This window comes from Janibacter limosus NBRC 16128 (assembly GCF_001570985.1).
GTDB lineage: Bacteria > Actinomycetota > Actinomycetes > Actinomycetales > Dermatophilaceae > Janibacter > Janibacter limosus.
Genome location: NZ_BCSS01000020.1, coordinates 1 through 54,759 on the forward strand (window position 1 = coordinate 1; position 54,759 = coordinate 54,759).

Sequence of the window (54,759 nt, forward strand, 5' to 3'; positions counted from 1 at the left end):
GGCGACAGGGGGAGTCCTCCCCCTGTCGCCCGCCCCACTCCGTTGCCTAGGCTCGCGGTGAACCTCAGGGGAGTGATCACATGACAGGGGTGACGCACGGCGCAGACGCCGAGCGGCTCATGGGAGTTGCCGCGGACCTGACCGGGTCCGCACGCCGCACGCGGGACATCGCATCGACGGGCAGCATGCTGCTCACCGTCCTGACCGACGTGTGGCAGGGAGCCGATGTCGAGGACTTCGTCCGCGGCTGGGGAGTGGCCTGCAGCTCCGTCGAGCGAGCGGCTGACCATCTGCACCACGCCGCCGACGAGCTGCGACGTCAGGCCGATGATCAGCGCAGCGCCAGCGAGATCGGGCGCGGGCACCAGACCGGTGAACCCACGTCTCCTGAGCCCACGGCTCCTGAGCCACGGGACGACGGGGACCCGGACGGGGAGGACGCCGGCCGCAAGATCGGCCTTGGCCCTGCGGAGTTCCTCCGGCGCGGCCTGCACAAGCTCGGCACCGAGATCCTCCCCGACGGCCTGGACCTCACGGACCCCGTCGTGCTCGAGCTGATGCAGACCCCCGAGGGGCGCGCCTGGCTGCATTGGCTGCGCGACAACGACATCACCATCGTGCAAGGGGGCTCGTCGTCGCAGTACAGCCCCGGCACGGACACCATCTATCTCGGCAGCGACGCCGATGTGACCTCGCTGATCCACGAGGCCACCCACGCGCAGTGGGATGTCGAGGGCAAGGGCGTCGACATCACCGCCGTCAGCCGGCAGGAGTACATCGACGCCCAGCTCGACAACGAGGTCAACGCGATGGTCGCGGAGGTCGAGTACCTCCAGGCCACCAGCGATGACCCCGGCGCGATCGACGACCAGGCCTTCACCAGCTACACGCAGGCGCAGGACGCGGCCCTCGCCGACGGCGCCACCGCGCAGGAGGCCGCAGCAGCCGGCCGCGCAGCCATCCGCGAGCTCTTCACGGACGGCTACTACGAGACCGGAAACACCGGCCAGAGCTACCCGGAGTACTACGGGCAGGCCTGGGACGGAAGGAACCCATGAGCACCGACCAGGCGGCTGTCGACGCCCTGACCATCGCCGCTGCGGCTGACGACCCGCTCCTGGCGTCAGTGGCCACCGACCAAGCGACCACGATCACCCCCATCCCCCTGTCGGCCCTACCCGCCTGGCGGTTGCTGGACGTGCTGTGGCACGGGCCGGCACACCCGGTCCGGTGGATCGTCGCCGTCGACGACGACCGGGCGATCGTGATCACCGGACACCCGGAGCGGTGGGAGGCACTCACCGTCGACGCGGAGGTCACCACGGCGGAGCAGGCGATCGAGCTGGCCTGCGTCCGCACCGACGCCGTCCGCGACATGGCGAAGGGATATCGCCGCCTCTCCCGTGCCGCGGACATCTCCTTCCGTCTGCCACCGACGCACGAGGCCCGGTCCGTGCTGGAGATGGCCCGCACCGCCCTGGCCGAGGTGGTGACGCCGCCGAGTGCGACGGGCCACGGCCCGTGGACGGTGACGCTGTGGACCCTCACCGACGGAGCGCTCGTGCGCCACGAGGTGGTGGTCGCTCGTGACGGCTCGACCACCGAGACCACGCTCGTCGCGGCTGAGGACCTGCCGGTCCCGCTCACCCACTGAGCAGTGACCGGTCAGAGCGGGACGGTGCCGCTGTCCCCGAGATCGGGCTTGCTGTCGCTCACGAGGCCCTTGGCCATCTGCACGACCGTGGCGACACTGCCCGGTGTGGCCCAGTAGCGAGCCGAGTCCGCGGACACCGTGAGCACGATGTTGTTGGGGTTGTCCGCCCCGCCCTCCATGAAGGCACCGGCAGAGGGGTCCCACAATCGCTCGAGGAGCTGCCGGTCATCGTTGCGTGCGGCCGTCCCGCTCACGCTCACCCAGCCTCCGTCGCCGGAGTAGGTGACGTTGACCTGCGGGTTGGCCGCGATCGCCCGCATCTTGTCCGAGTCGGCCTCGGTGAGGAAGTGGATGGTCCCCGGGTCGTCGAGGTCCTGGGTGCCCATCGGCACCGACATCAGCCGCCCGTCCTCGACATAGGTGAGCACGGCGATCTTGGTGTCCTGCATGATCTCGGTGACGGTCTCGGTCTCGGTCTTGTCAGCCATGTGGGCCTCCTGCGTCGTCGGGTGGGTCCACGAGGCCCTACCCGCTCGGGCGAGGGACACACTCCTGCCGCTCGCGTGGTCAGAACCAGCGGCGCACCGTGGCCACGTACTCGCCGTAGGTCGAGCCGAACCTCTCGAGCAACGCCGCCTCCTCCTCGGGGACCTGGAAGAGGTCGATCACGCCGACGAACCCCGCCACCGGGATGAGCGCGAGCGGGTCCCCGCGGTGGATCGCGTAGCCGGCGAGCAGCAGCGCGTCCCCGAGATAGATCGGGTTGCGCGAGTAGCGGAAGACGCCGCGACGGACGACCTGGGTCGTGTCCTGGGGGCGCATCGGGTCAAGTGTCGTCCCGGCCGAGCGGACCTCACGGATGCCTGCGGCTGCGACGGCGATCCCGGCGAGGGCCACCGCTGCACCGAGCGTCGACGTGGCGGCCGACGTCGTCGACCCGCGCGACAGCAGACGCTGCGCGGCCAGCGAGGCCAGTCCGAGGACAGGCGGTGAGCGGACGATCGAGAGTGGCTTCATGGACCAACGGTAGTCGCCTCGCCTGCGCAGGGACAGGGCCGCGCGGCGAACGGTGGTGGCGAAGGGGGCTGCGTCGCCGAGCCCTTGTCGGGGCGCCCGCCCGCTGCGAAGGTGGACCCATGAGTGACGTCACGAGCAAGGCCAGCGAGCTCCTCCAGATGCACCAGACCGGCGAGATGCTGGTGATGCCGACGGTCTGGGACGCGTGGTCCGCCCGCGCAGTGGTCGACGCCGGGTTCCGTGCGCTGTCCATCGGCAGCCACCCGCTCGCCGAGTCCCGCGGCCAGCAGGACGGCGAGGCGATGACCCTCGACGACGCCCTCGACGGCATCCGGCGGATCTGCGGGGCGGTCACCGTGCCCGTCTCGGCAGACATGGAGTCCGGCTACGACACCCCGGCGGCCGAGCTCGTCGAGCGGGTCCTCGACGCCGGCGCGGTGGGGATCAATGTCGAGGACACCGTCCACTCGCAGGGCAGGCGGGTGCGCGAGGTCGCCGAGCACGCCGACTACATCGCCGCGATCCGCCAGGCGGCCGACTCCGCCGGGGTCGAGCTGGTCATCAACGCCCGCACCGACGCGCTGCTGCACGGCACCGACACGTTCCCCGACCCCCTCGCCGAGGCGATCACCCGGATCAAGGCCTGCGAGGAGGCCGGCGCCCGCAGCGTCTACCCGGTCAAGATCCCCGATGCGCAGACGCTCGCCGCGCTGCAGGCGGCGACCTCGCTGCCGGTCAATGTCACCGCGCACCCGGTGGACGGCTCCCCGGCCGGGACACTGCAGGAGCTGCGCGACGCCGGGGTCCGGCGGGTGACCTTCGGCCCCCTCCTGCAGAAGGCGCTCACCCAGTCGATCGCGGACCTCACCGGTCCGTGGCTCGGCACGGCCGGTCTGGGCGGCTGAGGCGCAGGCAGCACGCGACAGCCCGACCCGATGGGGGAGCCATCGGGTCGGGCTGTCGTCGGTCAGCTGGGGCGCTTGGTGGGGGCGTTGGCCGCGGTCAGGCCCGCGTCGCGCTGGACGTGGTCGCCGAGGATGCCGTCGATCGTGGCCAGGACCTCGGGCTCGAGCGTGACGCCGGCAGCCGCGACATTTTCGACGACCTGCTCGGGGCGCGAGGCGCCGATGATCGCCGCGGCGACATTGGAGTTCTGCAGGACCCAGGCGACGGCGAGCTGGGCCATCGTCAGGCCGACCTCGTCGGCGACCGGCTTCAGACCCTGGACCGCGGTGAGCAGGGCATCGTCATTGACCCGACCGGAGATCGAGCCGCCGACCTCCTCGCTGGCGGCACGGCTCCCTTCGGGCAGGGGCTGGCCGGGCAGGTACTTGCCGGTGAGGATCCCTTGTGCGACCGGGCTCCACACGATCTGGGACAGGCCGAGCTCCTCGCAGGTGGGGACGACCTCGCCCTCGATGACCCGCCAGAGCATCGAGTACTGCGGCTGGCTGGAGATCAGGCGGATGCCGAGGTCCGAGGCGAGGCGGTGCCCCTCACGGATCTGGTCCGCGGTCCACTCGCTGACGCCGATGTAGAGCGCCTTGCCCTGCCGGACGACATCGGCGAAGGCCTGCATCGTCTCCTCGAGCGGCGTCTCGGTGTCATAGCGGTGCGCCTGGTAGAGGTCGACGTAGTCGGTCTGCAGACGGCGTAGCGACCCGTCGATCGACTCACGGATGTGCTTGGCGGACAGACCGGAGTCGTTGTGCCCGGCGGGGCCGGTCGGCCAGTAGACCTTGGTGAGGATCTCGAGCGACTCACGCCGCTCCCCCTTGAGCGCCTCGCCGAGGACGGTCTCCGCCTTGGTGTTGGCGTAGACGTCGGCGGTGTCGAAGGTCGAGATCCCGTTGTCGAGCGCCGCGCGCACGCACGCCGTCGCCGCGTCGGCCTCGACCTGCGATCCGTGGGTGAGCCAGTTGCCGTAGGCGATCTCGCTGATCTTGAGACCGCTGTTGCCGAGGTGTCGATAGTCCATGTGACTCACGCTACGCCCGACGAGGGAGAGGGCGGCAACCGCGGCCTCAGGGGGTGACGTTGAAGCGTCCGAGGACGATCGCTGCGGTCCCCTCGTCGCCGGAGATCCCGACCTGAGCCTCGTCGGGCGTGATCCGACCGCCGGTGAGCCGCAGCCAGGTGACATCGTCCATCTCGAGGGTGACATCGCTCCCTTCGCTCGGGTCGAAGGGAGCGGCCCTCCCGTCCTCGCCCACCCGGCCTGCGAGCACTCGGCCCTGCGGGCCGGTGATGTGGGCGACGACGGCGGTGCCGGACGGCAGCCGCCGCAGGGAGATCGGGAAGACCCGGGTCATCAGTGCCGCGACGTGGGCTGCTCCGGCGCTGGCGGTCACCACCGGACTTCCGGTTGCCACACGGATGTCCTGCTCGTGCACCCACAGGTCGATCGGGCGGTTGCGCAGCCAGGTGTCGAGGTCCCAGCCGAGCTCGCCGACGAGGCCCGGCGCCGGTGCCTTGAGGTCGGAGATGTCGAGGTCCGCGAGGACCTCACGGCGACGGACGCACGCAGTCTCCAACTCCTCGAGCAGCTCTGCGGCAGAGCGGCCCCGACGCGCCACAACACCGACCTCGGTGATGTCGCGGGGCATGGGCCGGTTGCCCTCGCCCGCGATGTCGATGCGCCCGCCCTCGGGCTGTGGCATCTCCGCAGCCTCGGACTCCAGGTGCGCGAGGTGGGCCAGCACGTCCTGGACGCTCCAGCCGGGCAGCGCCGGCCTGGCCCAGTCGTCGTCGGTCAGCTCGCGGAGGACGGCAAGGAGGTCCTGGGAGGTCTCGTCCCAGAGGGCCAGTGGATCGGGTCGGGTCATGTGGGCAGCGTAGGGGAGGCCTCCCCATCGACCGTGGTGCCACAGACCTCGTACGGTGTCGACGAGCACACAGACCACAGATCCGAGGGGACGTCGATGACTGCGACGGTGAGCCATGGCGCCGACGCCGACCGGCTCGACGAGATCGCCGGCAACCTGCAGCAGGAGGCCCACCGCCTCACCAGCGCAGGCGAGCACGGCACCGGCATGCTGCGCACCCTGGAGGACGCGTGGCAGGGCGCCGATGTCGAGCACTTCTCCGCCGGGTGGACGGCGTCGCGCGAGCAGGTCGAGCGGGCTGCGCAGCAGCTGCAGGACGCCGTCGCCCAGCTGCGACGTGAGGCGCAGGATCAGCGAGTCGGGAGCGAAGGGGGCGGCACGCCCACCGACGCGGACGGGCCGGTGAGACCGGACACCAACGATGCCCGCGACGGGTTCTGGAACCGACTGCGTCGCCTCTTCGGCGACGACCCGTGGACTCCCAGGGAGGACCCGGGCGCCGACAACGTCCAGCTCCCCGAGGGCGCCGACCGGGACGACCCGATCGTGCAGGAGATGCTCGCGACGCCCTCGGGCCGCGCGGCTCTGGACTGGATGGCCCGCAACGACATCGAGATCATCCACGACCCCAACCAGACGGGCGCGGTCTACGACGCGGGGCGGAACGCCATGATCCTCGGTGACGGCTACGTCAACTCGTCGACGATCATCCACGAGTCGAGCCATGCCCAGTGGGATGCCGAGGATCGCAACGTGGACGTCACGGAGACCTCCCGAGAGGACTACGTCGCGAACTGCCTGCGCGACGAGACCGAGGCCGTGGCGAGTGAGGTCCACTACGCCAAGGAGCAGCGCGAGGCCGGCATGGACGTCCGCGTCTCGCGTGCGGAGAAGGACTACGACGCCGCGTACGACGCAGCGATCGAAGGGGGCAGCACACCCGACGAGGCCGCCCGAGCGGGCGAGGACGCGATCTACGAGCTCTTCACCAGCGGGTACTACGAGACGAGCAACACCGGTGACTCCTATCCCGACTACTACGGGTCCCACTGGGACTCCGTGAACTGACGGAACCGCGACAGGATCGGTAGCGTCCAACCACCATGCAGACCATCACGCGACGACTCGGTCTCCGCCCGGCCATGCTCGTCCTGGCCATCGGGCTCATGCCGCTCGCGGCGTGCGCCGCCCCCGACGGCCCGACCAGCACCACCTCGAGCACCCCTCACACCACGACCGCAGGAGACCCGGACATGAAGGACCAGATGGCCACGACTCTGGAGGACACCAGCCCGACCATCGCGGACGCCCTGCGCGCGGACACCACACAGGTCATGCCCGTCGGCGCGGCCGCACTCGCGGACTGGCAGGTCGTCGACGTGCTCCCCCGAGGTGGCGGGCACCCCCAGCGGTGGTTCATGGCAGTCAAGGACGAGGGCCACGAGGTCGTCGTGCTGAGTGGGTTCCCGCAGCGCTGGGCGCAGATCACCGAGGGGGCCAGCGTGACGAGCGCCGCCCAGGCAGAGGAGCTCGCCGGCGTCTACGCCGATGCGACCCGCGACATGCGCACGGGCTACTCCCGGATCGACTCCGTCGACGACATCCGCTTCCTGCCCTCCCCCTCCGAGGAGGAGGCCACCCGGATCGAGACCCTGCGTCGCGAGCACGACGAGGTGGCCGCCGCGAGCGCCAGCGGCGACGGACCGTGGACCGTGCGGTTGTGGACCGTCACCGACGGGGACCTCGTGCGCCACGACGTCGAGGTCGCCACCGACGGCGCGATCACGGACACCATCGAGGTCGTCGAGGAGGACCTGCCGGTCCCCCAGACGCTCTGACCCGCTGGGCTGCGGACTCCCTCAGGGTCGGGCGACCGCCCGGGTGAGACGATCAAGCGGTGACCACGGACCAACCGGACGCATCCCCCCTTCGCGCGACGCTGCTCGGGTGCGGCGACCTGGGGATCAGGGTGGGGACTGCGCTCCTGACCGCTGGTCACGAGGTGACCGGGGTGCGGCGTACCGTCGCGGCGCTGCCGGAGGGCTTCGCCGGGGTGTCGGCCGACCTCGCGTCGGGTGTGGTGCCGGACCTGCCGGCGGACCTGCTGGTCATCACGATGACCCCCGACCGGCGTGACCCGGCCGGCTACCGGACGACCTATGTCGACGGCGTGCGCCGCGGCCTCGAGGCGGTCCTGCGCGGCGGCGTCCCTCGCAGAGCGGTGCTCGTGTCGTCCACGAGTGTCTACGGCGACCTCGAGGGCGACCTCGACGAGACGACCAGCGTTGCGCCGCAGGCGGATCGACCCAAGATCCTGCTGGAGTCCGAGGCACTCTTCCACGCAGCAATCCCCCACGGGAGCATCCTGCGGCTGAGCGGTCTCTACGGGGCCAGCGGGCGGATGGCGCGCACGGTGCGCGCCGGCGACAACGTCGACCCCGGACGCTGGACCAACCGGATCCACCGTGAGGACGCCGCCGCCGCGATCGGGCACCTGCTGACGATGACCGAGGAGCCGGCGGGCCTCTATGTCGGCACGGACGACGAGCCGGCGCTCGCGGGTGACGTGCGGGACTTCGTCGCCGACTCGCTGGGAGTGCCGCGGCCGCCGCCGACCGGGCAGATCGAGCCGCACGGGCGGCGGATGCGCAACACCCGGCTGCGTGCCACCGGGCTGCAGCTGAGGTACCCGACCTATCGCGAGGGGTACCGGGCCCAGCTCGAGCTCGAGCGGTGATTGCTGTGCAGGGCACCTGAACTAGGGTTCAGCCATGGATCTGCAGGAGATGCTCGACCAGGCCGCGAGCGGCACCGCCCATGTCGAAGGGGGTTGGGGCCAGGGCCGCGCCACCTACGGCGGACTCGTCGGCGCACTGGCCTACTCCGCGCTACGGGCGCAGCTGAGCGCTGATCCGCAGCCGCCGCTGCGCAGCCTGACGGTCAACTTCGTCGCGCCGGTCACGCCGGGCGAGGCCGAGGCGGAGGCCACCGTGCTGCGCGCCGGGTCGAGCGCCACCCAGGGACTCGTGGTGCTGCGCCAGAAGGGCAAGCCGGCGGCGGCAGTGCTCGCGGCCTTCGGCGCACCGCGCGAGTCGACGATCCGGGTCGAGCCCACGGCCGCCATGCCGACCCTGCCCGAGCCGATGACGATCGAGCCCTTCCCGTACCTGCCGGGCATGACGCCCGACTTCTTCCAGCACGTCGAGATGCGTCTGGCCGACGGCGGCCCCCCGATGTCGGGGGCGACGACCTCGCACATGACGGGCTGGATGCGCTTCAGGCAGGCGCCGCCGGTCTTCGACGAGCGTCACTTCATTGCACTCGCCGACGCGTGGCCGCCGGCCGTCCTGCAGATGGTCTCGAAGCCGACCAACGGCAGCAGCCTGACGTGGACCCTCGAGCTCGTGGACGATGTCACGGCCGAGCCGGACACGCACTGGGCCTACTCCGTGACGACGGATGCCGCCGCCGACGGGTACGCGCACACGGACGCCCGCATCTGGCACCCGGACGGTCGGCTCGTGGCGATCAGCCGGCAGACGGTGTCGGTCTTCGGCTGAGGCCGCTCAGACACGGACAACCTGCTCAGACACAGACAACCAGCGCGTGTGAACGCGCGGGTTGTCTGTGGACGAACTGAGGTCAGCGGTTGCGGCCCGAGCTGCTGGAGCTGAAGGCCACGACGCTGCCGCCGCGCGAGCCACCCTGACGGCCGGAGCCGCCACCCTGGCCACCGGAGCGACGCTGGCCGCCCGAGGCACCGCGCGACTGACCGCCGCCGGAGCCGCCACGGGACTGGCCGCCACCGGAAGTGGAGCCGCCACCATTGCGGTTGCGACCGGCGCCGCCACGCTCACCGCGTGAGGAGCTGGTCTGGCCGCCACCGTTGCGACCACCCTGGCCACCACGGGACTGGCCGCCACGACCACCGCCGCGGGAACCACCCTTCGAGCCACCGCCGTTGCCCTGCTGGGCAGCGCCCTCGTGGACGAAGGCACCGGGGAAAACGCGCTCGCCGGGAGCCAGCTCCGCGAGGAGCTCGTGCCCGACGTTGACGCGGGTGGTGGTCGGCTTGATACCGGCCTTGCGGGTGAGGTCCTTGACGTCGCGGACCTGGTCGTCGGTCATGAGCGTGACGACCGTGCCCTCGGCGCCGGCGCGCGCGGTGCGACCGGAGCGGTGCAGGTAGGCCTTGTGCTCGACCGGCGGATCGGCGTGGATGACGAGCGAGACGTCGTCGACGTGGATGCCGCGGGCGGCGATGTCGGTCGCGACGAGCGTCGACGCGGTGCCGGAGTGGAAGGCCTCCATCGTCCGGGTGCGCGCGTTCTGGCTGAGGTTGCCGTGCAGCTCGACCGCGGGGACACCAGCGGCGTTGAGCTGGCGGGCCATCTTCTTGGCGCGGTGCTTGGTGCGGGTGAAGACGACCTTGCGACCCGGAGCCGCGACCAGGTCGGTGAGGACCGGCAGGTGGTCGTTGGCGTGGATGTGCAGGACGTGGTGGGTCATCTTGGCGACCGGCGACTGCGCGGAGTCGGCCTCGTGGGTGACCGGCGACTCGAGGTAACGCTTGACGATCTGGTTGATCGCGCCGTCGAGCGTCGCGGAGAAGAGCATCCGCTGGCTGCCGCGGGGCGTCTTGTCGAGGATGCGCTTGACGACCGGCAGGAAGCCGAGGTCAGCCATGTGGTCGGCCTCGTCGAGGATGGTGATCTCGACGGAGCTGAGGTCGATGTGGCCCTGGTTCATCAGGTCCTCGAGGCGACCGGGGCAGGCGACGACGACGTCGACACCCTTGGCGATGGCCTGGACCTGGGGTCCCTGACCGACACCGCCGAAGACGGTGCGGCTGCGCATGCCGTAGGCCGCGGCGAGCGGGGCGAGGGCCTCGTCGAGCTGGATCGCGAGCTCGCGGGTCGGAGCGAGGATCAGCGCGCGGGGACGCTTGGCCTGACGGCTGCGACCGCTCGCGGCGAGGCGGGCGACCAGCGGCAGGCAGAAGGCGTAGGTCTTGCCCGAGCCGGTGCGCCCGCGGCCGAGCACGTCACGGCCGGCGAGGGAGTCCGGAAGCGTCGCTTCCTGGATCGGGGTGGGGGTCGTGATGCCGTCCTTCTCCAGGATGGAGACGAGCGGGGAGGGCACGCCGAGTTCGGCGAAAGAGGTGGTCACGAAGGGGTGCTCCAGACGGAGTCATGATGCTTCGGTTCTGCCCGGCGCGGGTCCGTCCTGCGGGAAGCAGGGGTATCGCGGCGCGATGGCATCTTTGCAAAAAGAGAAGCAGCGCACTGCAGAACTGGGCGGCTGCTTCGTCAAGTGTAGCGGGCGAAGGGGGTGGTCCCTGACCACTGGGGACCAATCGGGTGCGAAGCTGCGGGCATGCCGCCAGGTCGCCTACCTTTCGGCTCCTGCTGGTGAAGCACAAGACTCGCCAGCAGGATCCAACCCCAGGGACGGGCCAAGGAACGCGTCAGCTACCCGTCGGCAACCCCTTGCGACGCGACCAAGCACTTATGCCTTCATACACAAGGGGTCACTCACCATGGCGCTTCCATATTTCCAGCGCTAGATCCGAAAGAGCCTCCGATCGAGCCTCAATCCTGTCGCCTGTCCAGTCGTCGTGCCCCGCGATTTCCTTGCTCAGCTTGAGATACGAGTTATTCGAAATCCATGCCTTCTTTTCCGTGAAAGACTTGTTCGAAAGCTCGCTGTTATAAGCCGTGAGAGTCAAGTTCCCTATCGTGTGGCGTCGAGTGTTCCACGTGTTGTGAGGATCGTCGTCACCCCACCCTTCCATGTCAGACAGCCAGCTCGTGCCATCAACCGTCTGGGGGAGAACGTGCTCGATGCTATAACTGGTAGCAGATTTTCCGTGCTCGATCTGGGGCGATTCCTTTCCTTCCGCCTCCTCTGCGAGCCGCTTAAGGATCAAGAACGTTTGCCGCAACGACTTCGCTCGATAGAACGGCCGAGTTACGAACCCGTCTCGCACATCGTCTGCAGATGACCAACGACGAGTGGGCTCGCTGAGCGCACTTAGGAAAGCGCTATAGAACGACCCTGAAGAGACAGGAGCCACCTGCACAACCAGCCGCGCCAAGGTACTACGCAGGTCATTGGGAGGCACTTGCGCAATAAAGCGCCTCACCAAGAGACTCTCAACCATCAGGACGAGGTCTGTGGCCTTAGCCACAGACAATTCGTTCTTCCTCCAGCGCACCAACACTTCCATGAGCGCCGCCTGCGCTGGAACGTTGCCCCAAGACTGAAGAAAGCGTAGGGCACGACGCATCTCCTGGGGCATCTTCCACGACTCTGCAAGTTTCTTCGTCTCATACGAATTCGCATTGGCGATCTGATTGAATACGTCCGCTTCTTCGCTCAACTGCTTCAGCAGGTTGAAGATCCCCTTCTCCGATGGGACCTTCTTGAGTTCCTCCAGAACGCTCGCATAGGTGTCCTTCTGGGGCACGTTGTGTCCCCTGCGGACCACCCAAGCATGAAGGAACCGGCCCAACCCGCGCTCGCCTAGCTTCGCCTCGAGGGGCTGCCATATCTTGACGTACGCCTCCCCATGGAGTTTGGGCAGCTTCATGAAGACAGCGTTGCGGATGAGGTCGACTTGACTCAAGGACAAGCCCCCGTGGTTGAGTGTTGCGAAGATCTGGTAAGCACGTTCTGCAGGAACTCCCGAGATGGATACGAGCTCCAGGTCCGTGGCAATCACTGCTAGTAGCGTCTCCCAGTCCCACGGCTCCGAGGCAAGTCCCTCTACCGCGTCCGACGCAACAGAATCGTCGGCTTCAGTTGCATCTACCTCGGAATCGTCGGAGTCAGCCAGCTCCTCGTCCGGGTCAGCCTCCGGAAAGAGCCCCTTTTCCAGTTCGTCCCGGAAGTACTTATAGCCCTTGAAGACCAAGCTCGTCTTATCCTCAACATCCTCTCCGTGAACCAGTGCCTCGTACACGGCATGGTCGTTGTGCGAGAGGACCAACCTGAGGTCCTTTCCACCGGAGAATGTTAGGAAGTTATCCGAGATCTGCGCCTTCTGAAAAGAATCTTCAACAAGACCGTCGCGAAGCGCGACGAGAAGCAGGCTCAAAGTCGTCAGGCGCTGCTGACCATCAATGATGTCGCACGCGCCAGGCCCCAAGGACTTGCTGGCAGTTTCACCGACAACGAGCGAGCCAATGAAGTGACTAGAGTGCGGTCGACCATACTCGGCCCTCTCCCTGTACAAGCGAACGATGTCACCCCAGAGGGCTTGGATCTGCTTCTTCGCCGACCACGAGTACCGGCGCTGATACTGGGGTACTTGATGAACCTTCGCTGCCGACATGAGGTCTTTGAAGGTTCCATAGTCTGTGTCCAGCTTCGCCACGCGTGCTCCCGAATCGTCCCTCATGAGCACCAATCAGTTTGGGCTCGGTGTCAGCTTCTCACGCAGAGAACGTTCCAGCTAGCCCCGCAACCCCTGTATCGGTCTGACCTGCGGCACTTATCAGGATCTCCGAAACTCGACCACGTACCAGCGCGAGAAACGGAAGTTCCCGCTTCACCCGTGACCGAATTTCGAGGGGCCCTCAACATCCAAGCTGCGGTTGAGCTACAACCTGACGAAGCCAGCTGACACCCCCTTCGTCACAGCGCAGGGTGACCGCATGGACTGCACCCAGAGAACCCATGACGCACCCGACCACACCGCCGAGCTGACCAAGCTGCGGGCGCGGCTCTACGCGCCGGAGCTCAGCGCCCTCGAAGCCGCAGCAATGCTCGCTGCGACCGAGCTGCTCCGAGCCCACGAGCGCGGAGACTTCGAGATCTGCGACAACGGCCATTGCGTCTCGCTCATCTCGCTGTGCTTGGGCTCCCCCTTCGAGCTCGTGCACCACGAAGAGGACGACTGCCCCTGCTGCTGCCACGACTGATCGGCAGGTGGGCACGACGGAGCCCCGCGACCCTTCGAGACGGTCGCTTCGCGACCTCCTCTGGGAGCGGGGCTCATCGTGGAGCTGCCTCTGGGCAGAGGGGTGAGGATCAGATGACGCCCTGCGCCACCATCGCGTCGGCGACCTTGATGTAGCCCGCGAGGTTGGCACCGGCGACGTAGTCACCGGGGGTGTCGAACTCCTCCGCCGTGGCGACGCAGTTCTTGTGGATGTCGCGCATGATCTCTTCGAGACGCAGCTCGGTCTCGTCGAAGCCCCAGGAGTCGCGGCTGGCGTTTTGTTGCATCTCCAGGGCGGAGGTGGCAACACCACCAGCATTGGAGGCCTTTCCTGGCGCGTAGAGGACATCGGCCTCGCGGAAGATCTCGACCGCGCCGGGCACGCACGGCATGTTCGCGCCCTCGGCCACGAGCTTCAGACCGTTCTTGACCAGGGTGCGGGCGTGCTCCTCGTTGAGCTCGTTCTGCGTGGCGCACGGCAGGGCGACATCGCAGGGCACGTCCCAGATGGAGCCGCCGGCGATGTGGCGGACAGCGCCCCCCTTCGCCTCGGCGTAGTCGGTCAGGCGGCCACGCTGGACCTCCTTGATCTCCTGGAGGAGCTTGAGGTCGATGCCGGCCTCGTCGACGACGTAGCCGCCGGAGTCGGACACGGCCACGACGGTGCCACCGAGCTGGTGGATCTTTTCCACCGCATAGGTCGCGACATTGCCGGAGCCGGAGACGACGACCCGCTTGCCGTCGAGGGAGTCGCCCTTGACCTTGAGCATCTCCTGCGTGAAGAAGACGGTGCCGTAACCGGTCGCCTCCGTGCGCACCTGCGACCCGCCCCAGGACAGGCCCTTGCCCGTCAGGACACCGGACTCATAGGTGTTGGTGATCCGCTTGTACTGACCAAACAGGTAGCCCAGCTCGCGGCCACCGACACCGATGTCACCGGCCGGGACGTCGGTGTACTCACCGATGTGGCGGTACAGCTCGGTCATGAAGGACTGGCAAAAACGCATGATCTCGGTGTCGGACTTGCCCTTGGGGTCGAAGTCAGAGCCGCCCTTGCCGCCACCGATCGGCATGCCGGTCAGCGAGTTCTTGAAGACCTGCTCGAAGCCCAGGAACTTGATGATCGACAGGTTGACGCTGGGGTGGAACCGCAGGCCACCTTTGTACGGGCCGAGCGCGGAGTTGAACTCGACGCGGAAGCCACGGTTGATCTCGACGTCACCGGAGTCCGTGGTCCACGGCACCCGGAAGATGATCTGGCGCTCCGGCTCGCACACCCGCTTCAGGATCGACCACTGGGCGTACTCATCCACGCGACCGGCGATCGGCGAGAGGGACTGCATGACCTCGTACACGGCCTGGTGGAACTCCCTCTCGCCCGGGTTGCGGGCGATGACCTCGTCAAAATGGGCCTGGAAGTTCGGGTGCAGTGCGGTTGTGGACATGCGTTCTCCGTCGTAGATGGGGCAACGTATGGCGCTCACGGTAACCGCGCGAACGCCGTGAGGACGTGTGCGTCCTGCAGATGAGAAGGGAGTCACACCCGCTGTCGGGGGCCCGTGGGAGGGTTGTGACATGAGTACCTCCGTGAGCCGTGAGAGCAATCCCGACCGTTTCGAGATCACCAGTGACGGTGTCGTGGCCGGTTTCGCCCAGTTCGCCGACCACGACGGACGCCGCGTCTTCTTCCACACCGAGATCGGCGAGGAGTTCGGCGGGCAGGGCCTGGCGGGCATCGTCGTCGAGGAGGCCGTCACGGCCACCCGCGAGCAAGGACTGGCCATCGTCGCGGTCTGCTCCTATGTCAAGAAGTGGCTGACCAAGCACCCCGAGCACGCCGACACCGCCTCCCCGGCGACGCCCGCGGACCTCGCGGCCATCGACGCCTGAGCGGGGCACAGCGACACCCATGCGCATCGCCACCTTCAACGTCAACGGCATCCGAGCAGCACAGCGCAGGGGCTTCGAGAGCTGGCTCGCCGAGCGCGCACCCGATGTCGTCGCGCTCCAAGAGGTCCGCTGCCCGGCCACTGCCCTGCCCAGCGGGGTCTTCGGCGACTACCACCTGGCCTACGAGCCCGGCCACATCGCCGGACGCAACGGCGTCGCCGTCCTCACCCGCACCCGCCCGGCGGCCGTGCGCACCTGGGACGGCGAGGTCCTCATGCGGGCCCCCGGCGAGGAGCACCTGCACACCGAGCCGTCCCCGGCCGGCACGATGGCGCGCGGCTTGTCCCCCTTCGCCTCGGAGGGTCGCTACATCGAGGTCGACATCGATGACACAGGGGACGCACCGCCGCTGACAGTTGCCTCGCTCTACCTGCCGAAGGGGGGCCTGCCCGCCCACCTGCAGAAGCCCGGTGGTCGTGAGGTCCCGGACGGCGGGGCGAAGTACGAACGCAAGATGGGCTTCCTCGCCTCCTTCGCCCGTCAGCTGGAGCGCTCCCGCAAGAGCGCCAAGGCGGCTGGGCGCGAGTTCCTCCTCCTCGGCGACCTCAACATCGCGCACACCCGGCAGGACCTGACCAACTGGCGCACGAGCAACAAGGCCGAGGGCTTCCTGCCCGAGGAGCGGGAGTGGTTCGGCTCGATCCTCTCGCCGCGCACCCTCGTCGACGTCGTCCGGTCCGTGCACCCCCACGCGGACGGTCCGTACTCGTGGTGGTCGTGGATGGGCGGCGCCTTCGACCGGGACACCGGCTGGCGCATCGACTACCACCTGGCGACCCCGGGACTGGCCAAGCGGGCCGTCACGGCCGGCACCGACCGCCCGGCCAGCGGACCTGAGCGCGTGAGCGACCACGCGGCCGTCGTCGTGGACTATGCGGACTAACGTGGCCCCATGAGCGATGTCACCGTGCTGCACAACCCGAAGTGCTCGACCTCCCGCGCCGCGATCGAGACCCTCGACGCGACCGGCACGCAGGCCGAGGTCATCCAGTACCTCAAGGAGCCGCTCGACGAAGCCGCCCTGCGCGAGCTCATCGGCAAGCTCGAGGACGAGCCGACCGAGCTGGTGCGTCGTGACTCCTTCTTCAAGGAGCAGGGCCTCACCGACGCCGTCGTCGCGACCGTCGACCAGATCGTCGCCGTCCTCGTGGAGCACCCCCGGCTCATGCAGCGTCCCGTCATCGTCAAGGGCGACGCCGCGATCATCGGCCGCCCCAAGGACCGGGTCGCCGCCTTCCTCGCCGGCTGAGGGCCCCGTGGCCCATCGGGCGGTCGGACGGCTAGCGTGAGGTCATGATCCTCATCGTCGTGAAGTACCGCACCAAGCCCGAGTACACCGAGCAGTGGCCCGAGATCGTGGACGAGTTCACCCAGGCCACGCTGGCCGAGCCGGGCAACATCTTCTTCGAGTGGTCGATGAGCCTGGACACTGACGACGAGTGGGTGCTCGTCGAGGCCTTCCAGGACGACGCCGGCGAGGCCCACGTCACCAGTGACCACTTCGCCAAGGGCCTGGAGGCCATGCGCCCCGCGCTCGCCGAGACCCCGCGGATCATCAGCCGCACCGTCGAAGGCTCCGGCTGGGACGAGATGGGCGAGCTCAAGGTCGGCTGACCGCCGCTCACGCGCGCAGCAGCACCCCGTGCGCGAGGAGCTGCTCGACCGCAGCCCGCGTGAGGTCGAGCGCCTGCGGATGCTCGCCAAGCTCCGCCACGACGCACTCGGAGAGCTCGTCGAGGGTGGTCGGTGCGCCCGCGGCGCGCCAGATCACCGCTCCCGGACCCGCCAGGCGAAGGGGGCGTGGCCCAGCGAGCACGAGCACCTCACCGTCGCAGGCGATCGCGTCCGACCACGGTGCCCGGGCGAGCAGCTCGCCATCGTCGACCCGGACCCCGTCGGGGTCCTCGCTGAAGGACAGGGTGTCGACGGGCAGGCGGTCCGCCCCCTTCGCCGGCAGGTGCTCCCACGTCGGGTCGACCGGGGCCGCCCGCTCCAGGTGCTCGCGCACCAGCTCGTGGCAGGTCTCGATCTCCGCATAGCGCAGTCGCGCAGGCGGACCACCGGCCGTGACCGCCCGGGCCAACCGGTCCAGACCGTCATCGAGCCACCACGTGGACGAGGTCTCGGGGATCACCTCGAGCACCTGCTCGATGAGACCGACCTCCTCGACGGCGGGCTCGGTGACCTCCGGGTCGCGGCTCAGCGTGAGCAGGGCCGTCAGCCGCGGCAGGGACGGCGTCGGCCCCAGTCCGAGCGCGTCCGGCGCCGGCTCCTCCTTATGGAAGCGGTCCTCCTCGTCGATGACGAGGGACGGCGGCTTGGGATGCGGCGCGATCCGCCCGTCGGACAGGAGGATGACCGACTCGTCCGAGACATAGCCGAGCCGGGTGCCCAGGACGCGCGTCGCCGTCGACTTGCCCCCTCCAGAGGGGGCGACGAGAGCGAGCGCGCGGCCCGCGGGGTCGGCGAGCGCAGCGGCGTGCAGCAGGGTCGCTCGGCCGCGCAGCCGCATCAGCCCGGCACGGGTGATCTCCCGCGAGAGCGCATAGGGCACCCGTTCGGCGCTGGCCGCACCCGCGAGCACAGTCCCCGGCTCGACATCGGTCGGGGCGTCACCCTCGTACACCCGGACCGAGATCGGCTCGTCCTCCAGGCGCAGGGCCTCGGGCGCGCTCACCAGTCCGACGCACCGCTGCCAGCGCTGCGCCATGGCGTCCGCGTCGTCGGGAGCGAGGTCACTGACGTCGAGGACCCAGCGGCATCCCATCGTCACGATGTCGATCGTGCGCGTCTGCTCGTCCGTCACTGGTGTGGCCCTCCCTTCGCCCGGCCACACTCTGCCAGAGCAGGACGCAGGACAAGACGCAGATCCACTCCCCTCGGCTCCTCGCGGACAGCGCACTAGGCTCGGCTGCATGTCGCGACCACATGCAGCCGCGATCCTCGAGGACTCGTGGCACCGACAGATCGCCGGCGCCATGCGACGTCGAGGATGGGGCACGCGGGTACTCACCTACACCGGGTACGGCAGCGTCGAGCGGGTCCGCGTCCTCGGTCGGGTCCTCATGACGCGCCGGCCCTATGCCCCCGCTGCCGCCGACGCCCGCGCCTCGTGGCTCGAGCTGCGCACCGCCGACCACGAGCGGCGAGGGTGGCGGGGTTTCTTCACCACCCCGGCTGCCGGCGAGCCGGTCACCGTGACCATCGGCGAGCGCGAGTTCCGCACGCGCGCCGACCGATCGGGCATGCTCGACCTGACGATCACCGACCACGGGCTCGAGCCCGGATGGCACGACGTGCAGATCACCTCCCCCCGCGCGGCCGACACCACGGCCGCCGTCTTCGTCGTCGCGGCCGACCAGAGCTTCGGCATCGTCTCCGACATCGACGACACGATCATCACCACGACGATGCCCCGGCCGATGATCGCGGCGTACAACACCTTTTTCCGCCACGAGGGCACCCGACGGGCGGTCCCGGGCATGGCGACGATGTACCGCGAGATGCTCGCCGCGCATCCCGGAGCGCCGATCATCTACGTCTCGACGGGCGCGTGGAACGCCGTGCCGCCGCTCACCCGCTTCATGCGACGCGCCGGCTACCCGCTCGGACCGCTCCTGATGACCGAATGGGGACCGACCCACACCGGCTGGTTCCGCTCCGGGCAGGACCACAAGCGCGCCTGCCTGCACCGGCTCGCGCGCGAGCTGCCCGAGATCCGCTGGGTGCTCATCGGCGACGACGGCCAGCACGACCCGAGCCTCTACGGCGAGTTCGCCGAGCAGCGCCCCGACCGCGTGCGCGCGATCGGGATCCGGGTGCTCACCGCGACCGAGCAGCTGCTGAGCCACTTCACGCCGATCGCCACCGACGACTACGAGCAGCACGTCGGCGTCGAGCTGCCGATCTGCCGGGCCGCGGACGGCTGGACGATGATCGAGCAGATGCGCCAGGCCCTCGGGACGGGCACGAGCGGAGCACCGCGTGCCTGAGATGCCGGAGGTGCAGGGACTCGTCGACTTCCTCGGCGAGCGCCTCTCCGGCCTGGCGGTCGAGCGTCTCGAGCTCGCCTCCTTCTCCGTGCTCAAGACCTTCGACCCACCGCCACAGGTCCTCGAGGGCGCCCCGGTCGACGGGGTCCACCGTCACGGCAAGTTCATCGACATCGACTGCGACGGCACGCACCTGGTGATCCACCTGGCGCGCGCCGGATGGATCCGCTGGTCCGATGAGCTGCCGGGCACCGTGCTGCGTCCGGGCAAGTCTCCGATCGCCCTGCGGGTGCGCCTCGTCGACGGCTCCGGCTTCGACGTCACCGAGGCCGGGACCAAGAAGAGCCTGGCCGCCTACCTCGTCCGCGACATCCAGGAGGTCCCCGGCATCACCCGGCTGGGACCCGACCCGCTCTCCGGCGACCTCGACCGGGCGGCCTTCGGCGAGCTCCTCGCCGGCCGCAAGACGCAGATCAAGGGCGTGCTGCGCGACCAGTCGCTCATCGCGGGGGTGGGCAATGCCTACTCAGACGAGGTGCTGCACGCGGCGCGGCTGTCCCCCTTCGCCATGGCGTCCTCGCTCACCGACGAGGAGGTCGACACCCTCCACGCGGCCCTGCGCTCGACCCTGACCGAGGCGATCGCCGCAGCGGCCGGCAAGCCGGCCGCCCAGCTCAAGGACGCCAAGCGGTCCGGGATGCGCGTCCACGGCCGCACCGGCGAGGAGTGCCCGGTGTGCGGCGATGTCGTGCGTGAGGTGAGCTTCGCCGACCGGTCGCTGCAGTACTGCGCGACCTGCCAGACCGGCGGCAAGCCGCTGGCCGATCGGCGGACCAGCAAGTTCTTGAAGTAGTGCAGCCCTGACGTTGCTGGCGAAGGGGGTCAGCTCGGGTCGATCCGGATCGACCCGATGCCACTCTCGACCGAGATTCGGCGCGAGGACGTGCTCTCGTTGCCCAGGTTGTTGATCACGTCGGAGGCGCCACCCGAGGTGTCGACGCGGTAGCCCTCGCTGTCGGGCACCCGTACCGTGGCCTCACCGACGCCAACGCGGACGTCCACGCTGCGCGGCGGCTCGACGGCCTCGTAGTCGATCGCCCCCACACCGATGTCGATCCTGGCGGTATCGGCCTCGGACTCGGTGATCGTCACGTCACCCACGCCCATCTGGAGGTCGAGGTCGCCGCTCGTCCCCTCGAGGGAGACTGCTCCGACGCCGTGCTGGATCGTCAGGTCGGTGTCCGTCGGCACGATGACGAGCCAGTCGACCCGGCACACGGTGCCAAGGCTTGGCTGCGGGCAGGAGGAGGTCAGGCTGGTCGCTCCGTCGGAGGTGCGCACAGCGCTGGTGGGCTTGCGCAGACCCCAGGTGCTCGTGATGACGGCACGAGGTCGCTCACCTGCCTCCGCCGCGCGGAAGCGCACGTCACCGATCTCCCCGGAGAAGCGCACCGCCCCGGTGGCCGTGATGGGTTGCTCACGCGTCTGGGACTGCTTGAGCATCGGGCCGGCGATGCTGAACCCGGCGACGAGGAGCAGCCCGAGCGTCACGAGGAGCGCGATGACCCGGATCGGGCCGACGGGGGTGCGGGACGGGGGCGTCTCCGCTGCCTCCTGCACCATCTCGGCGCGCCGGCCCTCCCGCTCGCGGGAAGCATCCGTGCGATAACGATCGCGCAGCTCGGGGTCGGCGGGCTCGCCCGGGCGCGGCGGCCACTGGGTCGCGGGGGTCGTGGACATCGGTCAGTCCTCCTGGTCGAGCCAGCGGAGCACGGCGAGCACGCGTCGGTGGTCGCCGTCGGCCGGGGGCAGGTCGAGCTTGGTGAAGATCGAGGTCACGTGCTTCTCCACGGCCCCGTCGGAGACGTAGAGCTCCTTGCCGATCGCAGAGTTGGTGCGCCCCTGGGCCATCAGGCCGAGGACATCGCGCTCGCGCGGGGTGAGCGCCGCGAGCGGATCGACATTGCGCGCCCGAGTGAGCAGCTGGGTGACGACCTCGGGATCGAGCACCGTCCCGCCGGAGGCGACGTCCCGCAGCGCCGCGATGAAGTCGCTCGTGTCGGCGACGCGGTCCTTGAGGAGGTAACCCACCCCCTTCGACCTGGCTGCGACGAGCTCGGTCGCGTACTGCTCCTCGACGTACTGGGAGAGGACCATCACGGAGATCTCGGCGTGGCGCTCGCGGACGGCGAGCGCGGCGACGATGCCTTCGGAGGTGAAGGTCGGGGGCATCCGCACGTCGACGACGACGAGGTCGGGCCGGTGCTCGTCGACGGCGGCGATGAAGCTCTCCCCGTCCGGGCAGGCGGCCGCGACGTCGAAGCCGGCCGAGGTCAGCAGGCGCACGATGCCGTCACGCAGCAGCACGGAGTCCTCGGCCAGGACGACCTTGGTCGGCCTCTCGGTCTGGGTCGGGTCGGTCATCACAGGCTCCGTCCGGTGCGAAGGGGGAGGGTCGCGGTCAAGGTGGTCGGCCCGCCGACCGGGGAGGTCACGTCGAGCGTGCCGTCGACGGCCGTCACCCGCTGGCGCAGGCCGGTCAGGCCGGTGCCGAGTGTGGGATCGGCGCCCCCGCGGCCGTCGTCGGTGACGACGGCGGTGAGCCGCTCGGCGTCGGTCGTGACGACGGCCTCGGCGTGGTCGGCGCCGGAGTGCTTGGCGACATTGGTCAGCGCCTCGCTGACGACGAAGTAGGCGATCGCCTCGGTCGTCGGGTCGAGCCGGCCGACGTCCCGCACCTCGACGGAGACGGGCACGGCCGAGCGGGCCGCCAAGGCGGGCAGCGCAGCCTCGAGGCCGCGGTCGGCGAGGATCGGCGGGACGATCCCACGCGCGACATGGCGCATCTCGACGATGGCCTCCTTGGCCGAGCGGTGGGCCTCGTCGACGAGCTGGGCCGCACCTTCGGGGTCGTGGCGGATGGCCTCCTTGGCCATGCCGAGCGTCATCGCGATGGACACCATGCGCTGCTGCGGCCCGTCGTGCAGGTCGCGCTCGATGCGCCGGCGCTCCGCCTCGACCGAGTCGACGGCCTCGCGGCGCGAGTCGGTGAGGGTGTCGACGCGGGCGGTGAGGTGGGCGACGACCTTGCGCTCGTCACGGCCGAGGAGCCAGCGGGCGAGCATGACGTCGACCGAGGTGAGCAGGCTCGCCACGACGGGCATCAGCAGCAGCGTCACGAGGGCGATCGTCCACGTGGACGCCAGCTCGAGGGTGCCGTCGACCCGCAGGATGCCGAAGATCGAGATGCCGTCCTCGGGGATGCGGCTGCCGAGCAGCGGGACGAAGAGGATGAGCAGCGCCTGGGCCAGGACGGCCAGGGTCAGCCAGCCGATGACACTCCCCCACATGGCGTGCAGCGCGAGATAGGCGGTGCTGCGCCACGAGTGCTGGTCGAGCAGGAGCCGGCGCCACAGTGGCTGCACCCGGCGCGGCGGCGGGTCGACCCGGCGACCGGTCAGCGCCACGATGCGGTGCCGCTCGGCGTGCCCAAGGACCCCGCACAGCCACACGAGGGGCACGAGCAGGAGGAGGCCGACGCCTCCGGCGCTCACGAGGGCCAGCGCGGTGATGACGAAGGTGATGAGGAGCAGCGCGGCGAGCGCGGTCAGCGTGCTCGTCGCGAGGAGCAGCACGCTGCCCCAGCCGGCGAGCCACCGTCGCGGCAGGCTGGTCCGCTCCAACGGCGGGGAGAGGGTCTGGGTGGTCACGTGACCAAACCTACGGAGAGGTGGGCGCCCCGGTCTGCCCTGCACTCCCCCATCTCGACGGGGGGATGTCCCCCCTTCGTCCTTGGTGGTCAGGCGTAGGAGCGGGCCATCTCGACGGACTGCTGCACGTAGCCGCCACCGAAGACGATGGCGTGGACCATCACCGGGAAGAGCTGGTGCAGGCCGACGCGCTCCTGCCAGCCGTCGGCCAGCGGGGCCGCCTCGTCGTAGGCCGCGATGATCCGCGCGATGTGCGGGGCGGTGAAGAGCATGAGCATCGCCAGGTCTGTCTCGGCGTGGCCGCCGTGGGCGGCGGGGTCGATGAGGACGGCGCCCTGGCGGGTCCACAGGATGTTGCCCGCCCACAGGTCGCCGTGGATGCGCGCCGGGGGGCGCCCGTCGTCGAACTCACCGGACTCGAGTCGGACCGCCACCCGCTCGAAGTGCTCCTGCTCGTCCTGCCACAGGTTGTTGGACAGCCCCACCCGCAGCATGTGCCGGATACGTTGCTCGGCGAAGAAGGCGCCCCACGACTCGCTCGACTCCAAGGGCATGGGAAGGGGGGAGTCCGCCGGGCCGATGAAGCCGTGGCTGCTCCACCGGGCCGGGGGCGCACCAAAGGCCGGAGCACCCGCCGCGTGGGTCGCGGCGAGCGCGACCCCGAGCTCGTCGGCCTGGACATTGGTCGACGGCGCCGGGTCGTACTGCAGCAGGTCGATGTGGTCGAGGTCGACGTCCTGCAGCTCCGCGATGCTGGCCCCACCCTCGGACTGGGCCTCGGCGAGCCAGAGCAGCCCCGCCGCCTCCCAGGAGGAGTAGCCACGCGGGGCGGCGGAGGTGTCCTTGCGGTACGTGCGGGGCGGCTTCACGGGGTCAAGACTGCCACCCCTCTCCCCCGTTCCCTGAGGAGGTTGCCCGCGGCCGAGCCCCCGCTCCCTGAGGAGGTTGCGCAGCAACCGTCTCGAAGGGGCCGTCGAAGGGTCAGCGCACCCGGGGCAGGTTGCCCGTCTCGTCGACCGGCGCAGCCGTCGCGCGCGAGCCGGTCTTGATGGGACCGGTCGCGCCGGAGCTCGTCTTGCCCTCACCGGCGATGGCCACGGCGACGGCCTCGGCGACGTCCGGGTGGAAGACGCTGGGGATGATGTAGGAGGGGTTGATCTCCTCGTCCTTGACGACCCCGGCGATCGCGTCCGCGGCCCGGATGAGCATGTCGGTGGTGACCTCCTCGGCCTGGGCGTCGAGCAGCCCGCGGAAGACACCGGGGAAGGCGAGGACGTTGTTGATCTGGTTGGGGTAGTCGCTGCGGCCTGAGGCGACGACCTTGGCGTACTTCGCGGCCTCGGCCGGGTCGATCTCGGGGTCCGGGTTGGCCAGGGCGAAGACGATCGCGTCATCGGCCATGTTGTCGCGGATCCACTCGGCCTTGAGCAGGTTGGGCGCGGAGACACCGATGAAGACGTCGGCCCCCTGCAGCCCGTCGGCGAGGTCGCCGCGGACCTTGCGCGGGTTGGTTCGCTGAGCGAGCTCGAGCTTGGCGCGCGAGAGCGTCGTGTCGTCGGCGGAGAGCAACCCCTCACGGTCGTAGACGATGACGTCCTTGGCGCCGGCGGAGAGCAGCAGCGTGACGATCGCGGAGCCGGCAGCGCCTCCACCGGAGACGACGATCCGCGACTCCTCGAGCCACTTGTCAACCACGCGCAGGGCATTGCGCAGGGCGGCGAGGACGACGATGGCGGTGCCGTGCTGGTCGTCGTGGAAGACGGGGATGTCGAGGCTCTCGCGCAGGCGGCGCTCGATCTCGAAGCAGCGGGGGGCAGCGATGTCCTCGAGGTTGATGCCGCCGAAGCCCGGGGCGATCATCTCGACGGCGCGGATGATCTCCTCGGTGTCCTGGGAGGCGAGGCAGATCGGCCAGGCGTCGATGTCGGCGAACTGCTTGAAGAGCGCCGCCTTGCCCTCCATGACGGGCATGGCCGCCTCGGGGCCGATGTTGCCCAGGCCGAGGACGGCCGACCCGTCGGTGACGACCGCGACGGTGTTGCCCTTGATCGTCAGGCGGCGCGCGTCCTCGGGGTTCTTGGCGATCGCCATCGAGACCCGGCCGACGCCGGGGGTGTAGGCCATCGAGAGGTCGTCACGGGTCTTGAGCGCGACCTTGGACTTGACCTCGATCTTGCCGCCGAGGTGGAGCAGGAAGGTGCGGTCCGAGACCTTGTGCACCTTGACGCCGTCGATCGCCTCGACGGCCTCGACGAGCCCATCGGTGTGGTTGAGGTCGAAGCCGGAGCAGGTGGCGTCCACGACGAGCCGGTCATGCCGCGAGTCGGCGATGTCGATGGCGGTGACGATGCCGCCCTGCTCCGCGATGGCGGTGGCGACACGACCGACGACTGCGTAGTCGGTGGAGGTGTGCAAACGCATGGTGATCGAGTACGACGAGGGGGTTGCGGCAGCCATGTGATCAGTCTCTCACCGCCGTACGATCACCGAAAATCGGTCCGTCTCCACGGATCGACATACACCGGTAGACGACCAGATCGCGACGCGCCGATGCGTGAATCTGCCGCAATATCCCCCTTCGCCAATACAAGCGGATACGGTCACATCGTGGATCCGATCACCAATCCCTATGCCCCCGGCGCCGGTCAGCGCCCGCCCGAGCTCGCTGGCCGTGACGAGCAGCTGACCCGATTCGACGTCGTGCTCAAGCGCATCGTCAGCGGGCGACCCGAGCGCTCCCTCGTCCTCACCGGGCTGCGCGGGGTCGGCAAGACCGTGCTCCTCAACCAGTTGCGCTCGGCCGCCGTGCGGGCCAAGTGGGGCACCGGCAAGCTCGAGGCGCGGCCCGAGCTGGGGCTGCGCCGGCCACTGTCCAGCGCCCTCCACCAGGCCGTGCGCGAGCTCGGCCACACGCAGGAGGAGGAGGTCGAGCACGTGCTCGGCGTCATCAAGTCCTTCGCCCAACGCGACGCCAAGCCCGGCACCAAGCTGCGCGAGGTGTGGAACCCCGGCATCGACGCGCCGCCCATCAAGGGACGCGCCGACTCCGGCGACATCGAGATCGACCTCGTCGAGCTCTTCACCGACGTCGGCGGGCTCGCAGCCGACCTCGGCCGTGGCGTCGCGATCTTCATCGACGAGATGCAGGACCTCGGCCCCGAGGACATCTCCGCGATCTGCGCCGCCTGCCACGAGATGAGCCAGTCGGGTCTGCCGCTCATCGTCGTCGGCGCCGGCCTGCCGCACCTGCCGGCGGTGCTGTCGGCGAGCAAGTCCTACAGCGAGCGCCTCTTCCGCTACCAGCGCATCGACCGGCTCGCTCGCGAGGAAGCAGACCGGGCCCTCAGCGCGCCGGCCGCCGACGAGCTGGCCGAGTACGAGCGGGAGGCCCTCGACGCGCTCTACATCGCGACGGGCGGCTACCCCTACTTCATCCAGGCGTACGGCAAGGCGGTGTGGGACCAGGCTCCGCAGTCGCCGATCCGTGCCGAGGACGTGCGAGTCGCCTCGCCGGAGGCCGAGTCGGAGCTGGCGGTCGGGTTCTTCGGCTCGCGCTACGAGCGGGCGACGCCCGGCGAGCGGGAGTACCTGCGGGCGATGGCCGACGTGGCTGCCGACATCGCGGCGCAGGGGGACGAGGCCCTCGACGACATCGAGTCCGTCCTCACCTCGGAGGTCGCGAGCACCCTGGGCAAGAAGCCGCAGTCCCTCTCCCCCGCACGTGATGCCTTGCTCAAGAAGGGCCTGATCTACTCCGCCGAGCGCGGCCGGATCGCCTTCACCGTGCCCCACTTCGGGCGATACCTGCGCGAGCAGACCTGATGGGCGGCGGAGCCTGATGACCGGACAGCAGCAGCCGCTTCACTTCGAGGCACGGTCCGACCTGGGCGAGTGGGCCGCCATGACCGGGTGGATGATGAGGGGTATAGCAGTCATCACTCTCGTGTTTTTTGTGATCCTCGGGGCCACCGGGGTCATCCCCTTCACGCTCGAGGACGACTGGTTCATGCTCCTCTTCGCCGTGCTCGGCTTCCCCGCGATGTGGTGGCTTCTCCCCCGGAGCTTCCGCGCGGACGCCGAGCTGAAGATGCGGCAACCACTGCTCGTCATCCACGCGACGGGGTTCTCGTACGCCGGCAGTCGTGTCCCCGATGCCGCCGTGCGCGCGGTCATCCGCGCCGATCTCAACCCCATCGGCGAGCACTCGAGCTACGTCAAGGGCGACGCGTTCTATGTGCACGTCCACCGCGACCGTCTGGGCTTCACGCGCAAGGACTCGATCATCGAGACCCGTCGGGGCGTCGTGACGATCCCCACCAGCGACTTCGCCGAGCCGGCCCGCGCCGGCCTTGCCCTCATAGCGCACCTCGAGGCGGCGGGGCTCCCCTTCGCCGACGGCGGGTCCTCCCATGCTGAGGTGATCGCCATCGAAAAACGGCTGCAGGTGTGCTCCTGAGCGGGCTGTCGCTCAAGACCACCCCCACCACCGGTCACCGTCGACGGCCACACGTTGGAGCGAGCGGTAGGCGGCTACGGGTCTTCACCTCCGAGCTGGAGATGATGACTCGCGACTCACGCCCGCAGTGTCAGGCCTCCTGCGCGGAGGACGTGTCTGCGCAGATGACGCCGCGGTTGCCGTCCTGGTCAGCGATGACGGTGAGGCCGGGCGCGGCGCTGTCGTCAACGACGGTCCCACCTGCGGCCAGCGCCGCGGCTACCCGTTGCTCGACCACCTCGGGTGCCACGTACACCTCGACGTGCCACCGCGATGCCGCCTCGTCCTGGACGTCGCCGAACCAGAGATTGGGCACCCGCACCGTGGCGTCACGGACCTCGTCGCTCGGTGACCCCAGCCCTGGGAGTCCGCACTGCCGGTGAGCAGAGCGGCCCAGACCGGGGCGATGCTCGCCGAGTCGGTGGTGTCCAGACCGAGCTCGACCTCGCTGACCGAGGACGGCTCGGGGGTGAGCCCGTGGTCGGCGGCGATCGCGGTGATCTGTCGGGCGAGGTCGATGTCCTGCTGGGTCACCCACTTGAGGACGAGCTCGGTGCCATCATCGTCATCGCGATAGATCGCATCGGGGCTGACCAGATCGAGGTCGACGTACCCGCGACCGATCGTCACGCGCGGATGGTGGCCGATCGCATCGCCGGCCACACCCACCGCGGTGACAAACCGTGCGGCGGCGCCAAAGCCCTCGACGGCGTACCGGGCGTGCAGTCCCTGCGCCAGCTTGCGCCAGTCGGTGAGGTTGGCTGCGGCGATCTGGCCCCCCCCCCATGAGCATGTCCATGAATCGACCGTAGACCTGTAGAGGACCGACGTGGTCCTGACAGGGCGGCGATGTGCGAGCCGCGGCCACCGTCCGAGCCCAGCCCGAGGTGCGGGAGTGACACATCCACCGAACCCGGACAGCGAATCCCGAATCGGGATGCATTGCAGGTACCGTGGAGGTATGAGCACCCAGATCGCCGTCCGCCTCCCCGACGAGATGGTCGAGTTCCTCGACCGCTCAGTCGCGCGCGGTGAGGCGTCCAGCCGCGCGGCACTGGTGACCTCTGCGCTGGAGCGCGAGATGCGCCGTCTGGCAGCAGCGCACGACGTCGACATCCTCAGCAAGCGTGGAGCAGACGACGATCTCGACGTCGTCGTCGAGTGGACCGCCGCCCACGTCGACGTCGGGGACTGAGTCCGTGCGGGAGATCTGCTTGGTGCGTCTGGACAAGACCCGGCCCGCTCTCGTGCTGACGCGGGAGACCGCACGCGGGGCCATGACCAAGGTGACGATCGCGCCCATCACGACGACGGTCAAAGGACTGTCCAGCGAGGTGCGAGTCGGGCCCGTCAACGGCCTCGACGCCGAGTGCGCAGTGGCGCTCGACAACGTGGTCACCGTCCCGGTGGAGCTGCTTGGGCGCACGGTCGGCTACTTGTCGAACGCACAAGAGGCCGAGCTGGCACGTGCCGTGGTCATGGCGTATGACCTGGACCTGCCGCTGACAGGATGACGCCCATGCGAGCCGTGATCATCGATGCCGTCCGAGCCCAGCCCGAGGTGCGGGAGGTGGACACCCCCTTCGCTCCCGAGGGTGGGGTGGTCGTTCAGGTCAAGGCGACCGGGATGTGCCGCAGCGACTGGCACGCGTGGGCTGGTCACGACGACATCGCGTGGCCGCACGTGCCCGGTCACGAGCTGGCCGGCGTCATCACCGAGGTCGGCGCGGGGGTCGAGCGGTGGCGGGTCGGTGACCGAGTGACGGTCCCCTTCGTCTGCGGGTGCGGCCGGTGCGCGTGGTGCGCAGCCGGCGAGGCGCAGGTCTGCCCCGACCAGGAGCAACCCGGCTTCACGCACTGGGGCTCCTTCGCCGAGCAGGTCGCACTGCACGCGGCCGACACCAACCTCGTGGCCATCCCCGAGGGCGTCGACTTCGCGACGGCGGCGAGCCTCGGCTGCCGCTTCGCCACCGCCTACCGCGCCCTCGTCGCCCGGGCCCGCCTGACGAAGGGAGAGTGGGTCACCGTCGTCGGAGCCGGCGGTGTCGGGCTGAGCGCGGTGATGATCGCCCGGGCGCTCGGTGCTCGGGTCATCGCGGTCGACCGCAAACCCGAGGCCCTCGCTCTGGCAACGGATCTCGGCGCCGAGCAGTCACTGGTTGCGGATGGTCGTGACATCGGCGCGGACGTGGCTGCCCTGACGGACGGCGGCAGTCACGTGGCAGTCGACGCTGTCGGCAGCGAGCAGACGTCCTCCGACGCGATCCACAGCCTGCGCCGTCGCGGACGCCACGTGCAGGTCGGTCTGCTGCCGCCGGTCGACGGCCACCCGCGGGTCCCGATGGCTCGGGTCATCGGGTGGGAGCTCGACCTGCTCGGCAGCCACGGGATGGCGGCGGTCGACTACCCGGAGATGCTCGCCCTCATCGAGTCCGGCGCCCTCCAGCCGCAGCGACTCGTCGAGCGGACGATCGGTCTGGAGGAGGCAGCATCGCTGCTGCCCGTCTTCGACCGGACGAGCGTCGCAGGGATGACGATCATCGACCCCTCGCGCTGAGCCCCCTTCGCCCTCAGGTCGGGCGCCGGAGCTGCGGCGACGCCTTCGGTCATCCGCCGAGGCCCGCCCAGGGGTCCTCGCGGCGCCAGACCGTTGGCAGGTGGAGGGTGACCCCATCGGCGGCGGCGAGGCGGTCGAGGACGCTCATGGTGACGTCCAGGTCGTCACCCGCGTACGGCAGGGCGCGCAGCGGCTGGTCGAGCGGGCGGAAGAAGTCGTCCCAGTGGGTCAGCACGACCCGCCGGGCACCCACGGCGCGGACGGTGTGCTCCCAGTAGGCCTCGATGTAGTCCAGCGGCTGCACACCGAGCTGCCCGACGCCGAGGTAGGCGACCTCGGCCTCGTGACCGGCGAGTGAGTCGGGCACGTAGCCGGCGCTGCCCTGCACCAAGGCGGTCCGGCCGCTGGTGTGGGTGAGCAGGATCGACCACGCCTCGCCGCACCGATAGGCACCCACGCGGGCCGGCGGGACGACGGGCGCGTCGATGGTGCCCGGGTGTCGGTCCGGCGGGCAGTGCGCCGAGTCGACGAAGGTCAGGGCGAAGGCCCCGCACTCCATCGTGTCACCAGACGCCACGGTCCGGATGCGCTCTGGGGCAAGACCACCGCCGAGGCCCACGTGGGCGGTCGACGTCCCGCCGAGCAGCACCGCCCCGGTGCGCTCGGCGACGACGGCCGAGTCGAGCACGTGGTCGTAGTGGCTGTGCACAGCCGCGACGGCGTCGAGCCGGTCGATCCCGGCGTCCCCGAGAGCCCGGGTGAGCGCTGCGTCGATCCGCTCCGGTGAGGGTGCGATCTTGCGCAGACCCACCTGCAGGAGCCCGGGACGGGAGAAGAATCCATCGACCATCACGGCCGAGTCGCCGTCCGACGCGAGCAGCGTGGAGACCCCCAGGAAGGTCACGCCCAGCCGACCCGGCTTGGCAGCGGGCAGGTCGTGGCGAGAGGCGTAGGTGGACATGTCGGGCCGACCGAGCTTGAGGCGCATCCGCCCACCCTAGAGATGGGCAGGTCACGAGGGGCATCGCCCGCTCGGTGGGTCCGACTCGGTCCCGGACGCTTGTCGTGCGAGGACCGCGCCCCTACCCTCAGGCAAAGCCCTCAGCGTGGAGGGCTCCTGTGATGGAGACGCCATGTCCGACGCCACCACCCTCTGCGAAGCCTTCCAGCAGACCCTGACCGTCGACCCGGGCGCCGTGGCGCTGCGCACCGCCGGCGACGCCGTCTCGGTCACGTGGGCCGAGTACGGCGACCGCGTGCGGGCCGTCGCCGCAGGTCTGGCCGCCCTCGGCTACCAACGCGGGGACACGCTCGGCATCATGCTCAGCAACCGACCGGAGTTCGCCTGGGTCGACGCCGGGGCGATGCACCTGGGGATGATCCCCTTCTCCATCTACAACACGTCCGCGCCCGAGCAGGTCGAGTACCTCTTCGGCAACGCCGGCAACCGGGTCGCCGTCACCGAGGTCGCGTTGCTGCCCGCGATCCTGCGCTCCGGGGTGGCCCTCGACCACCTCATCGTCATCGACGGCAAGCCCGAGGGCGCCACCCACACCCTGGCCGAGCTCGAGGGCCTGGGCGACGCCGACTTCGACTTCGAAACCGCCTGGCGAGCGGTGCAGCCCGACGACGTGCTCACGCTGATCTACACCTCCGGCACCACCGGCCCGCCGAAGGGGGTCCAGCTCACCCATCGCAACCTGCTCGCCGTGCTCCACGGCGCAGAGGGCGTCGTCGATGTGCACTTCGGCGACCGGATCACCTCCTTCCTACCGGCCGCCCACATCGCCGACCGGGCCTCGGCGCAGTACTTCAACCTGGCTCGGGGCGTGCAGGTCACCTACATCGCCGATCCCAAGATGATCGCGAGCGGTCTACCCGACGCCCGCCCGACGATCTGGTTTGCCGTGCCCCGGGTCTGGGAGAAGATCAAGATGGGCATCGAGGCCAAGGTCGTGGCGGCCGAGAGCCCGGTGAAGAAGAAGCTCGGCACGTGGGCCTTGGCGATGGCCGAGAAGCAGGGTGCCGCGCTGCTCGCGGGGGAGCCCCTCCGTGGCAAGGACGCCGCGCAGTACCGCCTTGCGGACAAGCTCGTCCTGAGCAAGGTCAGGAACGCACTCGGCCTGGACGAGCTGCGCTGGGCCTGGTCGGGTGCGGCAGCGATCGCGCCCGAGACACTGTCCTTCTTCATGGGGCTGGGCATCGACGTCTGCGAGATCTGGGGAATGTCGGAGGTCGCCGGTGCCGGGACGATCAACCCGCCCGGGCGGGCCAAGGTGGGGACTGTGGGCCCCGCACTGCCCGGCTTCGAGATGAAGATCGCCGACGACGGTGAGCTGCTCTTCCGCGGGGACTGCGTGATGCCCGGCTACCGCGGCGACCCGGACAAGACCGCCGAGGCCATCGACTCCGACGGCTGGCTGCACACGGGTGACGTCGGCACGATCGATGCCGACGGCTACCTGACGATCACCGACCGCAAGAAGGAGCTGATCATCAGCTCCGCCGGCAAGAACATGTCGCCGTCCAACATCGAGAACACCCTCAAGGTGACCACGCCCCTCGCCGCGACGATCGTCGTCGTCGGTGATGCCCGTCCCTACAACATCGCGCTCGTGACCCTGGATCCGGACGCCGCCGCTGTCTTCGCCGAGAAGGCCGGCGTCGCAGCGGACCCGGCCGTCCTCGCTGAGCACCCCGCTCTGATCGCCGAGATCGACAAGGGCATCACGGCGGGCAATGCCAAGCTCTCCCACGTCGAGCAGGTCAAGAAGTTCACCGTGCTCCCCGAGTACTGGGCTCCGGGCAGCGATGTCCTGACCCCCACCCTCAAGCTGCGCCGCAAGCCGATCAGCGACCGCTACGCCGACGAGATCGAGGCGTTGTACGGCTGATCGGCACGGCTGCGTGTCCATCCACGGGTCAGCTCTGTCACCTCAGACCCGCACCTGAGACCCGTACCTCAGACTCACGGGGAGCAGACTGGCCGCATGGCAGCCATCAAGCGCTTCGACCACGTGGGCATCACCGTCGCGGACCTCGACGTGGTCATGGACTTCTTCATCGGGCTCGGCTTTGAGCTGCAGGGGCGCATGGTCATGGAGGGCGAGTTCGTCGACACCGTCATCGGGATCCCGGACTCCCGTTCCGAGATCGCCGTCCTCGGCCTGCCGGACGGTGGGACCACGCTCGAGCTGTCGTGCTTCGACCGACCCGACCACGAGCCCGGGTCGCCGACCGCGGTGTCGACGGAGCTGGGTCTACGGAATGTCACCTTCGAGGTCGAGGGTCTGCCCTCTGTCCTCGAGCAGCTCGCCGCGAAGGGCTACGGCCTCGTCGGCGGCATGGGCGAGTGGGAGGGCGCGTGGCGGATGGCCTACGTCCGCGGACCCGAAGGAATCATCGTCTCCCTCACCGAGCAGATCGGCTGAGGGCCATGGTCGTCTTCGCCGGGTCGAGGTGAGGCTGCGGGCCAGACGGCGCGCGCATGCCTGTGGGCCGGCCCGTCGGGGCCGGCTGCGGGGCGTGGCAGCTAGACATGCCAGGTCACGCCGCGGGGAGTGATGGTGCAGGTCAGGTCCCGGGTGTGGACCTTGGTGTGGTGGCGCTCGCACAACAGCGCAGCGTTGTCGATGTCCGTGAGCCCACCCAGGGACCAGTAGTCCACGTGGTGCGCGTCGGACCAGTGCGCGGGCATGGTGCACCCCGGATAGGTACAGCCGCCATCGCGCAGGTACAGGGCACGCTTCTGTCCCGTGGTGAAGTAGCGGGCGGCTCGACCCAGCTCCATGGGCTCGGTGTCGGTGCCCAGCAGGGCCGGCACGATCCCTCCCTCGCAGGCCAGCTTGCGCACCGACGCCGGGGAGAGGACCTGTCCTGTCGCGGTCACCCCACCCGCGTGACCCGTGGCCGGGGCCCCACACCCTCCCGGCTGACCGAAGGGAGCCTGGCCGGGTGCAGTGACAGGTCGTCCGAGGGGCCCGACTGGCAGGTCCTGCCCGCAGGCACCACAGCGCCCGTGGGCCAGGTCCGCGGTCAGGGCTTGGAGGCTGATCGTCACGACAACCTGGGCCTTGTCACTCTTGGGCGCCTCACCCGGGGATGACACCCCACGGCCGATGATCGTCAGCAGGGCGTCTGCGCGACGCCGGGCCGGGGACCGCTCATCCACGGTGCCATCGGGGCTCTTGACCGGGGCCGACAGTGCGGCCAGGGCGGCGTCGATGATCGCGGCGCCCTCGGGGTCCATGTCCACCCGGTAGCGCGTCATCCCGCACGCGCCCGCGGACTTGGTCAGCGAGCGGGATGCCTTCAGGGCCTCGTCCTCGTCACGCAGGTCCTTGTCCGGGCGCAACAACCGGCCGGTCATCGTGATCGCCGCCGCCAACTTCTTTTCATCCACACCCGACACCCGCGTGCGAGTGCGCCCGTCCGGGCCGCTCGCGATGGCCTCGTCACGGGCGTGGCCCAGCAAGATCCCCAGGTCCTCCTCGAGCAGCTGCGGGTCAGCCACCCTCCGCACCGACTCCTCGAACCGCACCAGCTGGTCTGTCTTGCCCAACGGCAGATCCCCAGCCGCGAAAGCCGCCAACACCCCGGGCACCCCAGGGGGCCCGTGCTCGTCAGCCGCGCCCGCCTCGTCGCCAGCGTCCGACATGGACGCGTCCTGAGATGTCGCGGTCGTCGGGGCGGGGTCGCTCAACGAGCTGCCCGACGCCCGCAGACCAGCCGTGGCCACCCGCACCACCGACGCCGCATGCCCCACCGTAGGACGCGGCGCGCGTCGCCCCTCACTCACCCCGACCCAGTCCACCGGCGACCACGACGACTCCCCCGGGAGACCCCGTGAGATGCCCTCCCGCGCCAACGCGACCTCCGCAGCCTGCGTCAGCTGGCGCACCTGCCCGACAAGCGCGAGGGCCTCGCCGACATCGCTGTCAGGGGCCTGCCACACGCTGGAGACGTCACTGGACATCAACGACCGCAGCGCATCACGCAACCCGGGAAGAACCCCCGGATCGTGAAACCGCACCGTCGCCTCTGACATGCCTCGATCATATGTTCGACCACCGACAACGCTCCCCAACCAGACCAACTGGGGGCAGGCGCCCCCTTCGACCCGGGGATGTGGACAACGTCCAGGGGGCTTCGGCTTCGAGATGCCCGCTACGCGGACTCCGCCCACGCGGAACGTGGGACCCTAGCCAACGTCGAGGGGCCCGATCTGCGGGTGCACACCGGTCAGCTCCTCGGAGACTTCCCACAACCGCCGCATCGCCCCCGGGTCACGCGACCCCGCGGACGAGCCCACGCTCACCGGCCGGCCCCGCGTCTCCCCGGGCCCGCTCGGACCGTAGAACTCACCACCGACTGCCGTCGGGTCGGTGGCGGCACGCAGGGTGGGCAGGGCCCCCTTCGCCGCGCTCTGACCGGTCACCCAGGTGACGGCTGAGATGACTGGCCGAGCGGGCAGCGGCAGGTAGCGGGCCAGTGACGTGCGCGAGAGGCCGGGGTGCGCCGCAACCGCGATCGTCGGCGCGCCGACCTCATCCAGTCGGCGCTGCAGCTCGTGGGTGAAGAGCAGGTTGGCCAGCTTGGACCGACCGTAGGCACCCCTCGAGTCGTAGCCCCGCTCCGCCTGGAGGTTGTCGAAGTCCATCGCCCCGCCACCCCAACGGTGCGCCAGGCTCGTCACCGTGACCACCCGGGAGTCGGGCGTCACCAGCAGCCGGTCGAGCAGGAGCCCGGTCAGCGCGAAGTGCCCCAGGTGGTTGGTGCCCACCTGCAGCTCGAAGCCGTCCTGCGTCACGCCCCGAGGCGTCATCATCAGCCCGGCGTTGTTGACCAGCAGGTCGATCCGCTCGTGCCGTCCTCGGATCTCCTCAGCCGCCTCGCGTACCGACTCCAGCGAGCCGAGGTCCAGGCGCACGACCTCGGCGCCAGGGAGCGATGAGGCGACCTGCTCCCCCTTCGACGTGTCACGACAGGCGAGGACCACGGTGGCGCCGCGTGCGGACAGCTCACGAGCCGTCACCGCGCCCAGCCCCGAGTTGGCCCCGGTGATCACCACGGTGCGTCCGCTCTGGTCGGGCATGTGGTCCAGCGACCAGGGGCTGCGGCTGCGTGTCATGGGCCCACCCTGCCACCGCCGCCCTTCGAGACGGTTGCTGCGCAACCTCCTCAGGGAACGCTGAGCGTCACACTCACGACCCCCCACTCGTCAGATCAGTGACAGCATCGTCACCGAGAGGTAGGGCCATGGACACCACAGCGCAGACCGAGGACTTCGAGCGGGAGCGACCTCGACTCGTCGGGCTCGCCGCCCGAATCCTCGGCGACCACACCGAGGCGGAGGACATCGTGCAGCAGGCCTGGCTGCGCCTCCACGGCACGGACACCGACATCGAGTCGCTGCCCGCGTGGCTGACCACCGTCACCACCCGCCTGTGCCTCGACCGGCTCAAGTCCCGGACCCCGGTGCCGCACAGCGAGGTCGAGCCCGGCGAGGCCACCCCGGACATCGCCGACGACATCGTCCTCGCGGACACCGTCGGCGTCGCCCTACAGGCCGTCATCGAGCGGCTCACCCCCGGCGAGCGCGTGGCCTTCGTCCTGCACGACAGCTTCGGATTCGACTTCGCCACGATCGCGGCGATCCTCGACACCACCCCGGCCGCGGCCCGCAAGCTTGCCTCGAGGGCGCGGGGGAAGGTCCGGGCTCGGTCCCTTCGAGGCTCAGCCGCGGACGGCCTCGCACCTCAGGGAGCGGGGAGAAGTGACTGGGAAGTCGTCGACGCCTTCATGGCCGCCGCCCGGGACGGAGACTTCGACTCGCTCCTGTCCCTGCTCGCCCCCGACGCGGCGATCACCGCGGACACCGCAGCCATCGCCACCGGCACCCCCGAGCGGATCGACGGCCGCCGCGAGATCGCCGAGTTCTTCAACGGGAGCGCCCATGCGGCACTCGCGGTCCTTGTCGACGAGCGTCCCGCCGCCGCGTGGTTCCTCAAGGGCGAGGCCACGGTGCTCTTCGACTTCACCCTCGAGGACGGCCTGGTCTGCGGCATCACCTTCCGCGCCGACCCCGAGGTGCTCGCCCGGGTCACCCGTCGCACCGACACCCACCGCGGCTGATCGTCACATCCACCCTCCCCCGATCGCCAACACCACAGAACACCCACACAGGAGAGACGACATGAAGACCATGACCTGCCGACAGCTCGGCGGCCCCTGCGACCTCGCCCATCGGGGCGAGAGCGCCGACGACGTCATCAACGCCCAGGACCAGCACCTCAAGGCGATGGAAAAGGAGGGCGACGCAGCCCACCAGCCCGCCCGCGACGACATGAAGAGCCGCTGGCGCCACCCCCGCAAGTCGCTCGGCTGGTACAAGGACATGAAGCAGGCCTTCGCGGATCTCCCGCAGCACTGATCGACGAAGGGAGGGCCGGCCCGGCCGCGCTTCGTCGACAACGCGGCACCGGCACGGCGAAGCACCTCACCTCGTCATCGCCGTACTCTGGTGGGGCCCCGGGACACGCCACCCCGGGGCCCTGCTGTCATCCACCCCGGACGGATCCCCGTGAGCACCGCCATGCCCCCTGTCACCGACACCACGACCCCGGAGCCTTCCGTCCGGGCGGCACTGCGCTCCCCGCGACTGCTGCGGACCGAGGTCCTCGGTGGTCTCGTCGTCGCGCTGGCCCTGATCCCCGAGGCGATCTCCTTCTCGATCATCGCCGGGGTGGACCCGCGGGTGGGGCTCTTCGCGTCCTTCACGATGGCGGTGTCGATCGCCTTCCTCGGCGGCCGACCGGCGATGATCTCAGCCGCCACGGGTGCCGTCGCGCTCGTCATCGCCCCGCTCATGCACGAGCACGGTTACGACTACCTCATCGCGACCGTCCTGCTCGCCGGCGTCCTCCAGATCGCGCTCGGGGTCGTCGGGGCCGCGCGGCTGATGCGCTTCATCCCCCGCCAGGTGATGGTCGGCTTCGTCAACGCGCTGGCCATCCTCATCTTCATCGCGCAGATCCCCCACCTCGTCGACGTGCCGTGGCTGGTCTACCCGATGATCGCGGTCGGGATCGCGATCATCGTCGTCTTCCCCCGGCTCACGGCGGTCATCCCCGCGCCGCTCATCGCGATCGTCGCACTCACCGCCTTCGTCCTGATCGGTGGCGTCGGCGTCCCGGACGTCGCTGACCAGGGGCAGCTGCCCGACAGCCTGCCGGCGCTCTTCCTCCCCGACGTGCCGCTCACCTGGCAGACCCTGCAGATCATCGGCCCCTACGCCCTGGCCATGGCCCTCGTCGGTCTGCTCGAGTCGCTGCTCACGGCCAAGCTCGTCGACGACATCACGGACACGCACTCCGACAAGACGCGCGAAGCCTGCGGCCAGGGCGCGGCCAATGTCATCACCGGCTTCTTCGGGGGGATGGGCGGCTGCGCGATGATCGGGCAGACGATGATCAACGTCAAGGCCTCAGGGGCCCGCACGCGGATCTCGACCTTCCTCGCGGGCGTCTTCCTGCTGATCCTCGTCGTCGGTTTCGGCGACATCGTCGGCCTCATCCCGATGGCCGCACTCGTCGCGGTGATGATCATGGTCTCGGTCGGCACCTTCGACTGGCACTCGATCCGCCCCGCCACCCTGCGCCGCATGCCCAAGTCGGAGACCACCGTCATGCTGGCGACGGTCGCGGTCACCGTGACGACCCACAACCTCGCGATCGGCGTCATCGTCGGCGTCCTCGTCGCGATGGTGCTCTTCGCCCGCAGGGTCGCGCACCTCACGCAGACCCACCGGGAGCTCGTGGAGGACGAAGGGGGCGTCACCGCCGTCTACCGCGTCACCGGAGCGCTCTTCTTCGCCTCGAGCAACGACCTCTACACGCAGTTCGACTACGTCGGCGACCCGCAGCGGGTGCGCATCGACCTCACCGACAGCCACATCTGGGACGCCTCCACGGTGGCCGCCCTCGATGCGATCACCACGAAGTACGAGCGCAAGGGCAAGACGGTCGAGGTCACCGGGCTCAACGCAGCGAGCGCCGAGCGTCACGACCGGCTCAGTGGCGACCTCGGGATGCACTGACCCGAGCAAGCAGCACCATCACCCCGGCGCCCAGGACGCTCCCCACGGCGTACCACCCGATGTCCCGCGGGTCGAAGCCTGACCCCAGCAGCAGGCTCAGTGCGGGCAGTCGCGCCGGGATGCCCGTGAGCTGGGCCAGCTCGACGAGCACGCACGCGACGAAGGCCGCTCCCGCCGCCGTCGCAGGCCGGCCCCGCGACAGCAGCGCGATCGCGAAGCACGCGGCCATCGCATAGAGCACACTGCCCGCGGCATCGGCCCAGGCCAGGTGTCGGACGAGCTGCACCGACAAGCCCGCGAGGACGACCGCGGCGAGACACGAGGCGGAGAGGACGCGGGGCACGGGCGCCATCCCACTCCATCGACCTGAGCCCGACCTGTGGACCCTCGCGACCGTGACCCGTCTCGCCGCGCCAACCAACCGCGCGAACCAACCGTGGCAGGCTCGGCCCGTGCCCGGCCACACCGTTCTGCAGCTGCCCGTCCCCGCCCTCGAGGACTGGGTCAGGGAACGCACGCGCCACTACGACGAGGGCTTCGTCTCGGCCGACCCGGACTTCGGCCATGCGCACATCACGGCGCTGGCCCCCTTCGCTCCCTCACCGACGGCCGAGCAGCTGGCGACGATCGCCGGCATCGCGGCCACCACCGCGCCGATCACGGTCCGGCTGGACGAGATCGGCGAGTTTCCCGACGGGATCATCCACCTGCGGCCGGTGCCGGACCGTCCCCTGCGTGCCCTGACGGAGGCGCTCGTGACGGCCTTCCCGCAGTACCCGCCGTATGCCGGGAGATTCGGTCCCCACGCGGACCCGCACCTCACCCTCGACGCGGCCTCCGACGAGGTGTCCATCGCGTCGACCCGGCGCCTGCTCGGCGCCCTGGTGCCGGTGACGTGCATGCTCACCGAGCTGCAGCTGAGCTGGTGGGAGAGCGGTCGCTGCCACGTCATGCAGCAGTGGCCGCTCAGCCCAGCAGGTCCAGCCCCGGGCCGTCGAGGTCGGCCGGCGCCACGGAGCGACCCGAGATCGCCATGAGGAGGGCCAGTGCCGGACCGCGGACCTCGGGCCCGTCGCCGATCGACAGCTCGACATCGTTGGCGTGCAGGGTGACGCGCTCGGCGCGCTGACGGCCGCCGCCCAGGCCCTCGGAGACCCGCGCCTGGTAGCGCAGCGCCCGCTCGACGCCCTCGGCGGAGTAGTCGTGCCAGATCCCCAAGGGCCGGCGGATGTCCTCGCCGTGGAGCACCTCCTCGACGAGGCGGCTGTCCACGGGCGCGGGCGGACCGCTGCGCCGCGGCGCGACCTCACGCAGCCGGCTGAGCGTCTCGCGTGGCGTGGCGCCCCGGTTGCGCTCCAGGCCCTGCTGGTTCTGCCGGTCGAAGTTGCCGCGGGCCCGGGCCATCGCCCACACCACGCCGAAGGGGGTGGCCCTCGCGTTGTCGACCAGGTGCGCCGCGACATCGTGGACGCTCCACCCCTCGCAGAGCGAGGGCTGGCGCCACTGCTCGTCGGTGAGCCGCTCGAGGTCGTCGGCCAGCGCGGCCCGCTCGGCGTGGACCAGTTCCCAGACGTCTGTCATGTGCTCAGCCTGCCACCCCGGCCCGACAGCCGCGCCCCTTCGAGACGGTCGCGGGGCGACGGGCCTAGGGTGGCGAGCATGGCACCTGAGCAGAGCGAGTGGATGCGGATCGTCGCGGAGGACCCCCACCATTCCCAGTGGTACATCGACCGCTTCCGCGAGATGGCCGCCCGAGGGGACGACCTCCACGGCGAGGCCCGCTGCATCGACGCGATGCTCCCGCGGGGCGCTCGCGTCCTGGACGCGGGCTGCGGTCCCGGCCGTGTGGGTGGTCGCCTGCACGAGCTCGGCCACGACGTCACCGGCGCCGATGTCGACCCGGCACTCATCGCCGCCGCCGAGGAGGACCACCCCGGTCCGCGCTGGGTCGTCAGCGACCTGGCCGTCCTCGACCTGCGCGACGACGACGGGGAGCGGACCCCCTTCGACCTCATCGTGTGCGCCGGCAATGTCATGACCTTCCTCGCGCCGAGCACGCGCCGCGACGTCCTCACCGGCTTCGCCGACCACCTCGCCGAGGGCGGGCGTGCGGTCATCGGGTTCGGCGCGGACCGCGGCTACGACACCGCCGACTTCGTCGCGGACGCGACCGAGGCGGGCCTGCGCGAGCAGGTCCGCCTCGGTGGGTGGGCTCTGGAGCCCTGGACGCAGGACGCCGACTTCATGGTCAGCATCCTGGGCCGCTGACGATCAGGGCGCGACCGGCCGCCCCTGGAGGACCCGCCACGTGTAGGCCGTGCCGAGCGCGAAGACGGGTGTCGTCACGATGGTCGCGAGCCCGCACGTGCAGCACGACGTGATGACGATGACCACGATGGCCAGCATCGCGTAGAGCAGGGTGTCGCCGAGGTGCTCCTTGACGAAGGTGAAGCTCGCCGAGATCGCCTCCGTCGCACTCTTGCCGTCGAGGACCGCCGCATTGGCGTAGTAGAGGAAGAAGCCCACGACGAGCGCGCCGACGAGGAGGGCGACGAGTCCGACGATGACGGCGATCCCGACGAGGAGACCGGCGAGCAGGGCCTGACCCCAGGGGATGCGCGTGAACATCGCCGAGAGGTCCGTGCGTCCTGTGTCGACGACGTCGAGGGCACCTCGCAGCAGGGCCAGACCGAGGACCCAGCTGACGATCCCGGAGAGGATGCCTCCCACCGCCTGGAGCAGGTAGGAGACGGCGTTGTCCTCGGGCAGCCCGGTCGCCGGGTCGATCGGCGCGTCCATCGCGAAGGTCGAACCGGCACCGAGCATGTTGAAGAGGAACTGGATGCCGAAGGCCAGGAAGAAGATGAGCAGGCCCATGACGATGAAGGGGCCGAGGTGCTGGGTGAACTTCTTCCACCCGTAGGCCATCGCGTCGACGGGACTGTACGTCGGCACGCCACCCCAGCCCGGGCCACCGGGGGCCGCTCCACCGGGCGGCAGCGGAGGCATGCCGCCCCCATAGGGCGGCTGCCCACCGTAGGGCGGTTGTCCCCCGCTACCGCCGAAGGGGGGCTGGCTCGGCGGGTATGGCCCACCCGACGGGGGCGGTGGCTGGTTCGGCGGCATGGGAGGTGGCGGGTAGCTCATGCGACCACCCAATCCTGAACGGCCCTCGACGGCAACCCAACTCACGCGACTCCCGACCTCCCCGGTCCCCACCGGGTCCGGGCGGACGGTCAATAAGCGGGTACCAGCAGGTCGCGGGTGATGTCGGCGATCGACGCCGCACCCACGAGGCCCATGGTCAGGTCGAGCTCGCCGAGCACGTTGTCGATGACCGCGCTGACCCCGTCCGCGCCGTCGAGCGCGAGCCCGTAGACGTGGGGTCTGCCCAGCAGGCAGGCGTCGGCGCCGAGGGCGAGGGCCACGAAGAGGTCGGCTCCGGTCCGCACCCCGCTGTCCATCAGGACGGTGGGCTCCGGGCCGACCGCCGCGCGCACCCGCACGAGTGCATCGAGTGCTGCGATCGATCGATCCACCTGTCGCCCACCGTGGTTAGACACCACGACGGCGTCGACGCCCATGTCGAAGGCCTTCCGTGCATCGTCCTCGTGGAGGATCCCCTTGAGCACGACGGGCAGGCTGGTCCGCTCCCGGAGCGTCGCGATGTGCTCCCACGACAGACCCGGGTTGGAGTAGATGTCGAGGAAGGTCTCGACCGCCGCCCGCGGCTGCGGCGAGCGCAGGTTGTCGCGCACACCGCCGGGGTGCTGACGAGACATCGACAGCAGGGTGGCGAGTCCTCCCTTGGCCGCCCTGGCCGCTTGCAGGGGCTTGCGGGGATCGATCCCCAGCGGCTGGGCGCTGCGGGCACCGGCCGCGAGCCGCTCGCGGACGATCTCCATGAAGCGCGGGTCCGAGGTGTACTGCGCGATCCCCTCCCCGCGGGCGAAGGGCAGGGACCCCAGATCGAGGTCCTCGGTGCGCCAGCCGAGCATCGTCGTGTCGAGTGTGACGACCAGGGCCCGCGCCCCGGCTGCCTCCGCGCGGCCGATCATCGAGTCGACGAGCTCCTCGTCGGTGGACCAGTACAGCTGGTACCAGAAGGGGGTCCCCGCCATCGCCTGCGCCGTCTCCTCCATCGGGCAGCTGCCCTGGCAGGAGAAGACGTAAGGGATCCCGCTGGCGTGCGCACCCTCCGCGATGCGCAGGTCGGCATCGTCGACGACGAGACCAGCGGCACCCACCGGTGCGAGCAGGAGCGGGGCGGCGAGGTCGGTGCCGAGCACCGTCGTCCGCAGGTCGCGTCCGCTCGTGGCATGGAGCATCCGGGGCACGACGCGCCAGCGGTCGAAGGCCTCCCGATTGGCTCTCATCGTCGCTCCAGAGCCCGCGCCACCGGCGATGTACGCCCACGCCTTGCGACTCATGGCCGCCCGCGCACGACGCTCGAGGGCAGTCACCTCGGTGGGGACCAGGGGTGCGATGCCGAGGGCGCCGGGCCGGTAGATGGAGTCCTGCCGGGCGCGTCCGCGGGCGGGCTGAGGAACGGTCATGACCGCAGGCTAGGGCACGACTGCACACCTCCGCCGAGGTGATCTTGAGTACACCGGAAGCGGCTCGCGATCCCGCTCCCTCACGCATGATCATGGGCTTTGCGGGCATTTTCGTGCGTTTGGCGTCATTAGCCTTCTGCGCGACCCCGGGTTACCTTGCGCTGAGCCACACCCACAACACCACACCGGAAGGAAGGCATGCCGACGCCACCCCTGGGTATCGCGACCATCGTCCTGCTGCTCGTCATCTTCTACGGCCTCACCATGGTCATGTCGCTGAAGATCAGCCGCGGCAAGGAAAACGCGGACGAGTACATGACGGCCGGCCACAACATCGGCTTCGGCATCTCAGCGGCATCGATGACGGCGACCTGGATCTGGGCGTCGTCGATGTACGCCTCGGTCACCTCCGGCTACACGTACGGCATCTCGGGACCGATCCACTACGGGCTGTGGGGCGCCCTGATGATCCTCTTCATCTACCCCTTCGGTCGGCGCATCCGCAAGGTCGCCCCCAACGCGCACACCCTCGCCGAGGTCATGCGGGCCCGGCACGGTCGCTCGAGCCAGCTGATGCTCGCGATCTCCAACGTCCTCGGCAGCGTCATCTCGTTGATGTCCAACTTCATCGCCGGTGGTGCGCTCATCTCGATGCTCTCGCCGCTGACCTTCATCCAGGGCGTCCTGATGATCGCGGCAGGCGTCCTGCTCTACACGATCTGGTCCGGCTTCCGCGCCTCCGTCCTCACCGACTTCGCCCAGGTCGTCGCGATGCTGCTCGCCGTCGTCATCCTCGTACCGACCTTCTTCTTCGTCCTCGGTGGCACCGACCTCCTGCGCGAAGGAGCCGTCAACCTCACGCCCCACCAGGCGAACTTCTTCTCCTCGGAGGCCTTCCTGCGGCAGGGCGCCCCCTACATCGCGGCCGTCCTCGCCTACGCCATCGGCAACCAGACGATCGCGCAGCGGCTCTTCGCCGTACGCGAGGACCTCATCAAGCCGACCTTCATCACCGCGACGGTCGGCTACGGCGCGACCATCATCGGCATCGGCATGATGGGCGTGCTCGCGCTCTACTCCGGGATCACCCCGGCCGGCGGGGACCCCAACAACCTGCTGCCACAGCTCGCCGCGACGCATCTCGCGACTCCCTTGATCATCGTCTTCTTCGTCATGATCATCGGCTCCCTGTCCTCGACGGCCGACTCCGACCTCGCCGCCCTGTCCTCGATCGTCATGACCGACATCTACGGTGAGCGCGCCCGCCGCGAGGGCCGGATCAACCCCAGGACGATGCTCCTCATCGGGCGCCTGACGATGGTGGTCGCGACCGTCGCCGCGGTCCTCTTCGCGGCGCTGGAGCTCAACATCCTCGACCTGCTCGTCTTCGTCGGAGCGATGTGGGGCTGCCTCGTCTTCCCGGTCATCGCCTCCTTCTACTGGACGCGGATCACCAACGCGGCCTTCACCACCTCCGTGCTCGTCGCCTTCGCGATCTTCCTGCCGGTGCGCTTCTCCTGGCTGCCGCAGCACGGCGCGCTGGACCTCGTCATCGACGTCGTCGGCATCATCGGGGCGGGCATCGTCATCGGCTTGATGGCCTTCGGCTTCTTCGGCCCCAAGGTGGGCATGGTCGCCGGAACGCTCTTCGCGGTGGGGGTCGCCCCCTTCGCCATCGGGGTGATCTCGCAGTACCCGGCCCTCTCGGGCTCGCTGCTCGCCTACGCCGTCTCGACGATCGTCTGCGTGGTCATGTCGCTGCGGTCACGGCAGGAGCCCTTCGACTTCGCCGTCATCGCCGGGCGCACCTCGGACTTCACCGTGGCGCCGGACAGCGACCGCGACGGCGACCTCGAGCCCACCCACTCCTGACCGGAAGGACCGCACATGTCCATCACCGCACTGACCGTCTACATCCTCATCTGGCCCGTCATCGTGGCCGTGATCCTCGCCGTCATCTGCGTCGGCTTCTACAAGGAGTGGCGCGCGGCCAAGGACGAGGGCCGCCGGATCATCTGACCGCGGATGCACGAGGCCTCCCGCGGGTATGTCCGGGCCATGCGGCACAGCAGCCCGGACGAGCCCGGGATCACGCGGCGTCGGCGCGGGCGTGGCTTCAGCCACCACCTGCCCTCCGGCCGACTCGTCGACGCCGCCACCCGAGAGCGCATCGACGCCCTCGCCGTGCCACCCGCCTGGCGGGACGTGTGGATCTGCACCGACCCCGACGCCCATCTGCTGGCGACGGGCGTCGACGAGGCCGGTCGCACGCAGTACCTCTACCACCCGCGGTGGCGGGCGGCGCGCGATCGCGAGAAGTTCGACCGCGTGCTCGAGATGGCCCCGCTCCTGCCCCGGATGCGCCGACGACTGCGCGCCGACCTGGGTGCCCGCGGACTCACCCGGGAGCGCGTCACGGCCACCGCCCTGTGGCTGCTCGACACCGGCAGGCTGCGGGTCGGGTCCGCCGCCTACGAGGAGGAGCACGGGTCGCACGGCGTGACCACGCTGCTCACCGAGCACCTCCACGACACCGGCTCGGGGGTACGGCTCGAGTTCCCGGCGAAGGGGGGACAACGCGCCTGCGTGCTCGTCACCGACGACGACGTCGTGCGCGCCCTGCGGGCGCTGCGTCGGGCGGGCCGACACGGAGAGCACCTGCTCCGGTACCGCGACGCGTTTACCCGGCAGGACCTCCGCGCCGCGGCGGTCTCCGACCGGTTCGCCGCGATCGTCGGGCAGGCCCACACGGTCAAGGACCTGCGCACGTGGGCCGCGACGGTCACCGCGGCCGAGTCCCTGGCGGCCTCCTCCCGCACAGGGGTGGAGGTGGAGGAGGCCGTGCGTCTCGCGGTGGAGGCGGCGGCCGACTCGCTCGGGGACACGGTCACCGTGGCCCGCGACAGCTATGTCGACCCTCGGTTGCTCGACGCCCACCGCGAGGGGCGCGGGATCCGACCCGCTCGGGGGGCGCCGCTCGAGCACAGCGACGCGGTCCGGCGACGTGTCGAACGCGAGCTGGTCGCGCTGCTGACCGCCTGATGCATGTCCCGAGGGCGACGGGGTAGGTGCCCCGACATGATCGAAGGGTGGCCCCTGGGCCTCGGCTGGCTGATCCTGCTGGTGCTCCTCGGCACCCTGGCGTGGTTCGTCCTGCGGGGGCCGCGATGAGACGCCGCGCAGCGGGCATGACGTTGACGGCCCTCGCGCTGTCGGTGGCGCTCTCCGGCTGTGTCACTCCCGCGCTGGACTCTGGTGCCTTCCGGCAGAACGCCCGCGGCGCCGTCGGGTCGGGCCTGTCCGAGACGAGCACGGCCGCGCTCGTCGTCGAGCAGGTCCTCGCCGACCGGGTCACCGACGCGGTCGCCGACACCAGCCTGAGCAACTGCGAGGACGCCATCGGGCCGATCGAGGACAGCTTCGGCAAGGTCCAGCCTCCCCACGGCCGTGACGACTCGCTGCGCACCGACGTGCTCGACACCCTCGGCGACGCCGACACTGCCATCGCAGACGCCCGGATCGCCGCGCGCCGGGACGACACGGAGGGACTGCAGCAGGCCCTGACCGACCTGGACGCCGTGATCACGGACTTCGAGCAGCTCGAGCAGGGGCTGGGATGAAAAAGGTCTTCGGTCTCGTCCTCGGCGTGATGACCGCCATCGGCGGCTTCGTCGACATCGGCGACATCGTCACGGCCGGCGTCGTCGGCTCCCGCTTCGGCATGTCGCTCACGTGGGTGCTGATCCTCGGCACCTTCAGCATCTGCGTCTTCGCGGAGATGAGCGGACGGGTTGCCGCCGTGAGCGGCCGACCCACCTTCGACCTCATCCGCGAGCGTCTGGGGCCCCGCCTCGGCCTGCTCAACCTCATCGGCTCGCTGGCCGTGACGCTGCTGACCTTCATCGCCGAGATCGGCGGCGTCGCCCTCGCCCTGCAACTCGCCACGAGCGTCAACCGCTACCTGTGGATCCCCGTGGTGGCCGCCGCGCTGTGGCTCGTCTTCTGGCGGGTGAAGTTCGCGGCGCTGGAAAACACCTTCGGCCTCGGTGGGCTGGCGCTCATCGTCTTTGCCGTCGCCGTGTGGCAGCTGTCGCCGGACTGGTCGCAGATGTGGCATGAGGCCTCCCGCGCCGCCATGCCGCAACCCGAGGGCATCCCGACCTACTGGTACTACGCCGTGGCGATCTTCGGAGCGACGATGACGCCCTACGAGGTCTTCTTCTTCTCCTCCGGCGGCATCGAGGAGGGCTGGCGCACCAAGGACATCAAGACGATGCGCGGCAATGTCTTCCTCGGCTTCCCCCTCGGGGCGCTGCTGTCCCTCGCCATCACGGCGACCGCCGCCATCGTCTTCCTCCCCCTGTCGGTCGAGGTGGGGAGCCTGAGCCAGACCGTGCTCCCGGTCGGCATGGCCCTGGGCAAGATCGGTATCGCCATCGCGTTGCTCGGCCTCTTCGCCGCGACCTTCGGCGCGGCGTGCGAGACCGGGTTGTCGGTGGGCTACAGCATCAGCCAGTACTTCGGCTGGCAGTGGGGCAAGTTCGTCGAGCCGCTGCAGGCCGCGCGTTTCCACACGATCCTGCTCCTCATGTGCATCATCGGGCCCGGGGTGCTGCTCACGACGGTCGACCCGATCATGGTCACGGAGTACTCGGTGGTCTTCAGCGCCATCGCCCTGCCCCTGACGTACATCCCGATCCTCATCGTCGCCAACGACCGGACCTACATGGGAGACCGCGTCAACGGACGCATGGCCAATGTCCTGGGCAGCATCGTCCTCGTCCCGGTGCTCGTGGCCTCCCTCGCCGCCATACCGCTGATGATCGTGACGAGGGTGGGGCAGTGACATGGGTGACGACATGGGTCCGGTGAGCTTCGACGACAGCGCCGTCATCCGCCTGCTCGACCACCAGATCGTCGACGCCGACGGGCACCACCTGGGCAAGGTGGACGACCTCTCCCTTCGTCAGGAGGGTGAGGACCTCCTCATCGATGCGCTCATGGTCGGCCCGGCGGCGCTCGCGCCGCGATACCCCGGCCTCGTCGGCCGGTGGGGTTGGGCGATCTGGCGCCGGCTCAACGACGCCGACGACCCCGGCATGGTCCTCGTACCGCTGGGGCACATCGTCGACATGGGATCCGACGTGCAGGTGGACGCGCGGACCAGGGACGTCCTGCTGTCGTCCTTCGGCCTGGAGAACTGGCTGCGCCGTCACCTCATCGGCCGCATCCCGGGGCCGAAGGGGGGCAAGCACCTGCCCGAGGAGAGCCACCCGGCGCGGACCACACCGGGAGACGGGACGGGCGAGGCCGCCGAGGCGCCCGAGCGCGGCAGCACCGGACCGCGGCACCGCCTCACCGAGCTGCTCCACATGGACGTCGTCGACGCCACCGGCGAGCCCGTCGGCCGGGTGACCGATGTGCGCAGCCACGCGGAGGACATCCGCGACGGGATCGCGCTGACCTCCGTGCTCGTCGGGCCGCGCCTCATGGGATCGAAGCTCGGGTACTCCTCCGACGAGCAGGACGGTCCGCGCGCGATCAGCTGGATCATCGGTCGGATGCACCGCTCCGCGCACTGGCACGACCTGGCGGACGTCGCGGCGATCTCCTGGGAGGAGCGACGCCTCGAGATCGCTGACCGCGGCTGAGGTTGGGCGGCCCGATCGCGGGTAGCGCAGCCCTACCCCATGCCGAGGAGGCAACGATGAAGGCCGTGACCTGGCAGTCCCCCGAGACCCTCGAGGTCGTCGACGTCCCCGACCCGCGGATCGAGGAGCCGACCGATGCGATCGTGCGGGTCACGTCGACCGCGATCTGCGGCTCCGACCTGCACCTCTACGGGGTCCTCGCGCCCTACCTGCAGCCCGGAGACGTCCTCGGCCACGAGGCCATGGGCATCGTCGAGGAGGTGGGCAGCGAGACCGGCGACCTGGCCGTCGGCGACCGGGTCGTCGTCCCCTTCAACATCGCCTGCGGGCACTGCTGGATGTGCCGTCGCGGGCTGCAGTCGCAGTGCGAGACGACCCAGGTGAGGGAGCAGGCCAAGGGGGCTGCGCTCTTCGGCTACTCCAGCCTCTACGGCTCCGTCCCCGGCGGGCAGGCCGAGTACCTGCGGGTGCCGCAGGCGCAGTACGGCCCCGTGCGGGTGCCGCAGACCGGACCCGACGACCGCTACCTCTACCTCTCGGACGTGCTGCCCACCGCGTGGCAGGCCGCGCGCTATGCCGATGTCGGCGGAGGGGACACCGTCGTCGTCATGGGCCTGGGCCCCGTCGGCCAGATGGCCGCGCGATCCGCCCTGCAGCAGGGTGCCGAGCGGGTCATCGGTGTCGACCTGGTCGACGAGCGACTCGCGATGGCCGCCGCCCACGGCATGGAGACGGTGGACGCGCGCACAGTCGACGACCTCGCCTCGACCGTCGCGGAGATGACCGACGGCCGCGGCGCCGACCGGGTCATCGACGCCGTCGGGATGGAGGCGCACGGCAACCCCGTGCTCGAGCGGGTCATCGGGGCCACGACCCGCATGCCGAAACCGTTGGCGCGCAAGGCCATGGAGACCGTCGGCATCGATCGGCTCAAGGTGCTGCACCAGTGCTTCGACGTCGTGCGGCGAGGAGGCACGGTCTCCCTCAGCGGGGTCTACGGCGGCATGGCCGACCCGATGCCGATGCTGACGATGTTCGACAAGCAGGTGACCGTGCGCATGGGCCAGGCCAATGTGCGCCGGTGGACCGACGAGCTGCTCGAGATGGTCTCCCGCGACGAGGACGTCTTCGACGTCGAGGGCCTGGCCACGCACCGGGTGCCGCTCGCGGACGCGCCCGAGGCCTACCGGACCTTCCGCAACAAGGAGGACGGCTGCATCAAGGTGGTGCTCACGCCCTGAGCGACTGCCCCGTCCAGGGCGCTCAGGCCACCCCGTGACGGCGCTGGTGCCGCTGCCCGAGGCCGGTGCCCACGAGGACGAGGACGATCGAGACGGCGAGGACGCCGATGTAGCCGATCCACGCCGCGGCCGTGAGCGCCACGGCCGCGGCGACGAAGGAGACCGCCAGCGCGAAGGAGGTCAGCGTCGTGAAGTCCGTGCCTGCCGAGTCGGGCCGGGCGAAGTCCATGTTGATCGTGTAGACCACGACATTGGCCACGGCGTAGGCCGCCATGAAGGCGCACAGTGCCACCGTCGTCCACACGGTCGAGGTCTCCCCGAGGGCGAGCGGCACGAGGCCGAGGGTGGCCACGGCGAGGAGGACGCCGCCGAGGACGAGGACCCGCTGGCGTCCCCAGCGCGCGGTGAGGGCGCCGGCCCCGAGCGCGGCGAGCACCGCCGGGGCGGAGGCGATCGCCCCGGAGACGACACCGATCTTGGTCAGCGACCACCCGGCGTCCACGAGGGCCGGGGAGACGATCGCATACCCGACCGCGGCACCGATGTAGTAGAGCGGGACGACGACGAGCACCCAGCTGCGGCAGCCCGGCTGGCCGAAGACGGACAGCACCTCACGCAGGCCCGCACGCCGCACCTGCACCGCACGCTCCGGCTCGCGGAAGCCGATGACGACCCCGAGGGCGGTCGCGGTGAGCAGCGCGAGCAGGAGGATCGCGGGGACCCAGCCCCAGCGGTCGTAGACGATGACGGCGAGGCCGCCACCGACGACGCTGCCGAGGTAGTTGCCGCCGACCTGGATCCCGTTGCCGAGCCCACGGCCCCCCTCGCTCAGCAGTCGCACGGCGAGCGCGTCGGCCGCGATGTCCTGGGTGGCGGAGAAGAGGACGAAGAGCGCGCAGATCGCCATCACCGGACCGAGGTGGTCCGAGGGCGTGGCGAAGGGGGTGAGTGCCAGGAGCGTGATGACCAGCCCGAGCTGCAGCGGGACGAGCCACGAGCGGTAGTGCCCGTGACGGCGGCTGCCGAAGCGGTCGACGAGCGGGGCCCAGAGGAACTTCAACGGCCAGATGAGCCCGATGGTCTGGACCAGCCCGAGCGTGGCGAGCGAGGTGCCGCCGTCTCGCAGGATGGCCACGAGCCCAATGGTGAGGAATCCCACGCCGAGGTACTGGGTGAAGTACAGCGCCGTGATGAGCCGGAACCGCTCTGCGCCGCCGGTCGTGGCGCTCTGCGGGTCTGTCGTGAGGGTCGGTGTCACGGGTGGTCCTCGAGGGTCGGAGACAGGCGATCGGGCAGGCGTCATGGCACGTCGGCGGTGACGTCGGGTGCCCTGCGGCTCGACGAGCGAGATGGGCACCGAGTGGTTATGTTAGGGCAGCCCTGCCTTACTTAGGTAACCCTCACTCCCTAGGAGACCGCCCGGTGAACCCGCACCTCCTGACCCATGACACCGCCGACGACTACGTCGCCGGCATGTCGCGCGTGACCCGTCTCGTGGCCCAGCACCTGGGCGCCGGCGCCCCGTCGACCGGCGCGACCGTCGCCGACCTCGCCCCCGTCGTCGACGCCGTCGACCTCGACCGACCGGCCGCCGACCTCGACACCGCACTCGCCGAGGTCACGGACGTCTACCTGCGCGATGCCATCTGGTTCCACCACCCCTCCTACGTCGCCCACCTCAACTGTCCCGTCGCACTGCCGGCGGTGCTCGCGGAGGGGATCATCGCGGCGGTCAACACCTCCGTCGACACCTGGGACCAGAGCGCCGGCGGGACCCTCGTCGAGCAGCGCCTCGTCCGCTGGACGGCCGGGCGGATCGGCTTCGACGAGGACGCCGCCGACGGCGTCTTCACCAGTGGTGGCACCCAGTCCAACCTCCAGGGCCTGCTGCTCGCCCGGGGCGAGGCGGTCCGGGCTGCAGGGACGGACGTGCAGCACCGGCTCCGCGTGCTGGCCACCGAGCACAGCCACTTCAGCGTCATCAAGTCCGCGCGCATCATGGGCCTGCACCCCAGCGCGGTCATCCCCGTGCCGACGGACGCGACAGGCGGGATGTCCCTCGACGCGCTGCGCCACGAGCTCGAGAGCATCCGGGAGCGCGGCGAGGTCGCGATGGCGGTCGTCGCCACCGCCGGCACGACCGACCTCGGGGTCATCGACCCGATCTCCGGCATCGCCGACCTCGCCGAGGAGCACGGGGCCTGGCTGCACGTCGACGCTGCCTACGGGGGTGGTCTGCTGCTCTCCCTTCGCCGGCGCCACCTGCTCGAGGGCGTCGAGCGCGCGGACTCGATGACCGTCGACTTCCACAAGACCTTCTTCCAGCCGGTCAGCTCCAGCGCGCTCATCGTGCGTGACGGCGCGACGCTGGCGCACGTGACGCACCACGCGGACTACCTCAACCCGCGCACGGCCGTCACCCCCAACCAGGTGGACAAGTCGCTGCAGACCACCCGCCGCTTCGATGCACTCAAGCTGTGGATGACCCTGCGCGTCACCGGCGCCGACGCCGTCGGCGAGATGTTCGACGAGGTCATCGACCGGGCTCACCAGGTGTGGGAGGTGCTCCTCGACGACGAGCGCTTCGAGGTCGCCGCCGAGCCGGTGCTCAGCACCGTCCTCATGCGCTATCGGCCGGAGGGAGTGAGCGCCCAGGACGCCGACTCGCTCAACCCGCGCATCCGTCACGCCCTGCTCGACCGGGGCGATGTCATGGTCGCCGGCACGGTCATCGACGGCCGCGCCTGGCTGAAGTTCACCCTCCTCAACCCGCAGACCCCGCTGGCGCACCTGCGCGGCATCCTCGAGACCATCGCCGCGACGGGCGACCAGCTGCTCGCGGAGGACGCGATGGACGAGCTGCGGCTGCCCTTCGAGACGCTCGCCGCGCGAGCTCCTCAGGGAACGGGTGCGGGGGTGGCGCGATGAGCGAGCACGTGCACGACTACGTGGCGATCGGGCTGGGGCCCTTCAACCTGGGTCTGGCGGCCCTGACCCATGACCTGCCCGATGTCGACGGCATCTTCCTCGAGGCGCGCGACGAGTTCTCCTGGCACCCCGGGATGATGCTCGAGGGAGCGACCATCCAGGTGCCCTTCATGGCCGACCTGGTGACGATGGCCGACCCGACGAGCCGCTTCAGCTTCCTCAACCACCTCAAGGCGGTCGGGCGGCTCTACCCCTTCTACATCCGCGAGGACTTCAACCCCCTGCGCGCCGAGTACGACCAGTACTGCCGCTGGGTCGCCGACCAGCTCGACACCATCCGGTGGGGACACACGGTGACCGCGGTGGAGCGCGACCTCGACGGGACCCACACGGTGACGGCCCGCCGCAGCGACGGGACGCTCACCTCCCTTCGCGCTCGGCACGTCGTCCTGGGCATCGGGACCGAGCCGGCCGTGCCACCCGTCGTCGAAGGGCTGGACGGCCCGGTGACGCACTCCGGGGGGTACCTCGGCGCGCGAGCCGGGCTGCAGGAGAGCGAGAGCATCACCGTCGTCGGCAGCGGCCAATCAGCCGCTGAGATCTACCTCGACCTGCTCGAGGGCTGCGTCGAGCACGGGTACCACCTGACGTGGGTCACCCGCTCCCCGCGCTTTTTCCCCATGGAGTACACCAAGCTGACGCTCGAGATGACCTCCCCCGAGTACGCCCGGTACTTCCGCGAGCTGCCGATGGAGCGGCGTGACGTCCTGCTGCGCGAGCAGCGCAACCTCTACAAGGGCATCAGCGCCGACCTCGTCGACACGATCTACGACACCCTCTACCGGCTGCGCGTCGAGACCGGCCGGCCCGTGCCCACGACCCTGCTGACCAACAGCGAGGTGCGCGAGGCGGGGTGGGACGAGGACGCAGGGAGGTACACCCTGCGCGTGCACCACGAGGAGCAGGACGCCTCGGTGCGAGTGACCACCGAGGGGCTGGTCCTCGCGACCGGCTACCGCCCGCGGACACCGCACTTCCTCGCTCCCGTGGCGGGAACGATCCGGCGGGACGCGCGCGGACGCTACGACACCGCAGCGGACTACAGCGTCGATGTCGACGGGCGGATCTTCGTGCAGAACGC

Annotated in this window: 58 protein-coding genes (1 of these 58 only partly in view); 35 read left to right on the forward strand and 23 right to left on the reverse strand. The window is 70.0% G+C overall.

The features are described 5' to 3' along the window. Window positions 1-80: 80 nt before the first annotated feature. Complete coding sequence (locus JLI01S_RS09000) at window positions 81-1,058, forward strand: hypothetical protein (RefSeq protein WP_157074884.1); 978 nt, start codon at window positions 81-83, stop codon at window positions 1,056-1,058. Then, complete coding sequence (locus tag JLI01S_RS09005; protein WP_068263468.1) at window positions 1,055-1,654, forward strand: hypothetical protein; 600 nt, start codon at window positions 1,055-1,057, stop codon at window positions 1,652-1,654. Before JLI01S_RS09000 ends, JLI01S_RS09005 begins: the two co-directional genes overlap by 4 nt. Before the next feature lie 11 nt (window positions 1,655-1,665). Here the strand turns inward: JLI01S_RS09005 and JLI01S_RS09010 are convergent, their stop codons facing one another. After that, window positions 1,666-2,142 carry a pyridoxamine 5'-phosphate oxidase family protein gene (locus JLI01S_RS09010; RefSeq protein ID WP_068263471.1) on the reverse strand — a complete coding sequence of 159 codons (477 nt, stop codon included), beginning with the start codon at window positions 2,140-2,142 and terminating at the stop codon, window positions 1,666-1,668. Between the two features lie 79 nt (window positions 2,143-2,221). Then, window positions 2,222-2,671: a methyltransferase family protein gene (locus JLI01S_RS09015; RefSeq protein WP_068263474.1), complete on the reverse strand. Its 450-nt coding sequence runs from the start codon at window positions 2,669-2,671 to the stop codon at window positions 2,222-2,224. A gap of 119 nt (window positions 2,672-2,790) precedes the next feature. Between JLI01S_RS09015 and JLI01S_RS09020 the strand changes: the two genes are divergently transcribed. Then, a complete protein-coding gene (locus JLI01S_RS09020; RefSeq protein WP_068263477.1) occupies window positions 2,791-3,576 on the forward strand; it encodes an isocitrate lyase/PEP mutase family protein in 786 nt (261 codons plus the stop codon). Window positions 3,577-3,638: 62 nt separating this feature from the next. On the opposite strand, the gene JLI01S_RS09025 is transcribed toward JLI01S_RS09020, so the two are convergent. Continuing rightward, the gene (locus JLI01S_RS09025) at window positions 3,639-4,649 is read right to left on the reverse strand and encodes an aldo/keto reductase family protein (protein WP_068263480.1); all 1,011 of its coding nucleotides are present in this window, start codon (window positions 4,647-4,649) and stop codon (window positions 3,639-3,641) included. A gap of 46 nt (window positions 4,650-4,695) precedes the next feature. Beyond that, complete coding sequence (locus JLI01S_RS16945) at window positions 4,696-5,496, reverse strand: maleylpyruvate isomerase family mycothiol-dependent enzyme (RefSeq protein ID WP_169797311.1); 801 nt, start codon at window positions 5,494-5,496, stop codon at window positions 4,696-4,698. 96 nt (window positions 5,497-5,592) lie between these two features. Here JLI01S_RS16945 and JLI01S_RS16950 point away from each other — a divergent pair, with 96 nt between their 5' ends. Genes JLI01S_RS16950 through JLI01S_RS09050 form a run of 4 tightly spaced genes read left to right on the forward strand, consistent with a single transcriptional unit; the run spans window position 5,593 to window position 9,056 of the window. Continuing rightward, on the forward strand, window positions 5,593-6,564 hold the full coding sequence (locus tag JLI01S_RS16950; RefSeq protein WP_157074886.1) for a WXG100 family type VII secretion target: 972 nt from the start codon (window positions 5,593-5,595) through the stop codon (window positions 6,562-6,564). A 35-nt stretch (window positions 6,565-6,599) separates the two neighbouring features. After that, complete coding sequence (locus JLI01S_RS09040) at window positions 6,600-7,334, forward strand: hypothetical protein (protein WP_068263486.1); 735 nt, start codon at window positions 6,600-6,602, stop codon at window positions 7,332-7,334. 59 nt (window positions 7,335-7,393) lie between these two features. Next, window positions 7,394-8,233: a Rossmann-fold NAD(P)-binding domain-containing protein gene (locus JLI01S_RS09045; RefSeq protein ID WP_157074887.1), complete on the forward strand. Its 840-nt coding sequence runs from the start codon at window positions 7,394-7,396 to the stop codon at window positions 8,231-8,233. Window positions 8,234-8,267: 34 nt separating this feature from the next. Next, on the forward strand, window positions 8,268-9,056 hold the full coding sequence (locus JLI01S_RS09050; RefSeq protein WP_068263493.1) for an acyl-CoA thioesterase: 789 nt from the start codon (window positions 8,268-8,270) through the stop codon (window positions 9,054-9,056). Between the two features lie 82 nt (window positions 9,057-9,138). On the opposite strand, the gene JLI01S_RS09055 is transcribed toward JLI01S_RS09050, so the two are convergent. Next, window positions 9,139-10,665, reverse strand: a complete 1,527-nt coding sequence (locus tag JLI01S_RS09055; protein ID WP_068263495.1) for a DEAD/DEAH box helicase — start codon at window positions 10,663-10,665, stop codon at window positions 9,139-9,141. Between the two features lie 361 nt (window positions 10,666-11,026). After that, window positions 11,027-12,874 carry a DUF262 domain-containing protein gene (locus JLI01S_RS09060; RefSeq protein ID WP_068263498.1) on the reverse strand — a complete coding sequence of 616 codons (1,848 nt, stop codon included), beginning with the start codon at window positions 12,872-12,874 and terminating at the stop codon, window positions 11,027-11,029. 280 nt (window positions 12,875-13,154) lie between these two features. On the opposite strand from JLI01S_RS09060, the gene JLI01S_RS09065 reads away from it, so the two are divergent. Next, complete coding sequence (locus JLI01S_RS09065) at window positions 13,155-13,421, forward strand: hypothetical protein (protein ID WP_157074889.1); 267 nt, start codon at window positions 13,155-13,157, stop codon at window positions 13,419-13,421. 109 nt (window positions 13,422-13,530) lie between these two features. Here the strand turns inward: JLI01S_RS09065 and gdhA are convergent, their stop codons facing one another. Next, the gene (gdhA, locus tag JLI01S_RS09070; protein ID WP_068263511.1) at window positions 13,531-14,886 is read right to left on the reverse strand and encodes an NADP-specific glutamate dehydrogenase; all 1,356 of its coding nucleotides are present in this window, start codon (window positions 14,884-14,886) and stop codon (window positions 13,531-13,533) included. Window positions 14,887-15,016: 130 nt separating this feature from the next. Between gdhA and JLI01S_RS09075 the strand changes: the two genes are divergently transcribed. Genes JLI01S_RS09075 through JLI01S_RS09090 form a run of 4 tightly spaced genes read left to right on the forward strand, consistent with a single transcriptional unit; the run spans window position 15,017 to window position 17,005 of the window. Then, a complete protein-coding gene (locus JLI01S_RS09075; RefSeq protein WP_068263514.1) occupies window positions 15,017-15,331 on the forward strand; it encodes a GNAT family N-acetyltransferase in 315 nt (104 codons plus the stop codon). A 19-nt stretch (window positions 15,332-15,350) separates the two neighbouring features. Continuing rightward, window positions 15,351-16,274 (forward strand): exodeoxyribonuclease III, encoded by a 924-nt coding sequence (locus tag JLI01S_RS09080; protein ID WP_068263521.1) that lies wholly within the window; start codon window positions 15,351-15,353, stop codon window positions 16,272-16,274. Between the two features lie 9 nt (window positions 16,275-16,283). Continuing rightward, window positions 16,284-16,640 (forward strand): ArsC/Spx/MgsR family protein, encoded by a 357-nt coding sequence (locus JLI01S_RS09085; protein ID WP_068263524.1) that lies wholly within the window; start codon window positions 16,284-16,286, stop codon window positions 16,638-16,640. 44 nt (window positions 16,641-16,684) lie between these two features. Then, on the forward strand, window positions 16,685-17,005 hold the full coding sequence (locus JLI01S_RS09090) for a putative quinol monooxygenase (RefSeq protein ID WP_068263527.1): 321 nt from the start codon (window positions 16,685-16,687) through the stop codon (window positions 17,003-17,005). Window positions 17,006-17,012: 7 nt separating this feature from the next. Here JLI01S_RS09090 and JLI01S_RS09095 read toward each other — a convergent pair whose 3' ends face one another. Continuing rightward, window positions 17,013-18,197, reverse strand: a complete 1,185-nt coding sequence (locus JLI01S_RS09095) for a hypothetical protein (RefSeq protein ID WP_068263531.1) — start codon at window positions 18,195-18,197, stop codon at window positions 17,013-17,015. 109 nt (window positions 18,198-18,306) lie between these two features. Here JLI01S_RS09095 and JLI01S_RS09100 point away from each other — a divergent pair, with 109 nt between their 5' ends. Continuing rightward, entirely contained in the window at window positions 18,307-19,383 is a 1,077-nt protein-coding gene (locus tag JLI01S_RS09100) for an App1 family protein phosphatidate phosphatase (protein ID WP_068263533.1), read from the forward strand. After that, window positions 19,376-20,236 carry an Fpg/Nei family DNA glycosylase gene (locus JLI01S_RS09105; RefSeq protein WP_068263536.1) on the forward strand — a complete coding sequence of 287 codons (861 nt, stop codon included), beginning with the start codon at window positions 19,376-19,378 and terminating at the stop codon, window positions 20,234-20,236. The genes JLI01S_RS09100 and JLI01S_RS09105 overlap by 8 nt, the downstream gene beginning before the upstream one ends. A gap of 29 nt (window positions 20,237-20,265) precedes the next feature. Here JLI01S_RS09105 and JLI01S_RS09110 read toward each other — a convergent pair whose 3' ends face one another. The 5 genes from JLI01S_RS09110 to JLI01S_RS09130 form a co-directional block, all read right to left on the reverse strand. Beyond that, window positions 20,266-21,123 (reverse strand): DUF4097 family beta strand repeat-containing protein, encoded by an 858-nt coding sequence (locus JLI01S_RS09110; RefSeq protein WP_068263540.1) that lies wholly within the window; start codon window positions 21,121-21,123, stop codon window positions 20,266-20,268. Window positions 21,124-21,126: 3 nt separating this feature from the next. Beyond that, window positions 21,127-21,807 (reverse strand): response regulator, encoded by a 681-nt coding sequence (locus JLI01S_RS09115; RefSeq protein ID WP_068263542.1) that lies wholly within the window; start codon window positions 21,805-21,807, stop codon window positions 21,127-21,129. Further along, window positions 21,807-23,093 (reverse strand): sensor histidine kinase, encoded by a 1,287-nt coding sequence (locus JLI01S_RS09120; RefSeq protein ID WP_068263548.1) that lies wholly within the window; start codon window positions 23,091-23,093, stop codon window positions 21,807-21,809. Before JLI01S_RS09120 ends, JLI01S_RS09115 begins: the two co-directional genes overlap by 1 nt. A gap of 89 nt (window positions 23,094-23,182) precedes the next feature. Further along, window positions 23,183-23,962 carry a fructosamine kinase family protein gene (locus JLI01S_RS09125; RefSeq protein ID WP_068263553.1) on the reverse strand — a complete coding sequence of 260 codons (780 nt, stop codon included), beginning with the start codon at window positions 23,960-23,962 and terminating at the stop codon, window positions 23,183-23,185. Window positions 23,963-24,074: 112 nt separating this feature from the next. Continuing rightward, a complete protein-coding gene (locus JLI01S_RS09130) occupies window positions 24,075-25,550 on the reverse strand; it encodes an NAD-dependent malic enzyme (RefSeq protein ID WP_068263562.1) in 1,476 nt (491 codons plus the stop codon). 150 nt (window positions 25,551-25,700) lie between these two features. Between JLI01S_RS09130 and JLI01S_RS09135 the strand changes: the two genes are divergently transcribed. Continuing rightward, window positions 25,701-26,915 (forward strand): ATP-binding protein, encoded by a 1,215-nt coding sequence (locus tag JLI01S_RS09135; protein ID WP_068263565.1) that lies wholly within the window; start codon window positions 25,701-25,703, stop codon window positions 26,913-26,915. Window positions 26,916-26,931: 16 nt separating this feature from the next. Beyond that, window positions 26,932-27,549: a hypothetical protein gene (locus JLI01S_RS09140; protein WP_068263567.1), complete on the forward strand. Its 618-nt coding sequence runs from the start codon at window positions 26,932-26,934 to the stop codon at window positions 27,547-27,549. 130 nt (window positions 27,550-27,679) lie between these two features. On the opposite strand, the gene JLI01S_RS17530 is transcribed toward JLI01S_RS09140, so the two are convergent. Together JLI01S_RS17530 and JLI01S_RS17535 are read right to left on the reverse strand one after the other, a co-directional pair. Then, on the reverse strand, window positions 27,680-27,904 hold the full coding sequence (locus tag JLI01S_RS17530; RefSeq protein WP_245634579.1) for a VOC family protein: 225 nt from the start codon (window positions 27,902-27,904) through the stop codon (window positions 27,680-27,682). Then, on the reverse strand, window positions 27,808-28,557 hold the full coding sequence (locus JLI01S_RS17535; protein ID WP_245634580.1) for a 4a-hydroxytetrahydrobiopterin dehydratase: 750 nt from the start codon (window positions 28,555-28,557) through the stop codon (window positions 27,808-27,810). Before JLI01S_RS17535 ends, JLI01S_RS17530 begins: the two co-directional genes overlap by 97 nt. On the opposite strand from JLI01S_RS17535, the gene JLI01S_RS09150 reads away from it, so the two are divergent. The 3 genes from JLI01S_RS09150 to JLI01S_RS09160 are packed head-to-tail and all read left to right on the forward strand — an operon-like array spanning window position 28,550 to window position 30,145. Further along, the gene (locus JLI01S_RS09150) at window positions 28,550-28,783 is read left to right on the forward strand and encodes a ribbon-helix-helix domain-containing protein (RefSeq protein ID WP_068263637.1); all 234 of its coding nucleotides are present in this window, start codon (window positions 28,550-28,552) and stop codon (window positions 28,781-28,783) included. The two genes, JLI01S_RS17535 and JLI01S_RS09150, sit on opposite strands and share 8 nt — an antisense overlap. Before the next feature lie 22 nt (window positions 28,784-28,805). Beyond that, entirely contained in the window at window positions 28,806-29,102 is a 297-nt protein-coding gene (locus JLI01S_RS09155) for a type II toxin-antitoxin system PemK/MazF family toxin (RefSeq protein ID WP_369407372.1), read from the forward strand. 5 nt (window positions 29,103-29,107) lie between these two features. Next, window positions 29,108-30,145, forward strand: a complete 1,038-nt coding sequence (locus tag JLI01S_RS09160) for an alcohol dehydrogenase catalytic domain-containing protein (RefSeq protein WP_068263577.1) — start codon at window positions 29,108-29,110, stop codon at window positions 30,143-30,145. A gap of 49 nt (window positions 30,146-30,194) precedes the next feature. On the opposite strand, the gene JLI01S_RS09165 is transcribed toward JLI01S_RS09160, so the two are convergent. Further along, on the reverse strand, window positions 30,195-31,133 hold the full coding sequence (locus JLI01S_RS09165; protein ID WP_068263579.1) for an MBL fold metallo-hydrolase: 939 nt from the start codon (window positions 31,131-31,133) through the stop codon (window positions 30,195-30,197). Between the two features lie 145 nt (window positions 31,134-31,278). Here JLI01S_RS09165 and JLI01S_RS09170 point away from each other — a divergent pair, with 145 nt between their 5' ends. Together JLI01S_RS09170 and JLI01S_RS09175 are read left to right on the forward strand one after the other, a co-directional pair. Continuing rightward, on the forward strand, window positions 31,279-33,039 hold the full coding sequence (locus JLI01S_RS09170) for an AMP-binding protein (protein ID WP_068263581.1): 1,761 nt from the start codon (window positions 31,279-31,281) through the stop codon (window positions 33,037-33,039). A gap of 96 nt (window positions 33,040-33,135) precedes the next feature. Further along, window positions 33,136-33,576 (forward strand): VOC family protein, encoded by a 441-nt coding sequence (locus tag JLI01S_RS09175; protein ID WP_068263583.1) that lies wholly within the window; start codon window positions 33,136-33,138, stop codon window positions 33,574-33,576. A gap of 101 nt (window positions 33,577-33,677) precedes the next feature. On the opposite strand, the gene JLI01S_RS09180 is transcribed toward JLI01S_RS09175, so the two are convergent. Both JLI01S_RS09180 and JLI01S_RS09185 read right to left on the reverse strand, forming a co-directional pair. After that, window positions 33,678-35,192, reverse strand: coding sequence for an HNH endonuclease signature motif containing protein (locus JLI01S_RS09180; protein ID WP_068263588.1), 1,515 nt, complete (start codon window positions 35,190-35,192; stop codon window positions 33,678-33,680). 153 nt (window positions 35,193-35,345) lie between these two features. Then, a complete protein-coding gene (locus JLI01S_RS09185; RefSeq protein WP_068263590.1) occupies window positions 35,346-36,275 on the reverse strand; it encodes an oxidoreductase in 930 nt (309 codons plus the stop codon). Window positions 36,276-36,403: 128 nt separating this feature from the next. Between JLI01S_RS09185 and JLI01S_RS09190 the strand changes: the two genes are divergently transcribed. From JLI01S_RS09190 to JLI01S_RS09200, 3 genes are all read left to right on the forward strand, one after another. Further along, window positions 36,404-37,279, forward strand: coding sequence for a sigma-70 family RNA polymerase sigma factor (locus JLI01S_RS09190; protein ID WP_068263591.1), 876 nt, complete (start codon window positions 36,404-36,406; stop codon window positions 37,277-37,279). Between the two features lie 61 nt (window positions 37,280-37,340). After that, a complete protein-coding gene (locus JLI01S_RS09195; RefSeq protein WP_068263592.1) occupies window positions 37,341-37,577 on the forward strand; it encodes a hypothetical protein in 237 nt (78 codons plus the stop codon). A 162-nt stretch (window positions 37,578-37,739) separates the two neighbouring features. Then, window positions 37,740-39,242: a SulP family inorganic anion transporter gene (locus JLI01S_RS09200; protein ID WP_068263640.1), complete on the forward strand. Its 1,503-nt coding sequence runs from the start codon at window positions 37,740-37,742 to the stop codon at window positions 39,240-39,242. Here JLI01S_RS09200 and JLI01S_RS09205 read toward each other — a convergent pair. Beyond that, the gene (locus JLI01S_RS09205) at window positions 39,217-39,594 is read right to left on the reverse strand and encodes a DUF2809 domain-containing protein (RefSeq protein ID WP_068263594.1); all 378 of its coding nucleotides are present in this window, start codon (window positions 39,592-39,594) and stop codon (window positions 39,217-39,219) included. The two genes, JLI01S_RS09200 and JLI01S_RS09205, sit on opposite strands and share 26 nt — an antisense overlap. Before the next feature lie 100 nt (window positions 39,595-39,694). Between JLI01S_RS09205 and JLI01S_RS09210 the strand changes: the two genes are divergently transcribed. Beyond that, window positions 39,695-40,279, forward strand: a complete 585-nt coding sequence (locus JLI01S_RS09210) for a 2'-5' RNA ligase family protein (protein WP_157074890.1) — start codon at window positions 39,695-39,697, stop codon at window positions 40,277-40,279. Here JLI01S_RS09210 and JLI01S_RS09215 read toward each other — a convergent pair. Then, window positions 40,209-40,823, reverse strand: coding sequence for a maleylpyruvate isomerase family mycothiol-dependent enzyme (locus JLI01S_RS09215; protein WP_068263597.1), 615 nt, complete (start codon window positions 40,821-40,823; stop codon window positions 40,209-40,211). The two genes, JLI01S_RS09210 and JLI01S_RS09215, sit on opposite strands and share 71 nt — an antisense overlap. A gap of 78 nt (window positions 40,824-40,901) precedes the next feature. On the opposite strand from JLI01S_RS09215, the gene JLI01S_RS09220 reads away from it, so the two are divergent. Further along, window positions 40,902-41,510: a class I SAM-dependent methyltransferase gene (locus JLI01S_RS09220; protein WP_068263601.1), complete on the forward strand. Its 609-nt coding sequence runs from the start codon at window positions 40,902-40,904 to the stop codon at window positions 41,508-41,510. A 3-nt stretch (window positions 41,511-41,513) separates the two neighbouring features. Here JLI01S_RS09220 and JLI01S_RS09225 read toward each other — a convergent pair whose 3' ends face one another. Next, window positions 41,514-42,251: a hypothetical protein gene (locus JLI01S_RS09225; protein WP_157074891.1), complete on the reverse strand. Its 738-nt coding sequence runs from the start codon at window positions 42,249-42,251 to the stop codon at window positions 41,514-41,516. Between the two features lie 227 nt (window positions 42,252-42,478). Then, window positions 42,479-43,798 (reverse strand): alpha-hydroxy-acid oxidizing protein, encoded by a 1,320-nt coding sequence (locus JLI01S_RS09230; RefSeq protein WP_068263606.1) that lies wholly within the window; start codon window positions 43,796-43,798, stop codon window positions 42,479-42,481. A gap of 198 nt (window positions 43,799-43,996) precedes the next feature. Here JLI01S_RS09230 and JLI01S_RS09235 point away from each other — a divergent pair, with 198 nt between their 5' ends. The 7 genes from JLI01S_RS09235 (at window position 43,997) to JLI01S_RS09260 (ending at window position 50,690) form a co-directional block, all read left to right on the forward strand. Then, window positions 43,997-45,670: a sodium:solute symporter family protein gene (locus JLI01S_RS09235; protein WP_068263612.1), complete on the forward strand. Its 1,674-nt coding sequence runs from the start codon at window positions 43,997-43,999 to the stop codon at window positions 45,668-45,670. A 15-nt stretch (window positions 45,671-45,685) separates the two neighbouring features. Further along, complete coding sequence (locus JLI01S_RS17375; RefSeq protein WP_218005490.1) at window positions 45,686-45,817, forward strand: putative transporter small subunit; 132 nt, start codon at window positions 45,686-45,688, stop codon at window positions 45,815-45,817. A gap of 6 nt (window positions 45,818-45,823) precedes the next feature. Further along, window positions 45,824-46,840, forward strand: coding sequence for a DNA topoisomerase IB (locus JLI01S_RS09240; protein WP_084349328.1), 1,017 nt, complete (start codon window positions 45,824-45,826; stop codon window positions 46,838-46,840). Window positions 46,841-46,986: 146 nt separating this feature from the next. Further along, window positions 46,987-47,418, forward strand: coding sequence for a hypothetical protein (locus tag JLI01S_RS09245; RefSeq protein WP_068263620.1), 432 nt, complete (start codon window positions 46,987-46,989; stop codon window positions 47,416-47,418). Further along, on the forward strand, window positions 47,415-48,644 hold the full coding sequence (locus tag JLI01S_RS09250; RefSeq protein WP_068263623.1) for an NRAMP family divalent metal transporter: 1,230 nt from the start codon (window positions 47,415-47,417) through the stop codon (window positions 48,642-48,644). The genes JLI01S_RS09245 and JLI01S_RS09250 overlap by 4 nt, the downstream gene beginning before the upstream one ends. Before the next feature lies 1 nt (window position 48,645). Further along, complete coding sequence (locus JLI01S_RS09255; RefSeq protein ID WP_068263626.1) at window positions 48,646-49,449, forward strand: hypothetical protein; 804 nt, start codon at window positions 48,646-48,648, stop codon at window positions 49,447-49,449. A 56-nt stretch (window positions 49,450-49,505) separates the two neighbouring features. Then, window positions 49,506-50,690, forward strand: a complete 1,185-nt coding sequence (locus tag JLI01S_RS09260; protein ID WP_068263630.1) for a zinc-dependent alcohol dehydrogenase — start codon at window positions 49,506-49,508, stop codon at window positions 50,688-50,690. 22 nt (window positions 50,691-50,712) lie between these two features. On the opposite strand, the gene JLI01S_RS09265 is transcribed toward JLI01S_RS09260, so the two are convergent. Continuing rightward, a complete protein-coding gene (locus JLI01S_RS09265) occupies window positions 50,713-51,948 on the reverse strand; it encodes an MFS transporter (protein WP_068263633.1) in 1,236 nt (411 codons plus the stop codon). Window positions 51,949-52,112: 164 nt separating this feature from the next. Here JLI01S_RS09265 and JLI01S_RS09270 point away from each other — a divergent pair, with 164 nt between their 5' ends. Together JLI01S_RS09270 and JLI01S_RS09275 are read left to right on the forward strand one after the other, a co-directional pair. Continuing rightward, window positions 52,113-53,618 carry a pyridoxal phosphate-dependent decarboxylase family protein gene (locus tag JLI01S_RS09270; RefSeq protein WP_218005491.1) on the forward strand — a complete coding sequence of 502 codons (1,506 nt, stop codon included), beginning with the start codon at window positions 52,113-52,115 and terminating at the stop codon, window positions 53,616-53,618. Beyond that, window positions 53,615-54,759: the 5' portion of a lysine N(6)-hydroxylase/L-ornithine N(5)-oxygenase family protein gene (locus JLI01S_RS09275; RefSeq protein WP_084349329.1), read on the forward strand. The gene runs 247 nt beyond the window's last position; 1,145 of the gene's 1,392 nt are visible here — the first part of the coding sequence; it begins with the start codon at window positions 53,615-53,617; the stop codon falls past the right edge of the window. The genes JLI01S_RS09270 and JLI01S_RS09275 overlap by 4 nt, the downstream gene beginning before the upstream one ends.

Bases quoted from the DNA above. Each gene is read 5' to 3' on its own strand.
- JLI01S_RS09040 (WP_068263486.1), top strand. From the start codon at position 6,600: ATGCAGACCATCACGCGACGACTCGGTCTCCGCCCGGCCATGCTCGTC.
- JLI01S_RS09175 (WP_068263583.1), top strand. From the start codon at position 33,136: ATGGCAGCCATCAAGCGCTTCGACCACGTGGGCATCACCGTCGCGGAC.
- JLI01S_RS09250 (WP_068263623.1), top strand. From the start codon at position 47,415: ATGAAAAAGGTCTTCGGTCTCGTCCTCGGCGTGATGACCGCCATCGGC.
- JLI01S_RS09090 (WP_068263527.1), top strand. From the start codon at position 16,685: ATGATCCTCATCGTCGTGAAGTACCGCACCAAGCCCGAGTACACCGAG.
- JLI01S_RS09065 (WP_157074889.1), top strand. From the start codon at position 13,155: ATGGACTGCACCCAGAGAACCCATGACGCACCCGACCACACCGCCGAG.
- JLI01S_RS09235 (WP_068263612.1), top strand. From the start codon at position 43,997: ATGCCGACGCCACCCCTGGGTATCGCGACCATCGTCCTGCTGCTCGTC.
- JLI01S_RS09225 (WP_157074891.1), bottom strand. From the start codon at position 42,251: ATGCCTCCGCTGCCGCCCGGTGGAGCGGCCCCCGGTGGCCCGGGCTGG.
- JLI01S_RS09100 (WP_068263533.1), top strand. From the start codon at position 18,307: ATGTCGCGACCACATGCAGCCGCGATCCTCGAGGACTCGTGGCACCGA.
- JLI01S_RS16945 (WP_169797311.1), bottom strand. From the start codon at position 5,496: ATGACCCGACCCGATCCACTGGCCCTCTGGGACGAGACCTCCCAGGAC.
- JLI01S_RS09170 (WP_068263581.1), top strand. From the start codon at position 31,279: ATGTCCGACGCCACCACCCTCTGCGAAGCCTTCCAGCAGACCCTGACC.
- JLI01S_RS09190 (WP_068263591.1), top strand. From the start codon at position 36,404: ATGGACACCACAGCGCAGACCGAGGACTTCGAGCGGGAGCGACCTCGA.
- gdhA (WP_068263511.1), bottom strand. From the start codon at position 14,886: ATGTCCACAACCGCACTGCACCCGAACTTCCAGGCCCATTTTGACGAG.
- JLI01S_RS09130 (WP_068263562.1), bottom strand. From the start codon at position 25,550: ATGGCTGCCGCAACCCCCTCGTCGTACTCGATCACCATGCGTTTGCAC.
- JLI01S_RS09025 (WP_068263480.1), bottom strand. From the start codon at position 4,649: ATGGACTATCGACACCTCGGCAACAGCGGTCTCAAGATCAGCGAGATC.
- JLI01S_RS09080 (WP_068263521.1), top strand. From the start codon at position 15,351: ATGCGCATCGCCACCTTCAACGTCAACGGCATCCGAGCAGCACAGCGC.
- JLI01S_RS09230 (WP_068263606.1), bottom strand. From the start codon at position 43,798: ATGACCGTTCCTCAGCCCGCCCGCGGACGCGCCCGGCAGGACTCCATC.
- JLI01S_RS09185 (WP_068263590.1), bottom strand. From the start codon at position 36,275: ATGACACGCAGCCGCAGCCCCTGGTCGCTGGACCACATGCCCGACCAG.
- JLI01S_RS09110 (WP_068263540.1), bottom strand. From the start codon at position 21,123: ATGTCCACGACCCCCGCGACCCAGTGGCCGCCGCGCCCGGGCGAGCCC.
- JLI01S_RS09160 (WP_068263577.1), top strand. From the start codon at position 29,108: ATGCGAGCCGTGATCATCGATGCCGTCCGAGCCCAGCCCGAGGTGCGG.
- JLI01S_RS09085 (WP_068263524.1), top strand. From the start codon at position 16,284: ATGAGCGATGTCACCGTGCTGCACAACCCGAAGTGCTCGACCTCCCGC.
- JLI01S_RS09245 (WP_068263620.1), top strand. From the start codon at position 46,987: ATGACGTTGACGGCCCTCGCGCTGTCGGTGGCGCTCTCCGGCTGTGTC.
- JLI01S_RS09115 (WP_068263542.1), bottom strand. From the start codon at position 21,807: ATGACCGACCCGACCCAGACCGAGAGGCCGACCAAGGTCGTCCTGGCC.
- JLI01S_RS09205 (WP_068263594.1), bottom strand. From the start codon at position 39,594: ATGGCGCCCGTGCCCCGCGTCCTCTCCGCCTCGTGTCTCGCCGCGGTC.
- JLI01S_RS09010 (WP_068263471.1), bottom strand. From the start codon at position 2,142: ATGGCTGACAAGACCGAGACCGAGACCGTCACCGAGATCATGCAGGAC.
- JLI01S_RS09195 (WP_068263592.1), top strand. From the start codon at position 37,341: ATGAAGACCATGACCTGCCGACAGCTCGGCGGCCCCTGCGACCTCGCC.
- JLI01S_RS09050 (WP_068263493.1), top strand. From the start codon at position 8,268: ATGGATCTGCAGGAGATGCTCGACCAGGCCGCGAGCGGCACCGCCCAT.
- JLI01S_RS09165 (WP_068263579.1), bottom strand. From the start codon at position 31,133: ATGCGCCTCAAGCTCGGTCGGCCCGACATGTCCACCTACGCCTCTCGC.
- JLI01S_RS09020 (WP_068263477.1), top strand. From the start codon at position 2,791: ATGAGTGACGTCACGAGCAAGGCCAGCGAGCTCCTCCAGATGCACCAG.
- JLI01S_RS09255 (WP_068263626.1), top strand. From the start codon at position 48,646: ATGGGTGACGACATGGGTCCGGTGAGCTTCGACGACAGCGCCGTCATC.
- JLI01S_RS09140 (WP_068263567.1), top strand. From the start codon at position 26,932: ATGACCGGACAGCAGCAGCCGCTTCACTTCGAGGCACGGTCCGACCTG.
- JLI01S_RS09215 (WP_068263597.1), bottom strand. From the start codon at position 40,823: ATGACAGACGTCTGGGAACTGGTCCACGCCGAGCGGGCCGCGCTGGCC.
- JLI01S_RS09220 (WP_068263601.1), top strand. From the start codon at position 40,902: ATGGCACCTGAGCAGAGCGAGTGGATGCGGATCGTCGCGGAGGACCCC.
- JLI01S_RS09260 (WP_068263630.1), top strand. From the start codon at position 49,506: ATGAAGGCCGTGACCTGGCAGTCCCCCGAGACCCTCGAGGTCGTCGAC.
- JLI01S_RS17375 (WP_218005490.1), top strand. From the start codon at position 45,686: ATGTCCATCACCGCACTGACCGTCTACATCCTCATCTGGCCCGTCATC.
- JLI01S_RS09240 (WP_084349328.1), top strand. From the start codon at position 45,824: ATGCACGAGGCCTCCCGCGGGTATGTCCGGGCCATGCGGCACAGCAGC.
- JLI01S_RS09200 (WP_068263640.1), top strand. From the start codon at position 37,740: ATGCCCCCTGTCACCGACACCACGACCCCGGAGCCTTCCGTCCGGGCG.
- JLI01S_RS09150 (WP_068263637.1), top strand. From the start codon at position 28,550: ATGAGCACCCAGATCGCCGTCCGCCTCCCCGACGAGATGGTCGAGTTC.
- JLI01S_RS09075 (WP_068263514.1), top strand. From the start codon at position 15,017: ATGAGTACCTCCGTGAGCCGTGAGAGCAATCCCGACCGTTTCGAGATC.
- JLI01S_RS09180 (WP_068263588.1), bottom strand. From the start codon at position 35,192: ATGTCAGAGGCGACGGTGCGGTTTCACGATCCGGGGGTTCTTCCCGGG.
- JLI01S_RS09000 (WP_157074884.1), top strand. From the start codon at position 81: ATGACAGGGGTGACGCACGGCGCAGACGCCGAGCGGCTCATGGGAGTT.
- JLI01S_RS09005 (WP_068263468.1), top strand. From the start codon at position 1,055: ATGAGCACCGACCAGGCGGCTGTCGACGCCCTGACCATCGCCGCTGCG.
- JLI01S_RS16950 (WP_157074886.1), top strand. From the start codon at position 5,593: ATGACTGCGACGGTGAGCCATGGCGCCGACGCCGACCGGCTCGACGAG.
- JLI01S_RS09015 (WP_068263474.1), bottom strand. From the start codon at position 2,671: ATGAAGCCACTCTCGATCGTCCGCTCACCGCCTGTCCTCGGACTGGCC.